The sequence below is a fragment of the Rhodobacter xanthinilyticus genome (genome assembly GCF_001856665.1).
In the GTDB taxonomy this organism is placed as follows: domain Bacteria; phylum Pseudomonadota; class Alphaproteobacteria; order Rhodobacterales; family Rhodobacteraceae; genus Rhodobacter; species Rhodobacter xanthinilyticus.
Genome location: NZ_CP017781.1, coordinates 3,113,937 through 3,169,216, shown reverse-complemented (window position 1 = coordinate 3,169,216; position 55,280 = coordinate 3,113,937). Strand labels below are relative to the sequence as shown.

At 69.2% G+C, this 55,280-nt stretch carries 53 protein-coding genes and 1 tRNA gene (2 of these 54 cut by a window edge); 34 read left to right on the top strand and 20 right to left on the bottom strand.

The genetic code is table 11. The annotated features are described in order from the left end of the window. The 5 genes in view from LPB142_RS15470 to LPB142_RS15450 are tightly spaced (each overlapping or abutting the next) and all read left to right on the top strand, a layout consistent with a single transcriptional unit that may run on beyond the window. Positions 1-324: the final stretch of an ABC transporter permease gene (locus LPB142_RS15470; RefSeq protein ID WP_068768032.1), read on the top strand. The gene continues 732 nt to the left of window position 1, outside the view; the window shows 324 of its 1,056 coding nt (coding positions 733-1,056); the start codon falls outside the window, past its left edge; its stop codon occupies positions 322-324. Further along, a complete protein-coding gene (gene nikC, locus LPB142_RS15465) occupies positions 324-1,235 on the top strand; it encodes a nickel transporter permease (RefSeq protein WP_071166904.1) in 912 nt (303 codons plus the stop codon). Before LPB142_RS15470 ends, nikC begins: the two co-directional genes overlap by 1 nt. Further along, positions 1,232-2,065 carry an ABC transporter ATP-binding protein gene (locus LPB142_RS15460; RefSeq protein WP_068768030.1) on the top strand — a complete coding sequence of 278 codons (834 nt, stop codon included), beginning with the start codon at positions 1,232-1,234 and terminating at the stop codon, positions 2,063-2,065. The genes nikC and LPB142_RS15460 overlap by 4 nt, the downstream gene beginning before the upstream one ends. Next, complete coding sequence (locus LPB142_RS15455) at positions 2,058-2,837, top strand: ABC transporter ATP-binding protein (protein WP_071166903.1); 780 nt, start codon at positions 2,058-2,060, stop codon at positions 2,835-2,837. The genes LPB142_RS15460 and LPB142_RS15455 overlap by 8 nt, the downstream gene beginning before the upstream one ends. Then, positions 2,834-3,892 (top strand): dipeptidase, encoded by a 1,059-nt coding sequence (locus tag LPB142_RS15450; RefSeq protein ID WP_071166902.1) that lies wholly within the window; start codon positions 2,834-2,836, stop codon positions 3,890-3,892. Before LPB142_RS15455 ends, LPB142_RS15450 begins: the two co-directional genes overlap by 4 nt. Here LPB142_RS15450 and LPB142_RS15445 read toward each other — a convergent pair whose 3' ends face one another. Together LPB142_RS15445 and LPB142_RS15440 are read right to left on the bottom strand one after the other, a co-directional pair. Further along, positions 3,893-4,432 (bottom strand): glutathione peroxidase, encoded by a 540-nt coding sequence (locus tag LPB142_RS15445; protein WP_071166901.1) that lies wholly within the window; start codon positions 4,430-4,432, stop codon positions 3,893-3,895. Positions 4,433-4,506: 74 nt separating this feature from the next. Next, entirely contained in the window at positions 4,507-5,157 is a 651-nt protein-coding gene (locus LPB142_RS15440) for a TetR/AcrR family transcriptional regulator (RefSeq protein ID WP_071166900.1), read from the bottom strand. A gap of 155 nt (positions 5,158-5,312) precedes the next feature. On the opposite strand from LPB142_RS15440, the gene LPB142_RS15435 reads away from it, so the two are divergent. From LPB142_RS15435 to LPB142_RS15425, 3 genes are read left to right on the top strand one after another with little or no spacing between them, the layout of a single operon-like run. After that, positions 5,313-6,374, top strand: coding sequence for an efflux RND transporter periplasmic adaptor subunit (locus LPB142_RS15435; RefSeq protein WP_071166899.1), 1,062 nt, complete (start codon positions 5,313-5,315; stop codon positions 6,372-6,374). Beyond that, positions 6,371-7,417, top strand: a complete 1,047-nt coding sequence (locus tag LPB142_RS15430; RefSeq protein WP_071166898.1) for an efflux RND transporter periplasmic adaptor subunit — start codon at positions 6,371-6,373, stop codon at positions 7,415-7,417. Before LPB142_RS15435 ends, LPB142_RS15430 begins: the two co-directional genes overlap by 4 nt. Next, positions 7,414-10,467 (top strand): efflux RND transporter permease subunit, encoded by a 3,054-nt coding sequence (locus LPB142_RS15425; RefSeq protein ID WP_156894390.1) that lies wholly within the window; start codon positions 7,414-7,416, stop codon positions 10,465-10,467. The genes LPB142_RS15430 and LPB142_RS15425 overlap by 4 nt, the downstream gene beginning before the upstream one ends. Here the strand turns inward: LPB142_RS15425 and LPB142_RS15420 are convergent. Then, positions 10,464-10,922 carry an Lrp/AsnC family transcriptional regulator gene (locus LPB142_RS15420; protein WP_082873098.1) on the bottom strand — a complete coding sequence of 153 codons (459 nt, stop codon included), beginning with the start codon at positions 10,920-10,922 and terminating at the stop codon, positions 10,464-10,466. The genes LPB142_RS15425 and LPB142_RS15420 overlap by 4 nt on opposite strands. 110 nt (positions 10,923-11,032) lie before the next feature. On the opposite strand from LPB142_RS15420, the gene putA reads away from it, so the two are divergent. The 9 genes from putA to cls all read left to right on the top strand — a co-directional run bounded on the left by putA (position 11,033) and on the right by cls (position 22,057). After that, entirely contained in the window at positions 11,033-14,458 is a 3,426-nt protein-coding gene (gene putA / locus LPB142_RS15415) for a bifunctional proline dehydrogenase/L-glutamate gamma-semialdehyde dehydrogenase PutA (RefSeq protein WP_083392701.1), read from the top strand. A gap of 280 nt (positions 14,459-14,738) precedes the next feature. Beyond that, a complete protein-coding gene (thiC, locus tag LPB142_RS15410) occupies positions 14,739-16,520 on the top strand; it encodes a phosphomethylpyrimidine synthase ThiC (protein ID WP_071166896.1) in 1,782 nt (593 codons plus the stop codon). After that, positions 16,517-17,464: an FAD-dependent oxidoreductase gene (locus tag LPB142_RS15405; protein WP_071166895.1), complete on the top strand. Its 948-nt coding sequence runs from the start codon at positions 16,517-16,519 to the stop codon at positions 17,462-17,464. The genes thiC and LPB142_RS15405 overlap by 4 nt, the downstream gene beginning before the upstream one ends. Then, positions 17,454-17,651, top strand: coding sequence for a sulfur carrier protein ThiS (thiS, locus tag LPB142_RS15400; protein WP_071166894.1), 198 nt, complete (start codon positions 17,454-17,456; stop codon positions 17,649-17,651). Before LPB142_RS15405 ends, thiS begins: the two co-directional genes overlap by 11 nt. A gap of 1 nt (position 17,652) precedes the next feature. After that, entirely contained in the window at positions 17,653-18,411 is a 759-nt protein-coding gene (locus LPB142_RS15395) for a thiazole synthase (RefSeq protein ID WP_071166893.1), read from the top strand. Beyond that, positions 18,411-19,016, top strand: coding sequence for a thiamine phosphate synthase (locus LPB142_RS15390; protein WP_071166892.1), 606 nt, complete (start codon positions 18,411-18,413; stop codon positions 19,014-19,016). The genes LPB142_RS15395 and LPB142_RS15390 overlap by 1 nt, the downstream gene beginning before the upstream one ends. Beyond that, positions 19,013-19,909: a HesA/MoeB/ThiF family protein gene (locus tag LPB142_RS15385; protein ID WP_071167278.1), complete on the top strand. Its 897-nt coding sequence runs from the start codon at positions 19,013-19,015 to the stop codon at positions 19,907-19,909. The genes LPB142_RS15390 and LPB142_RS15385 overlap by 4 nt, the downstream gene beginning before the upstream one ends. Next, positions 19,906-20,625 carry a bifunctional hydroxymethylpyrimidine kinase/phosphomethylpyrimidine kinase gene (locus tag LPB142_RS15380; protein WP_071167279.1) on the top strand — a complete coding sequence of 240 codons (720 nt, stop codon included), beginning with the start codon at positions 19,906-19,908 and terminating at the stop codon, positions 20,623-20,625. Before LPB142_RS15385 ends, LPB142_RS15380 begins: the two co-directional genes overlap by 4 nt. A 31-nt stretch (positions 20,626-20,656) precedes the next feature. Then, a complete protein-coding gene (gene cls, locus LPB142_RS15375) occupies positions 20,657-22,057 on the top strand; it encodes a cardiolipin synthase (protein ID WP_232230902.1) in 1,401 nt (466 codons plus the stop codon). Here cls and lepA read toward each other — a convergent pair whose 3' ends face one another. The 5 genes from lepA to LPB142_RS15350 form a co-directional block, all read right to left on the bottom strand. Continuing rightward, positions 22,058-23,857 (bottom strand): translation elongation factor 4, encoded by a 1,800-nt coding sequence (lepA, locus tag LPB142_RS15370; RefSeq protein ID WP_068768016.1) that lies wholly within the window; start codon positions 23,855-23,857, stop codon positions 22,058-22,060. A 54-nt stretch (positions 23,858-23,911) separates the two neighbouring features. Further along, a complete protein-coding gene (locus tag LPB142_RS15365) occupies positions 23,912-24,670 on the bottom strand; it encodes a bestrophin-like domain (protein WP_071166891.1) in 759 nt (252 codons plus the stop codon). A gap of 93 nt (positions 24,671-24,763) precedes the next feature. Continuing rightward, on the bottom strand, positions 24,764-26,653 hold the full coding sequence (locus tag LPB142_RS15360) for an acyl-CoA synthetase (protein ID WP_068768014.1): 1,890 nt from the start codon (positions 26,651-26,653) through the stop codon (positions 24,764-24,766). 159 nt (positions 26,654-26,812) lie between these two features. After that, entirely contained in the window at positions 26,813-27,256 is a 444-nt protein-coding gene (lysM, locus tag LPB142_RS15355) for a peptidoglycan-binding protein LysM (RefSeq protein WP_068768013.1), read from the bottom strand. A 207-nt stretch (positions 27,257-27,463) separates the two neighbouring features. Beyond that, positions 27,464-29,251: an ABC transporter transmembrane domain-containing protein gene (locus LPB142_RS15350; RefSeq protein WP_071166890.1), complete on the bottom strand. Its 1,788-nt coding sequence runs from the start codon at positions 29,249-29,251 to the stop codon at positions 27,464-27,466. 165 nt (positions 29,252-29,416) lie between these two features. Here LPB142_RS15350 and LPB142_RS15345 point away from each other — a divergent pair, with 165 nt between their 5' ends. Then, positions 29,417-29,929 (top strand): DUF4405 domain-containing protein, encoded by a 513-nt coding sequence (locus LPB142_RS15345; RefSeq protein WP_071166889.1) that lies wholly within the window; start codon positions 29,417-29,419, stop codon positions 29,927-29,929. An 18-nt stretch (positions 29,930-29,947) separates the two neighbouring features. Here the strand turns inward: LPB142_RS15345 and LPB142_RS15340 are convergent, their stop codons facing one another. Next, positions 29,948-30,421 (bottom strand): Lrp/AsnC family transcriptional regulator, encoded by a 474-nt coding sequence (locus LPB142_RS15340; protein ID WP_068768010.1) that lies wholly within the window; start codon positions 30,419-30,421, stop codon positions 29,948-29,950. A gap of 137 nt (positions 30,422-30,558) precedes the next feature. On the opposite strand from LPB142_RS15340, the gene LPB142_RS15335 reads away from it, so the two are divergent. The 6 genes from LPB142_RS15335 to LPB142_RS15310 all read left to right on the top strand — a co-directional run bounded on the left by LPB142_RS15335 (position 30,559) and on the right by LPB142_RS15310 (position 36,298). Next, a complete protein-coding gene (locus LPB142_RS15335; RefSeq protein WP_068768009.1) occupies positions 30,559-31,008 on the top strand; it encodes an RrF2 family transcriptional regulator in 450 nt (149 codons plus the stop codon). Between the two features lie 223 nt (positions 31,009-31,231). Further along, entirely contained in the window at positions 31,232-32,344 is a 1,113-nt protein-coding gene (locus LPB142_RS15330) for a sulfate ABC transporter substrate-binding protein (RefSeq protein WP_068768042.1), read from the top strand. A gap of 7 nt (positions 32,345-32,351) precedes the next feature. Continuing rightward, entirely contained in the window at positions 32,352-33,188 is an 837-nt protein-coding gene (cysT, locus tag LPB142_RS15325; protein ID WP_068768008.1) for a sulfate ABC transporter permease subunit CysT, read from the top strand. Then, complete coding sequence (gene cysW / locus LPB142_RS15320; RefSeq protein WP_071166888.1) at positions 33,181-34,023, top strand: sulfate ABC transporter permease subunit CysW; 843 nt, start codon at positions 33,181-33,183, stop codon at positions 34,021-34,023. The genes cysT and cysW overlap by 8 nt, the downstream gene beginning before the upstream one ends. A gap of 11 nt (positions 34,024-34,034) precedes the next feature. Continuing rightward, on the top strand, positions 34,035-34,754 hold the full coding sequence (locus LPB142_RS15315; protein ID WP_071166887.1) for a sulfate/molybdate ABC transporter ATP-binding protein: 720 nt from the start codon (positions 34,035-34,037) through the stop codon (positions 34,752-34,754). Positions 34,755-34,939: 185 nt separating this feature from the next. Continuing rightward, positions 34,940-36,298, top strand: coding sequence for an alanine/glycine:cation symporter family protein (locus LPB142_RS15310; RefSeq protein ID WP_071166886.1), 1,359 nt, complete (start codon positions 34,940-34,942; stop codon positions 36,296-36,298). A gap of 28 nt (positions 36,299-36,326) precedes the next feature. On the opposite strand, the gene LPB142_RS15305 is transcribed toward LPB142_RS15310, so the two are convergent. The 3 genes from LPB142_RS15305 to LPB142_RS15295 form a co-directional block, all read right to left on the bottom strand. Continuing rightward, positions 36,327-37,100 carry a crotonase/enoyl-CoA hydratase family protein gene (locus LPB142_RS15305; protein ID WP_071166885.1) on the bottom strand — a complete coding sequence of 258 codons (774 nt, stop codon included), beginning with the start codon at positions 37,098-37,100 and terminating at the stop codon, positions 36,327-36,329. Continuing rightward, on the bottom strand, positions 37,097-38,764 hold the full coding sequence (locus tag LPB142_RS15300) for an AMP-binding protein (RefSeq protein WP_071166884.1): 1,668 nt from the start codon (positions 38,762-38,764) through the stop codon (positions 37,097-37,099). The genes LPB142_RS15305 and LPB142_RS15300 overlap by 4 nt, the downstream gene beginning before the upstream one ends. A 125-nt stretch (positions 38,765-38,889) precedes the next feature. Further along, positions 38,890-39,792, bottom strand: coding sequence for a LysR family transcriptional regulator (locus LPB142_RS15295; RefSeq protein ID WP_071166883.1), 903 nt, complete (start codon positions 39,790-39,792; stop codon positions 38,890-38,892). Positions 39,793-39,916: 124 nt separating this feature from the next. On the opposite strand from LPB142_RS15295, the gene LPB142_RS15290 reads away from it, so the two are divergent. The 3 genes from LPB142_RS15290 to dctP are packed head-to-tail and all read left to right on the top strand — an operon-like array spanning position 39,917 to position 42,861. After that, complete coding sequence (locus tag LPB142_RS15290; RefSeq protein ID WP_082873096.1) at positions 39,917-40,420, top strand: TRAP transporter small permease subunit; 504 nt, start codon at positions 39,917-39,919, stop codon at positions 40,418-40,420. Further along, complete coding sequence (locus LPB142_RS15285) at positions 40,410-41,735, top strand: TRAP transporter large permease (RefSeq protein ID WP_071166882.1); 1,326 nt, start codon at positions 40,410-40,412, stop codon at positions 41,733-41,735. Before LPB142_RS15290 ends, LPB142_RS15285 begins: the two co-directional genes overlap by 11 nt. Before the next feature lie 31 nt (positions 41,736-41,766). Next, positions 41,767-42,861, top strand: a complete 1,095-nt coding sequence (dctP, locus tag LPB142_RS15280; RefSeq protein WP_068768000.1) for a TRAP transporter substrate-binding protein DctP — start codon at positions 41,767-41,769, stop codon at positions 42,859-42,861. 212 nt (positions 42,862-43,073) lie between these two features. On the opposite strand, the gene LPB142_RS15275 is transcribed toward dctP, so the two are convergent. Next, positions 43,074-43,559, bottom strand: a complete 486-nt coding sequence (locus LPB142_RS15275; RefSeq protein ID WP_071166881.1) for a fasciclin domain-containing protein — start codon at positions 43,557-43,559, stop codon at positions 43,074-43,076. 158 nt (positions 43,560-43,717) lie between these two features. Between LPB142_RS15275 and LPB142_RS15270 the strand changes: the two genes are divergently transcribed. Both LPB142_RS15270 and LPB142_RS18530 read left to right on the top strand, forming a co-directional pair. Continuing rightward, entirely contained in the window at positions 43,718-44,380 is a 663-nt protein-coding gene (locus tag LPB142_RS15270) for an SDR family NAD(P)-dependent oxidoreductase (protein ID WP_071166880.1), read from the top strand. Then, positions 44,374-44,550, top strand: coding sequence for a DUF2256 domain-containing protein (locus tag LPB142_RS18530; protein ID WP_083392700.1), 177 nt, complete (start codon positions 44,374-44,376; stop codon positions 44,548-44,550). Before LPB142_RS15270 ends, LPB142_RS18530 begins: the two co-directional genes overlap by 7 nt. Positions 44,551-44,561: 11 nt before the next feature. On the opposite strand, the gene LPB142_RS15265 is transcribed toward LPB142_RS18530, so the two are convergent. Further along, positions 44,562-45,083, bottom strand: a complete 522-nt coding sequence (locus LPB142_RS15265; protein WP_071166879.1) for a carboxymuconolactone decarboxylase family protein — start codon at positions 45,081-45,083, stop codon at positions 44,562-44,564. A 128-nt stretch (positions 45,084-45,211) separates the two neighbouring features. Further along, positions 45,212-45,285: transfer RNA gene (locus LPB142_RS15260), tRNA-Cys, on the bottom strand. A 182-nt stretch (positions 45,286-45,467) separates the two neighbouring features. On the opposite strand from LPB142_RS15260, the gene LPB142_RS15255 reads away from it, so the two are divergent. From LPB142_RS15255 to LPB142_RS15245, 3 genes are all read left to right on the top strand, one after another. Further along, positions 45,468-46,118, top strand: a complete 651-nt coding sequence (locus tag LPB142_RS15255; protein WP_071166878.1) for a protein-L-isoaspartate O-methyltransferase family protein — start codon at positions 45,468-45,470, stop codon at positions 46,116-46,118. Between the two features lie 116 nt (positions 46,119-46,234). Beyond that, positions 46,235-47,611: a TolC family outer membrane protein gene (locus tag LPB142_RS15250; protein ID WP_071166877.1), complete on the top strand. Its 1,377-nt coding sequence runs from the start codon at positions 46,235-46,237 to the stop codon at positions 47,609-47,611. Between the two features lie 136 nt (positions 47,612-47,747). Next, on the top strand, positions 47,748-48,755 hold the full coding sequence (locus LPB142_RS15245; protein ID WP_156894389.1) for a hypothetical protein: 1,008 nt from the start codon (positions 47,748-47,750) through the stop codon (positions 48,753-48,755). Positions 48,756-48,824: 69 nt separating this feature from the next. Here LPB142_RS15245 and LPB142_RS15240 read toward each other — a convergent pair whose 3' ends face one another. From LPB142_RS15240 to LPB142_RS15230, 3 genes are all read right to left on the bottom strand, one after another. Next, a complete protein-coding gene (locus LPB142_RS15240) occupies positions 48,825-49,145 on the bottom strand; it encodes a DUF6280 family protein (protein ID WP_068765522.1) in 321 nt (106 codons plus the stop codon). Between the two features lie 291 nt (positions 49,146-49,436). Continuing rightward, on the bottom strand, positions 49,437-50,168 hold the full coding sequence (gene ygfZ / locus LPB142_RS15235) for a CAF17-like 4Fe-4S cluster assembly/insertion protein YgfZ (protein WP_071166875.1): 732 nt from the start codon (positions 50,166-50,168) through the stop codon (positions 49,437-49,439). A gap of 31 nt (positions 50,169-50,199) precedes the next feature. Then, a complete protein-coding gene (locus LPB142_RS15230; protein WP_071166874.1) occupies positions 50,200-51,900 on the bottom strand; it encodes an ABC transporter ATP-binding protein in 1,701 nt (566 codons plus the stop codon). A gap of 196 nt (positions 51,901-52,096) precedes the next feature. Here LPB142_RS15230 and LPB142_RS15225 point away from each other — a divergent pair, with 196 nt between their 5' ends. Next, a complete protein-coding gene (locus tag LPB142_RS15225; RefSeq protein WP_071166873.1) occupies positions 52,097-53,302 on the top strand; it encodes a pyridoxal-phosphate-dependent aminotransferase family protein in 1,206 nt (401 codons plus the stop codon). Between the two features lie 23 nt (positions 53,303-53,325). Here LPB142_RS15225 and copM read toward each other — a convergent pair whose 3' ends face one another. Both copM and LPB142_RS15215 read right to left on the bottom strand, forming a co-directional pair. Further along, the gene (copM, locus tag LPB142_RS15220; RefSeq protein ID WP_232230901.1) at positions 53,326-53,715 is read right to left on the bottom strand and encodes a CopM family metallochaperone; all 390 of its coding nucleotides are present in this window, start codon (positions 53,713-53,715) and stop codon (positions 53,326-53,328) included. 96 nt (positions 53,716-53,811) lie between these two features. Further along, positions 53,812-54,921, bottom strand: coding sequence for a pyridoxal phosphate-dependent aminotransferase (locus LPB142_RS15215; protein ID WP_071166872.1), 1,110 nt, complete (start codon positions 54,919-54,921; stop codon positions 53,812-53,814). 106 nt (positions 54,922-55,027) lie between these two features. Here LPB142_RS15215 and LPB142_RS15210 point away from each other — a divergent pair, with 106 nt between their 5' ends. Then, positions 55,028-55,280, top strand: partial view of a crotonase/enoyl-CoA hydratase family protein gene (locus tag LPB142_RS15210; RefSeq protein WP_071166871.1) — the 5' end (the start) only. 533 nt of this gene lie beyond the right edge of the window; 253 of the gene's 786 nt are visible here — the first part of the coding sequence; its start codon is at positions 55,028-55,030; its stop codon lies beyond the right edge, outside the window.

Here is a 55,280-nt window from a genome sequence, read left to right as displayed (position 1 = left end):
GGCGAGCTCAGCCAGGAATATATCACCACCGCGCGGGTGAAGGGCATGCCCGAATGGCGGGTGATCTGGGTCCATGCGATGCGCAATGTCTCGGTGCCGCTGATCACGGTGATCGCGCTGAGCTACGCCTATCTCTTGGAGGGCTCGGTGCTGACCGAGACGATCTTCGCCTGGCCGGGCCTGGGCAGCTATATCACCGATGCGCTTTTCGCGGCCGACATGCCGGCGGTTCTGGGCGGCACGGTGGTGGTGGGGGTGGCCTTTGTCACGCTCAACATGGTCTCCGACCTGATCTATCGTCTTGTCGACCCGAGGGCGCGCTGATGGCTTCGACTGCTCTGACCCGTTGGCTCACCGACCCGAGCCCGTCTTCGCGCCGCCAGGCCCGCCTTGGCCAGGCCTGGCTTGCCTGGCTGCGGCTCAAACGCAACCCGCTGGCGATGTTCGGCCTCGCGATCATCGTGGTGTTGTGCCTGATGGCGGTGGCGGCGCCGCTCTTTGCGACGCATGACCCGTTCATGCAGAACCTCGGCCAGCGGCTCTTGCCGCCGGGCACGCCGGGGCATTGGCTCGGCACCGATGATTTCGGCCGCGATATCTGGAGCCGGATCGTCCATGGCGCGCGGATCACGCTGACCATTGTCGCGATGGTGGCGGTGACGGCGCCGGTGCTGGGGCTCCTGATCGGCACGGTCGCGGGCTATTACGGCGGCTGGGTCGATACCGTCCTGATGCGGGTGACCGATATTTTCCTCGCCTTCCCGCGGCTGATCCTGGCGCTCGCGCTGGTGGCGGTGCTGGGGCCCGGGGTGCAGAATGCGGTGCTCGCGATCGCGCTGACCGCCTGGCCGCCCTACGCCCGCGTTGCCCGCGCCGAGACGCTGACGGTGCGCAACTCCGATTACATCGCCGCGGTGCGCCTGCAAGGCGCGGGGGCGGCGCGGATCATCTGGGGTCATGTCGTGCCGATGTGCCTGCCTTCGGTGATCATCCGCGTCACGCTCGACATGGCCGGCGTGATCCTGATCGCGGCGGGGCTCGGCTTCCTTGGGCTCGGCGTGCAGCCGCCCTTGCCGGAATGGGGTCTGATGATCTCCTCGGGGCGCAAGTTCCTCTTTGAACAATGGTGGGTCGCCACCATGCCGGGGCTTGCGATCTTCATCGTCTCGCTCGGCTTCAACCTTCTGGGCGACGGGTTGCGCGATGTGCTCGACCCGCGGAGTGCCTCGCGATGAGCCTTCTCAACATTGAAAACCTGCGCGTCACCTTCGCCACCGAAACCGGCCCGGTCGAGGCGGTGCGGGGCGTCTCCTTCTCGCTCGGCCGCGAGCGGCTCGGCATTGTCGGCGAGAGCGGCTCGGGCAAGACCATCACCGGGCGCTCGGTGCTGCGGCTGATCCGCCCGCCGGGGCGGATCGAGGCCGACCGGATGGAGTTCGACGGCATCGACCTCACCCGCGCCACCGAGCGGCAGATGCGCGCGCTGCGCGGCCCGCGCCTTGCGATGGTCATGCAGGACCCGAAATATTCGCTCAACCCGGTGATGCGGGTCGGCGCGCAGCTCATGGAGGGGCTCTTGCGCCGCGACCGGCTGGGCCGCGCCGAGGCGCGCCGGCGCGCCATCGAGGCGCTCGAGGCGGTGCAGATCCGCGACCCGGAGCGGGTGATGGAGGCCTGGCCGCATGAGCTCTCGGGCGGTATGGGCCAGCGGGTGATGATCGCGATGATGCTGATCCCGAAGCCCGATCTCCTGATCGCCGACGAGCCCACTTCGGCGCTCGATGTGACGGTGCAGGCGGAGGTGATGTCGATCCTCGACGGGCTGGTGCGCGAGCGCGGCATGGGGCTGATCTTCATCAGCCATGACCTGCGGCTGGTCGCGCGGTTTTGCGACCGGGTGCTTGTCATGTATCGCGGGCGCATCGTCGAGGAGCTCGCGGCGGGCGATCTTCTCGCCGCGAAACACCCCTATACGCAGGGGCTCCTCAATTGCCTGCCGCGGATCGGGGGGGCGCGCGCGCCTTTGCCGGGGCTGGATCGGACGGGGGCCTGGGCCAATGAATAACCTCATCGAAATCGAGAATCTCTCGGTCATTTTCGACGCCAAGGGCCGCAAGGTGCGCGCCATCGAGGGCGTGTCGCTCACCGTCGCCGCGCGCGAGAGCTACGGGCTCGTGGGCGAGAGCGGTTCGGGCAAATCGACGATCCTGCGCGCGCTGTGCGGGCTCGCGCCGATCTCCGAGGGCGAGATCCGCATCCATGGCAAAGCGCTCGCCCATCATGGCGCCAAGGCCTTCGCGGCGCGGGTGCAGATGGTCTTCCAGGACCCCTATGCGAGCCTGCACCCCCGCCACACGATCGACCGCACGCTCACCGAGCCGCTCGCGATCCATAGCATCGGCGGCTCGGATGCGAAGGTGGTGCGCGCGCTCGAGGATGTCGGGCTGCCCGCCTCGTTCCGCTTCCGCTACCCCCATCAGCTCTCCGGCGGCCAGCGTCAGCGCGTCGCGATCGCCCGCGCGCTGATGCTCGAGCCCGAGATCCTGCTCCTCGACGAGCCGACCTCGGCGCTCGATGCCTCGGTGCAGGCGGAGGTTCTGAACCTGCTCGCACGTTTGCGCGAGGAGCGAGGGCTGACCTTCCTGATGGTCAGTCACGACCTTGCGGTGATCGATCACATGTGCGACCGGGTGCTCGTCATGCAGCATGGCCGCGCGGTCGAAGAGCTGGTGCGCGACGACCTCGCCCATGCCCGCATGAAGACCGATTACGCGCGCAGCCTGTTCGAGGCTTCGGCGGACCGGATGCTCGACCCTGCGGGAAAGGACAGCGCATGATCCCCGTTTTCGATGGCCATAACGACCTCCTTTTGCGGCTCTTGCTCGCGCCTGAAAAGCGCGAGGAAATCTGGCTGACCGGCGAGGGGCGCGGCCATCTCGACCTGCCGCGGATGCGCGCGGGCGGCTTTGCGGGCGGGTTCTTCGCGATCTACCTGCCCTCGCCCGTGGCCCATGACGATGCCGAGCTGATGGCGCAGATGGAGACCCCGCCCTATGCGCTGCCGCTGCCCGATCTGATCCCGTTCCAGGCCGCGATCGCGCCCGCGATCGAGGCGGCGGGGCATCTGATGTGGATGGAGCGGGCCTCGGGCGGCGCGCTCCGGATCGTGCGCTCCGCGGCCGAGATCCGCGCCGCGATGGCCGAAGGTGTGATCGCCGCGATCCTGCATATGGAGGGCGCCGAGGCGATCGACGAGGATCTGAACGCGCTTCATGTCTTCCATGCGATGGGGCTGCGCTCGCTCGGGCCGGTGTGGTCGCGCCCGACGGTCTTCGGCGATGGCGTGCCCTTTGCCTATCCGTCCGCGCCCGATACCGGGCCGGGGCTGACCGAGGCGGGCAAGCGGCTGGTCAAAGAATGTAACGCGCTGAAAATCATGCTCGATCTGAGCCATCTGAACGAGAAGGGCTTCGACGATATCGCCCGGCTCTCGGACGCGCCCTTGGTCGCGACTCATTCCAACGCCCATGCGCTCACGCCCTCCTCGCGCAACCTCACCGACCGTCAGCTCGACATGATCCGCGAGAGCCGCGGCATGGTGGGCGTCAACTACGCGGTGGGCTTCCTCAACGAGGATGGCTGCCAGGACGCGACCCGCGGCTGGGCGCCGATGCTGCGCCACCTCGATCACCTGATCGCGCGGCTCGGCGAGGATCACGTCGGGCTCGGCTCGGATTTCGACGGCGCCGAGATCCCCGAGGTTCTGGGCGATGTCGCGGGGCTACAGGGGCTGATCGGCGCGATGCGCGACCATGGCTATGGCGCGGATCTCGTCGAGAAGATCGCCTATCGCAACTGGCTCGGCGTGCTCGAACGCACCTGGGGCGGCTGATCAGCCCTTGGTCAGGAGCGGCTCGATCGCCTGGGTGATCTCGGGCGCTTCGGGCTCGGTCGTGGCGCCCCAATGGCCCACGACCTGCCCCTCACCATCGAGCAGCACCTTGTTGAAATTCCACCCCGGCGCAAAGCCCGAGGTTTCCCGCACCCAGCGGTAGAACGGATGCGCCGCCGAGCCGCGAACATGTTCGATATCGGTCATCGGCAGGCTGAGATCGAAATTCAGCGCGCAGAACTCCTTCACCTCCTTGGCGGTATCGAGCTCCTGGCGGAAATCATCCGACGGCACGGCGAGCACGACAAGCCCGCGCGCCCCGTAGCGGTCTTGCAGGTCTTGCAGCCCGTCATATTGGGGCGTGAAGCCGCACATCGAGGCGGTATTGACCACCAGAACCGGCCGCCCGCGCCACTGGGCGGTGTCGATCGTGCCGCCCTCGATCGCGGGGAAGGTGAAGCTCGGCGCGGGTTCGGCGGCGAGCGCGGCGGGGGAGAGCAGCGCCACGGCGAGCGCGGCAAGACGAAGGCGAAGAGGCATCACGAGGCTCCGCGGATCAGGGTCATTCCCTTTATACGCAGGAGCGCGCAAATGGTTTCAATTTTGCCGCGAAATTATCGCGCCGCGCGGGAGAGCACGAGCGCGCGGAACCGGGCGAGCTCTTCGTCGGTGGGGCTGCGGCCGGTGAAGATCTCGACGTAATTGGCCACCCGCGGGATCCGGGTCTCGAGGCTCTCGGCGGTCTGCATCGCGATATAGCCGATCTGCACGAGATAGATCGCGCGGGCGCGCACATCGGCGTCGAGCGGGTCATGGCCCCAGTGCATCAGCATCGCGACGAGCGCCTCGAGGCGGCGGCTGTCGGCCTCATGCAGGCGCGCGCGCATCGCGGGGTCTTGCAGCGCCCAGCCCCGCGCCGCGAATTCCAGCCGCGAATCGAAGGTTTCGTCGAGAAAGCCCGCCGTCACGGTCAGCATCGCCTCGGTTTCGGTGGCGGCATAGCCCTCGCAGGCGGCGATCAGGGGCGCGGTCGTGCGCGCCGCCCAGAGCTCGGCCAGCGCCTCGAGGAGCGCCGCGCGATCCTTGAAGAACCAGTAAAACGACGTGCGCGAGAGCGCGAGGCGGGCGGCGAGCGGCTGGATCTTCACCGCGTCGATCCCGCCCTCGACGAGCGCGCCATAGGCGGCGTCGAGCCACAGCTCGCGCGAGCCGCGCCAGCCGGTCTCGGGGCCGGTCTCGGGATCTGGTCTGGGGGCCGTGGTCATCGGGCCAGTCTATCGGCGCGCCGGCGCGATCACAAGAACGCCGCGCGGCGGGCGGCGCGGGGGTGCGGCGAAGTGACTTAACGAAACGGTTTATTTTTTCGCGTCAGATGTGAGAGTGACGCCCGTAGGGGAGAAGGATCAGGGGGGAGAGCGGGATGCGCGACCGGGTTGGGATGATCGCGGCGGCGGGGCTATGGGCGCTCGGCGGGGCCGCGGCGGCGGAGGAGCCGCTCGCGGTGCGCGTGGTGCCCGCTCAGCCGGTGACGGCGGAGCTGCGGCTCGAGCTCACCGGCGAGGTCGAGGCGGCGGAGGCGGTGCCGCTCGGGTTCCGCTCCGGCGGGCAGATCCTCGAGATTGCGGTCGAGGTCGGCGAGACGGTCGCCGTCGGGCAGCTCCTTGGCCGGGTTGACCCGGCGCAGGCGCGCGCCGCTCTGGCCGCGGCCCAGGCGCAGCGCCGCGCCGCCGAGGCGACGCTGACCCAGGCCCGGCAGGCGCGCGAGCGCACCGAGGGGCTGACCGCGCGCGGGGCGATGACGCAGGCCGCGCTCGATGCGGCGCTCGAGGCGGAGCTGAGCGCGCAATCCACCGATGATCAGGCCCGCGCGGCTCAGGCCAAGGCCGCGCAGGCCCTGCGCGACACCGAGCTGCGCGCGCCCGTGGCGGGGGTGGTCACCGCGCGCTCGGCCGAGGCGGGCCAAGTCGTGGGCGCGGCGCAGCCGGTGATCACGCTGGCGCGGGCGGGGCGGCGGATCGCGGTGTTTCAGGTGCCCGATGCGCCGCAGATCTCCGCGTTCGCCGGCCGCGAGATCGCGCTGCGCAGCCTTGACGGGGCGGAGCGGCAGGTGCGTGCGGTGGTGAGCGAGATTTCTCCGGTGGTGAGCGCGCAGACCGGCACGGTGCGGATCAAGGCGGCGCTCGCCGAGGGGCCGGAGGCGCCCGGGCTCGGCGCGGCGGTGGCGGGGCGGCTCGATCTGCCGCTCGGGGCGGCGGTTTCGGTGCCGTGGTCGGCGCTCGCGGTCGAGGGCGGGCGCGCGGCGGTCTGGGTGGTGGACCCGGGCGCGGGGCGCGCGCGGCTCACGCCGGTCGAGGTGCTGCGCTACACCGATGAGCGGGTCGAGCTGTCCGGCGGGCTCGCGGCGGGCACGCTGGTCGCGGCGGAGGGGGCGCATCTGCTCTACCCCGGACGGCCGGTGACGGCGGTGGAGGGCGTGCGATGAGGGCGGCGATCCTGGTGGCGGTGGCGCTCGCGGTGGCGCCCGGGGCGGGGCGGGCCGAGGAGGCGCTGCGCCCGGTGGTTTCGGAAATCGTCACCTCGGAGGCCGCGCATCTGCGCTCCTTCCCGGGCGTGGTGGCGGCGCGGGTGGAGACCACGCTCGCCTTTCAGACGCCGGGCCGGATGCAGATCCGCCGGTTCTCGGTGGGCGACCGGGTGGCGCGTGCGCAGGTGCTCGCGCGGCTCGATCAGATCACCCTCTCCGAGGATGTCTCGGCGGCGCAGGCGGCGGTGAACGCGGCTCAGGCGCAGGCCGAATTCGCCGCGCAAAGCCTTGCGCGGGCTGAGGAATTGCGCCGCCGCGAGGTCGCCTCGGAGGCGGTGCGCGAGGCGGCGCAGGCCAAGGCCGATGCCGCGCGCGCGGCGTTGCGTGCGGCGCAGGCCGATCTCGTGCGCGCGGTCGATGCGGCGCGTTATGGCACGTTGCGCGCGCCGGCGAGCGGGGTCGTGGTGACGGCCTATGTCGAGCCCGGCACGATGGTCGCGGCGGGCACGCCGGTTCTGAGCCTCGCCACCGAGGAGGGGCGCGATGTGCTCATCGACGTGCCGCAGGAGGTGCTCGCCGTGATCGCGCCCGAGAGCCGGTTTGTCATCACGCCGCGGATCGAGGGCGGCGCGCCGATGGCCGGCACGCTGCGGCTGATCGAGCCGGTGGCCGAGGGCGGCACGCGGGCGCGGCGGCTGCGCATCGCGCTCGAGGATGCGGCGCGGGCGCCGCGGCTCGGCGCGCTCGTCGATGTGCGGCTCGATCTGCCGGAGGTCGCGGCGCTGAGCCTGCCGCGCGCGGCGGTGTTCGACATGGGCGAGGGCGCGCGCGTCTGGCGGGTGGGCCCGGGGCGGCGCGCCGAGGCGGTGGCGGTCACGCTCCTGCCGGGGCCCGAGGGGCGGGTGCTCGTCACCCAGGGCCTCGCGGCGGGCGATGAAATCCTGATCCGGGGGATCCATTCGGTCACCCCCGGCCAAGAGCTTGGCGCGAGGGAAGAATGATGGGCGGGTTCAACCTTTCGGACTGGGCGCTGCGGCATCGCTCGATGGTGTGGTTCCTGATCATCGTCTCGCTGGTCGCGGGGGTGATTTCCTACATCAACCTCGGCCGCGAGGAGGACCCCTCCTTCACGATCAAGATCATGACGATCTCGGCCGCGATGCCCGGCGCCACCGCCGAGGAAATGCGCGAGCAGGTCACCGACCGGATCGAGAAGAAACTCCAGGAGCTGCCCGACCGCAAATTCACCCGCTCGGAGACCTATCCGGGCCGCGCGATCGTCTATCTCGAGCTCAAGCCGCAGGTGCGCGGCGCCGCCGTCACCCAGACCTGGCGCAAGGTGCGCGACATGATGGCCGATATCCAGGGCGAGTTCCCGGCGGAATTCGCGGGCTTCGCCTTCAATGACAGTTTCGGCGACGTTTACGGCAATATCTACGCCTTCACCTATGACGGCTTCAGCCCGCAGGAGATCAAGGACCGGGTCGAGGAGGTGCGCTCGGCGGTGCTGACGCTGGCCGATACCGGCAAGGTCGAGATCCTCGGCGCGCTCGATCCGGTGGTGCATGTCGAATTCTCCGCGCGAAAGCTCGCGGCGCTGGGCCTCGACCGGGCGGCGGTGCTCAACACGCTCGCCGCGCAAAACGCGATCGTGCCCTCGGGGGTGATCCGCACCGAGGGCGAGATGATCGCGGTGCGGCTGAGCGGGCAGTTCGCCTCCGCCGAGGAGCTCGCCGGCGCGCCCTTGCGGGTGGGCGAGACCTTCTTCACGCTGGCCGATGTCGCCGAGGTCAGCGCGGGCTATGAGGACCCGCCCGCCGCGCTTTACCGCTATAACGGCCAGCCCGCGCTCGCGCTGATCATCGGCATGCGTCAGGGTGCCAATATCCTCGCCTTCGGCACCGAGCTCGAGGCGCTGATGGCGCGGGTCGAGGCGGGGCTGCCGGTCGGCATCGGGCTGCACAAGGTCGCCGATCAGCCGCGCGTCGTCGAGGAGTCGGTCAACCATTTCCTGCGCGCGCTCGCCGAGGCGGTGGGGATCGTGCTGCTGGTCAGCTTCGTCTCGCTCGGGATGCGGGCGGGGCTCGTCGTCACGATGTCGATCCCGCTGGTGCTCGCGCTGACCTTCGTGATCCTCGATCTGATGGGGGTGACGCTGCAACGGATCTCGCTTGGCGCGCTGATCATCGCGCTCGGGCTGCTGGTCGATGATGCGATGATCGCGATCGAGACGATGATCGCGCGGCTCGAGCTCGGCGAGAGCCTGACGAAGGCCGCCTCCCATGCCTGGAGCTCGATCGCCTTCCCGATGCTCTCGGGCACGCTCGTCACCGTGGTGGGCTTCATCCCGATCGGGCTGAACTCGAGCCAGGCGGGCGAATATACGCTCTCGCTCTTCTATGTGATCGCGATCTCGCTGTTGCTGTCCTGGGTCGTCGCGGTGCTCTTTGCGCCTCTGCTCGGGGTGACCTTCCTGCCCGCGAAGCTGCACCATGAGGCGCATCGCGCCGGGCCCTTGCGGCGCGGCTTCCGGCGCATCCTGCGCGCGGCGATGGCGGCGAAATGGCTGACCATCGGGCTGACCTTCGCGGCCTTCGGCGCGGCGATGTTCGGGATGCGCTTTGTCGAGCAACAGTTCTTCCCCGCCTCCGACCGCCCCGAGCTTCTGATCGACGTGACGCTGCGCCAGAACGCCGCGATCGGCGCCACCGATGCCGCGATGGCCGAGATCGAGGGCTTTCTCGCGACCCGCGGCGAGGAGGTCGCCTATTGGTCGAGCTATGTCGGGCGCTCGGCGCCGCGGTTCCTGCTCTCGCTCGATATCCCGACGCCCGCGCCCTATCTCGGGCAGATCGTGGTGATGACCAAGGGTCTCGAGGCGCGCAACGCGCTGCGTGCGGCCTTGCAAGAGCACATGAAGGACCGCCCCGGGGTCGATGTCTTCATCAAGACGCTCGAGCTCGGGCCGCCGGTCGGCAAGCCGGTGCAATACCGGCTGATGGGGCCTGATCGCGATGTGCTGCTCGCGCAGGCGCGGGGGCTCGCAGAGAAGATCTCGGCCGATCCGCGGCTGGTGCGGATCATGCTCGACGAGGGCGAGCCGGTGCGGGTGGCGCGGGTGGTGCTCGATCAGGCGCGGCTGCGCCAGCTCGGGCTGACGCAAAAGGAGGTCGCAACCTCGCTGCAGGCGATGTTCGAGGGCTTCAGCGCGACCGAGCTGCGCGCCGGGCGCGACCTTGTCGATGTGGTGGTGCGCGGCGCCGCGCAGGACCGCTCCTCGATCGAGGCGCTCAGCTCGTTGCAGCTGATGAGCCCGGCGGGCGAGCCGGTGCCGCTTCTCTCCTTCGCGCGGCTCGAATGGCAGACCGAGGCGCCGGTGATCCATCAGCGCAACCGCGTGCCGGTGATCACCGTGAAGGCCGCCATCGACGGCGGCGCGCAGCCCGCCACCATCGTCAAGGATCTCGCGCCGATGATCGCCGAGGTCTCGGCCGGGTTGCCGCCGGGCTACCGGATCGAGGCGGGGGGCGTCGCGGAATCGAGCGCCGAGAGCCAGGCGCCGATCATCGCGGTGGTGCCGTTGATGGTGCTGCTCATGCTCACGCTGGTGATGATCCAGATGCAGAGCTTCCGGCTGATGTTCATCGTGCTGGCGGTGGCGCCTTTGGGGATGATCGGCGTGGTCACGGCGCTCTTGCCGGCCGGCGCGCCGCTGGGCTTCGTCGCGATCCTCGGCGTGCTCGCGCTCGTCGGCATCCTGATCCGCAACTCGATCATCCTGATCAACGAGGTCGAGGTCTTGATCGGCGCCGGCAAGAGCCGCTGGGAGGCGGTCTTCGAGGCCTCCGACAGCCGCGCGCGCCCGATCTTGCTGACCGCCGCGGCGGCGAGCCTCGCGCTCATCCCGATCTCGCGCGAGGTGTTCTGGGCGCCGATGGCCTTCGCGATGATGGGCGGCATCATCGCGGGCACGCTGATCACGCTGCTCTTCGCGCCGGCGCTTTATTGCGCGGTGTTCCGGGTGCGCCCGCCCGCGCCCGGGGCGCCTTAAAGGCTCATCCAGCTCTGCTCCACGACCGCCTCCATCGCGACATAGCTCGAGGTGGCGTGGACATGGGGCAGGGCGGAGATCTTCTCGCCCATGATCCGCCGGTAATCGGCCATATCGCGCGAGCGGACCTTGAGAAGGTAATCGAACCCGCCCGCGATCATGTAACATTCCTCGACCTCGGGGATCGCGCGCACCGCCTCGTTGAAGGCGCGCAGCGCGCGTTCGCGCGTGTCGCTCAGGCGCACCTCGAGATAGGTCACATGGGTCAGCCCGAGCTTGAGCGGCGAGAGAATCGCGCGGTAGCCGGTGATCAGCCCGATCTCCTCCATCGCCTTGATCCGCGCCGCGACCGGGGTTTTCGACAGCCCGACCTTGCGCGCCAGCTCGGTCGTCGAGATCCGGGCATTGGCGACGAGCTCGGCCAGAATCCGTTTATCGGTGGCATCAAGGTCCATGATCTGAATCCTGTCAGAATTTCGGTCGATTTCACTGCAAAATCGCATATCCTTGGTCACATCGTCCAGATCGATTCGGCTAGTTCTCATGGAAATCCAAGGAGTTTCCCATGCAGCAGACCCCGATCCCGTTCCCGAGTTTCCCCACCCTCGAGGGCCCCGAGGCCAAATTCGCGCCCGAGGGCGCGCTGCTGTCGCGGCTCGTCGCCGAGGCCGGGATCACGGCCGAGACCCGCGCGGCGATCTCGGCGCGGGCGGCGGAGCTGATCGGGCGGATCCGGCGCGAGGCGAAGCCCACGCTGATGGAGCATTTCCTCGCCGAATACGGGCTCTCGACGCGCGAGGGCGTGGCGCTCATGTGTCTGGCAGAGGCGCTGTTGCGGGTGCCTGACGCCGAGACGATCGACGCGCTGATCGAGGACAAGATCGCGCCGGCGGAATGGAACAAGCACCTCGGCACCGCGGCCTCCTCGCTCGTCAACGCCTCGACCTGGGCGCTGATGCTGACCGGCAAGGTGCTCGACGATGATCAGCCGGGCGTGGCGGGCACGCTGCGCGGGCTGATCAAGCGGCTCGGCGAGCCGGTGATCCGGGTCGCGGTCGGGCGGGTGATGAAGGAGATGGGCCGGCAATTCGTGCTCGGCGAGACGATCGAGAAGGCGCTCGAGCGCGCCCGCACCCGCGAGGCGCAGGGCTTTACCTACAGCTATGACATGCTCGGCGAGGCGGCGATGACCGCGGCTGATGCGCGCCGCTACGAGGAGGCCTACAGCCGCGCGATCGCCGCGATCGGCAAGGTCGCGACCCATGGTTCGGTGGTCGCGAACCCGGGCATTTCGATCAAGCTCTCGGCGCTGCATCCGCGCTATGACGTGGCCAATGAGGCGCGGGTGATGGCCGAGCTCGTGCCGGTCGTGGTGCGGCTCGCCGAACAGGCGCAGGCCGTCGGCATCGGCATGCATATCGACGCCGAGGAACAGGCGCGGCTGAGCCTCTCCTTCGAGGTGATCGAGGCGGTGATGGCCGCGCCCTCGCTCGCCGGCTGGGATGGGCTCGGCGTCGTCGTGCAGGCCTATGGCAAACGCGCGGGCGCCGCGATCGACGCGCTTTACGAGATGTGCGGGCGCTACGATCGCAAGATCTCGGTGCGGCTGGTGAAGGGCGCCTATTGGGACGCGGAGATGAAGCTCGCGCAGGTCGAGGGGCACCCGGGCTTCCCGCTCTTCACCTCGAAAGTGGCGACGGACGTCAGCTATATCTGTTTGGCGAAGAAGCTTTTCGCGATGGGCGACCGGATCTTCCCGCAATTTGCCGGGCACAACGCCCATACCGTCACCGCGATCCTCGAGCTGGCCGAGGGGCGCCCCTTCGAGCTGCAGCGCCTGCATGGGATGGGCGAGCGGCTCCATGATATCGTGCTGAAGGAGACGCAGGGGCGCTGCCGGATCTATGCGCCGGTGGGGGCGCATCGCGATCTTCTGGCCTATCTCGTGCGGCGGCTTCTGGAGAACGGCGCGAACTCGTCCTTCGTGCATCAGATCGTCGATGAGAGCGTGGCGCCCGAGGCGATCGCGCGCGACCCCTTCGCCGCGCTCGAGACGGCGCGGGCGCCGGCGGGGCTCGTCGCGCCCGAGGCGATTTTCGGCGCGGGCCGGGTCAATGCGCGCGGCTTTGATCTCTCGGATGCGCGGGTGATCGAGGAGATCGAGGCGGCGCGGTCGGTGAGCCTGCCCGATGCGGCGCCGATCACCGTGTCGGCGCCTTCAGGCGAGACCCATCCGGTGCTCAACCCGGCGACGGGCGAGGCGGTGGGCTGGGTGGTCGAGGCCGATGCGGCGACGGTCGCGCGCGCGCTCGACGATGCGCGGCCCTGGGGGGCGGCCCCGGCCGAGCGCGCCGCGGTGCTGCGCCGCGCGGCCGATCTCTACGAGGCGAATTACGGGCTGATCTTCGCGACGCTGGCGCGCGAGGCGGGCAAGAGCTGGGGCGATGCGGTGGGCGAGCTGCGCGAGGCGGTCGATTTCCTACGCTATTATGCGCGCGAGGGGGAGGCCGCGACGGCGCCCGCGCGCGGCTTGATCGCCGCGATCAGCCCCTGGAACTTCCCGCTTGCGATCTTCACCGGGCAGATCGCCGCGGCGCTGATGGCAGGGAACGGGGTGCTGGCCAAACCCGCCGAGCCGACGCCGATGATCGCGGCGATCGCGGTGCGGCTGATGCACGAGGCGGGCGTGCCGGCCTCGGCGTTGCAGCTTCTGCCGGGGCCCGGGCGCGTGGTGGGCGCCGCGATCACCTCCGATCCGCGGATCAAGGGGGTGGTCTTCACCGGCTCGACCGAGACCGCCCAGACGATCGCGCGCACCATGGCCGCGAACCTCGCGCCCGGCACGCCGCTGATCGCCGAGACCGGCGGGCTCAACGCGATGATCGTCGACACGACGGCCCTGCCCGAACAGGCGGTGCGCGATGTCGTGGCTTCGGCCTTCCGCTCGGCGGGGCAACGCTGCTCGGCGCTGCGCTGCCTCTATGTGCAGGAGGATGTCGCGCCGCATCTGATCGAGATGATCAAGGGCGCGATGGAGGAGCAGGCGCTCGGCGATCCGTGGGATCTCGCGACCGATATCGGGCCGGTGATCGACGCGCGCGCGAAGGCCGGGATCGAGGGCTATATCGCCGCCCATGCCGATTGGGTGATGCACCGCGTTGCGGCGCCCGCTGCGGGCACGTTCGTCGCGCCGACGCTTTTGAAGGTGCGCGGGATCGAGGATCTCGAGCGCGAGATCTTCGGGCCGGTGCTGCATCTGGCGACCTACAAGGCGGGCGAGATCGACAAGGTGGTGGCGCGGATCAACGCGCGCGGCTTCGGGCTGACCTTCGGGCTCCATACCCGGATCGACCAGCGCGTGCAGGATGTCGCCGAGGCGATCCACGCCGGCAATATCTACGTCAACCGCAACCAGATCGGCGCGGTGGTGGGCAGCCAACCCTTCGGCGGCGAGGGGCTTTCGGGCACCGGGCCGAAGGCGGGCGGGCCGCTTTACCTCGCGCGGTTCTTCGCGGCGCCCGAGCAAGCGGCGGGCGAGGATGCGCCCGAGGCGCCGGCCGATCTCGGCGCGCTGCGGGCGGCGCTTGCGGGTTTTGTCGCGGCGAAGGTCGGCGAGGAGCTGATGCCGGGCCCGACGGGCGAGCTCAACCGGCTGAGCTTCTACACCCGGCCGCCGGTGCTCTGCCTCGGCCCGGGGGCGGCGGCGCGCGCGGCGCAGGTCGCGGTGGTCGAGGGGCTTGGCGGGCGCGCGGTCGCGGTCGAGGGGGCGCTCTCGCCCGAGGCGCTGGGCGGGCTCGAGGGCTTTTCGGGCGCGCTCTGGTGGGGCGAGGCGGCGCGCGCGCGGGCCTATGCGCAGGCCCTGGCCGAGCGCGCGGGGCCGATCGTGCCGCTTTTGACCACGGCGCCCGATCGCGCGCATGTGCTCCATGAGCGGCACCTGTGCGTCGATACGACCGCGGCGGGCGGCAACGCGGCTTTGCTCGCGGGCTGAGAAAACACACTTGACGCTGCGGCGGTTTCGCCGCAGCTTGCGGCCACGTCAGGGGAGTCCCGCCTAGGGGACTGAGAGGCTGATTGGGGGCAACCCCGGTGAAGCGACCCTTCGAACCTGACCCAGTTGATACTGGCGTAGGAAGACCGGAAGCCGCCTCCCCCCTGCCAAGCACGGGTGGCCCTTTCGGGCCATCGGGCCCGCTTCGCTGCAACGCAGCATGGGCCGTTTGGCCCCTTTCTATCCTGTTGGCCTGGGTCTCATCGCTTGAGGAGACCAGATGACCAAGACCCCGTCCCCCCGGATCACCACCGGCGCGCTGCCCGGTTCGCGCAAGGTCTATCACCCCGGCGTAGCCCATCCGCTGCGCGTGCCGATGCGCGAGATCTGCCTGAGCGGCGAGGCGCCGCTGACCGTCTATGACAGCTCGGGGCCCTATACCGACCCGGGCGCGCGGATCGCGGTGGCCGAGGGGCTGCCCGTGGTGCGCGACTGGCTCGCGGGGCGCGCTGATCTCGAGGCCTATCCGGGCCGCGCGGTGACCGAGGCCGACAACGGCTTTGCCTCCGGCGCGCGGCTCACCCCCGCCTTCCCGGTCAAACGCGCGCCGCGGCGCGCGCGGGCGGGCGCGGTCACCCAGCTCGCCGCAGCGCGGGCGGGGATCATCACCCCCGAGATGGAATTCGCCGCGATCCGCGAGAACGAGGGCCGCATCGCCACCCGCCCGCGCGATGGCGAGGCCTTTGGCGCCGAGATCCCCGACCTCGTGACGCCCGAATTCGTGCGCGCCGAGATCGCCGCGGGGCGCGCGATCATCCCGGCCAACATCAACCACCCCGAGCTCGAGCCGATGGTCATCGGCCGCGCCTTCAAGGTCAAGATCAACGCCAATATCGGCAATTCGGCGGTGACCTCCTCGATGGAAGAAGAGGTCGAGAAGATGGTCTGGGCGATCCGCTGGGGGGCCGATACGGTGATGGATCTCTCGACCGGGCGCAATATCCACAACATCCGCGACTGGATCTTGCGCAACGCGCCGGTGCCGATCGGCACGGTGCCGCTCTATCAGGCGCTCGAGAAGGTGGGCGGCGTGGCCGAGGATCTGAGCTGGGAGATCTTCCGCGATACGCTGATCGAACAGGCCGAGCAGGGGGTGGATTATTTCACCATCCACGCCGGGCTGCGGCTCGCGCATATCCCGCTGACCGCGCGGCGGGTGACGGGGATCGTCTCGCGCGGCGGTTCGATCATGGCGAAATGGTGCCTGCACCACCACCGCGAGAGCTTTCTCTACGAGCATTTCGAGGAGATCTGCGCGATCTGCCGGGCCTATGATGTGAGCTTCAGCCTGGGCGACGGGCTGCGGCCGGGCTCGATCGCGGATGCCAATGACGCGGCGCAATTTGCCGAGCTCGCGACCTTGGGCGAGCTGACCAAGATCGCCTGGGCGCAGGAGTGTCAGGTGATGATCGAGGGGCCGGGCCATGTGCCGATGCACAAGATCAAGGCCAATATGGAGGAGCAGATCGCCCATTGTCAGGACGCGCCCTTCTACACGCTCGGGCCGCTGACGACCGATATCGCGCCGGGGTATGACCATATCACCTCGGCCATCGGCGCGGCGATGATCGGGTGGTTCGGCACGGCGATGCTCTGTTACGTCACGCCGAAGGAGCATCTCGGCCTTCCCGACCGCGATGATGTGAAGACCGGCGTGATCACCTACAAGCTCGCCGCGCATGCCGCCGATCTGGCCAAGGGCCACCCGGGCGCGCAGGCGCGCGACGATGCGCTCAGCCGGGCGCGGTTCGAGTTCCGCTGGGAGGATCAGTTCAACCTCGGGCTCGACCCGGATACCGCCCGCGCGATGCATGATGAGACCCTGCCGGCCGAGGCCCACAAGGTCGCGCATTTTTGTTCGATGTGCGGGCCGAAGTTCTGCTCGATGCGGATCAGCCAGGATATCCGCGCCGAGGCCGAGCGGCAGGCGGGGCTTGCCGGCATGGCCGAGAAATTCCGCGAGACGGGCGAGATCTATGTCGCGGCGGAGGGGGCGGAATGATCGTCTCGGTTCTGGGGGCGGGGGTGGCGGGGCTCTGCGCCGCGACCGCGCTCGCCGAGCGGGGGGCGCGCGTCGAGGTGATCGACCCGAGCCCCGATCTGGCGGGGGCCTCGTGGTTTGCCGGCGGCATGCTCGCGCCCTGGTGCGAGGCCGAAGCTGCGCCTGAGGCGGTGTTCGTGATGGGCCAGGGCGCGCGCGATTGGTGGGCGGCGCGGGTGCCCGGGGTGGTGCAGGCGGGCACGCTGGTCGTGGCGCCGCCGCGCGACGGGGCGGAGCTTGCGCGGTTCGCGCGTGCGACCGGGGGGCATGAATGGGTCGACCCCGGCGCGGTCGAGCCCGATCTCGCGGGGCGGTTCGCGCGCGGGCTCTTTTACGCCGAGGAGGCGCATCTCGATCCGCGCAAGGCGCTCGCGGCCCTGCGCGCGCGGCTGCGCGAGCTCGGCGCCGAGCTGCGCTTTGGCGAGGGCGCGCGCCCGCGCGGGCGGGTGGTGGATTGTCGCGGGCTCGGGGCGCGCGAGGAGGTGCCTGGCCTGCGCGCGGTGCGCGGCGAGATGCTCATGCTGCGCTGCGGCGATGTCGCCTTCGCGCGGCCCGTGCGGCTCCTGCATCCGCGGTTTCCCTGCTATCTCGTGCCGCGCGGCGAGGGGCTCTTCATGCTCGGCGCGACGATGGTCGAGAGCGAACGCCCGGGCCCGATCACCGCGCGCGCGGCGATGGAGCTGCTCTCGGCGGCCTATGCGATCCACCCCGCGCTCGCCGAGGCGGAGGTGGTTGAAACGGGGGCGGGGCTGCGCCCGGCGCTCCCCGACAATATCCCGCGGGTGATCGCGCGCGACGGGCGGATCTGTGTCAACGGGCTCTATCGCCACGGTTTTCTCGCCGCGCCTGCGCTCGCCGAAGAGGTCGCGCGGCGGCTTTGTGAGGGGGGCGCCGATGCGCATTGAGCTCAACGGGGAGACGGTCGAGACCGGGGCGGAAACGCTGGCCGATCTACTGGCCGAGAGGGGGCTTGGCCCCGAGGGCGTGGCGACCGCGCTCGATGGCGCTTTCGTGGCGCGTGCCGCGCGTGCGGCGGCGCGGCTTGCGCCCGGGGCGCGGGTCGAGGTTCTCGCGCCGATGCAGGGAGGCTGAGATGTTTTACGATTTCGACCCGGGCTCGCGGCTGCTGCTCGGCACCGCGCAATATCCCTCGCCCGCCGTTCTCGCGCAGGCGATCGCGGCCTCCGGGGCGGGGGTGATCACCGTCTCGCTGCGCCGCGAGGGGCCGGGCGGCGCAGCCTTCCGCGAGCTGATCGCCGCGAGCGGCCGGCGGATCTTGCCCAATACCGCGGGCTGCCATAGCGCGCGCGAGGCGATCACCACCGCCCAGATGGCGCGCGAGGTTTTCGCCACGCGCTGGATCAAGCTCGAGGTGATCGGCCATGCCGACACGCTCCAGCCCGACCCCTTCGCGCTTCTCGAGGCGGCGCGGGTGCTCTGCGCGGAGGGGTTCGAGGTCTTCCCCTACACGACCGAGGATCTGATCCTCGGCGAGAAGCTCCTCGAGGCGGGGTGCCGGGTGCTGATGCCCTGGGGCGCGCCGATCGGCTCGGGGCAGGGGCTGCGCAACCGCGCGGGGCTGGCCACGATGCGGGCGCATTTCGCGGGCGTGCCGCTGATCATCGACGCCGGCATCGGCGCGCCGAGCCAGGCCGCCGAGGCGATGGAGATGGGCTTCGACGGCGTGCTTCTGAACACCGCCGTCGCCAAGGCGCGCGACCCGGTCGGCATGGCGCGCGCCTTCGGGGCGGCGGTGGCGGCGGGGCGGGCGGCTTTCGAGGCGGGGCTGATCGGCGCGCGCGACATGGCCGCGGCCTCAACCCCGATCTTCGGTCTGGCGGAGCTTTCCTGATGCGGCTCGATCCTTTCTATCTGATCGCCGGTTCGGCGGGTCTGCTGGAGCGTCTGGTGCCCCTCGGCGTGCGCACGGTGCAGCTCCGCGCCAAGGGGCTCACGCCCGAAATGCTGCGCAGCGAAGCGATCCGCGCGCGCGATTGCTGCGCAGCATCTGGCGCCGATCTGATCCTGAATGACGCTTGGGAGCTCGCGCTCGATCTGGGGATCGGGGCGGTGCATCTGGGCCAGGAGGATATGGAGACGGCGGATTTTGCTGCGCTGCGGCGAGAGGGCGTGCGCTACGGGCTCTCGACCCATGATGAGGCCGAGCTTGCCCGCGCGCTCGCGCTTTCGCCCGCTTATGTGGCGCTCGGGCCCATCTATCCGACGCGTCTGAAGGCGATGAAATGGGCGCCGCAGGGGCTCGATCGGCTGGCGGATTGGAAGGCGCTGGCGGGCGCGGTGCCGCTTGTCGCGATCGGGGGGCTGGTGCCCGAGCGGCTGGCCGGGGTGTTTGGCGCGGGCGCCGATAGTGCGGCGGTGGTGACCGATATCGCCCAGGCGCCCGACCCGGAGGCGCGGGTGCGCACCTGGCTCGCGGCGACGGAGGCGTGGCGATGAGCCGCTACGCACGCCAGGAGATCTTGCCCGAGGTGGGCACCGCCGGTCAGGCGCGGCTCGGCGCGGCGCGGGTGTTGGTCGTGGGGGCGGGCGGGCTCGGCGCCGCCGCGCTGCCGCTCTTGGCGGGGGCGGGGGTGGGCGCGCTGCGGCTCGTCGACCCCGACCGGATCGAGGAGAGCAATCTGCATCGGCAGGTGCTCTACCGGATGGCCGATCTCGGCGCGCCAAAGGCCGAGATCGCCGCGCGCGAACTTCTGCGCCTCAACCCCGGGGTGGCGGTCGAGGCGCGCGTGGCCCGGCTCGATCCGGGCTCTGCGCCGGGGCTCGTCGAGGGGGTCGGCCTCGTGCTCGACCTCGCCGACAGTTTCGCGGTGACCTACACGCTCTCCGATCTCTGCGCGGCGCGGGGGCTGGCCCTGGTCAGCGCCTCGGCGCAGGGTTGGCGCGGCTATGCGGGCGGGTTTTGCGGCGGCGGGCCGAGCTATCGGGCGCTTTTCCCCGAGCCGCCCGCGCGCGCCGAGAGCTGCGCGGGCGGCGGGGTGATGGGGCCCGTGGTCGCCGCGCTCGGCGCCACGGCGGCGCAGATCGCGCTCTCGATCCTGCTCGGGCGGGGCGGGCTTGCGCGGCTCGTCACGATGGATTTCGCGCGCTGGCGGATGGGCGGGTTTCGCTTCGAGGGCGCCGAGGAGCCCGCCACGCCCCTGCGGTTCATCGCGGCGGCCGAGATCGGCGCGGGGGATTGTGTGATCGACCTGCGCGCGGCGGCGCCGGGGGCGCCGGTGCCCGGGCGGCGGGCGGTCTTTGTCTGCGCGAGCGGGCTGCGGGCGTGGCGGGCGGCGGCGGCGCATGTGGCGGCGGGGGGGAGGGCGGCGATGCTCGCGGCGGGGGAATGAGCGCGGTCTTGCTGATCGGCGGGCTCGATTCGAGCGGCGGCGCGGGGCTCTTGCGCGATGTGGCGGCGGCGGCGGCGCAGGGCGTGGCGGCGCGGGTTGCGGCCACGGCGGTGACGGCGCAGGGCGCGGGCGGGGTCTGCGCGCTGGCGCCGGTGCCGCCCGAGGTGGTCGCGGCGCAGATCCGGGCGGCGGGGGCGGTCGGCGCGGTGAAGATCGGGATGCTCGTCGATGCGGCGCGGGTGGCGGCGGTGGCCGGGGCCTTGCCGCGCGCGCCGATGGTGCTCGACCCGGTTCTGGATGCCAGCGCAGGCGGCGCGCTTCTCGATGGCGGGGGCTTGGCGGCGCTGCTTACGCGTCTGGCGCCGCGGGCGGCGTTGATCACCCCGAACCTGCCCGAGCTTGCGGCGATTGGCGCGGCGCTGGGCGCCTCGGACCCGGTCGCGGCGCTTCTGGCGGCGGGCTGCGGGGCGGTTTTGGTGAAGGGCGGGCATGGCGCGGGGGCGGAGGCCGTCGACCGGCTTTATCAGCTCCGCGGCGTCACCGATTTCGCCGCGCCGCGCCGGGCGGGCGCGCTGCGCGGCACGGGCTGCGAGCTCGCCTCCGGCATCGCGGCGGGGCTGGCGCGCGGGCGGGGCTTGGCCGAGGCGACCCGGGCGGCGAAGGCGGCGGTCAGCGCGCGGTTCGCGGCCTTGCCGGCGGGGGGCGCGGGGGGCTAGGCTGGCGGCGAGAGGGTAGATAGGGGGCGCCGTGAGCCTGGCTTTGCTGATTTCCGCGGCGGTTCTGGCGCTGCATGGCGCCGCGATCTGGCTTGCGGCGCGGGCCATCGCCGGGGCGCGCACGCCGCAGGGCGCGGTCGGCTGGACGGTGTTCCTGCTCGTGCTGCCCTATCTCGCGGTGCCGGCCTATCTGGTCTTTGGCGATTTCCGCTACCCCGAGCGGCTGCGCGCGCGCCAGCTCTCCGAGATCGCGGCGCGGGGGGGCGCGCGGCCCGCGGCGCCGGGGCCGGCGGGCGACGGGCTGGTGGCGGGGTTCGAGGCGATCGCCGGGCAGGCCGTCACCGAGGGCGCCGAGGCGCGGCTCTTGATCGACGGGGCCGCGTTTTTCGACGCGCTGTTCGCCGAGATCGCGCGGGCCGAGCGCTATATCCTGATCGAGACCTATATCCTGCGCGATGACAGCCTCGGGCGCGATCTCGCCGGCGCGCTGATCGCGCGGGCGCGGGCGGGGGTGCGGGTCGCGGTGCTCTATGACCCGTTCGGCAGCTATGGGCTCGGCCGCGCCTATCTGGCCGAGCTGCGCGCCGCGGGCGTCGAGATCGTCAACTTCCATGCGCGCCATGGCGGGCGGCTCGGCGCGCTGCCGCGGGTCAATTTCCGCAACCATCGCAAGATCGCGGTGATCGACGGGCGGGTGGGGTTCACCGGCGGGGCGAATTTCGGCGCCGAATATCTGGGGCCGACGCCGCGCTTCGGGGCGTGGCGCGATACGATGGTGCGGCTCGCGGGGCCGGTCGTGGCGCAGCTCCAGCTCGCCTTCGCGGAGGATTGGCATTGGGCGACGGGCGAGCCTCTCGCGCTCGACTGGGCGCCCGAGCCCGCGGGGGCGGCGCGGGCGCTGGTGCTGGCCTCGGGGCCCTCGGATCCGCGCGAGTCGGGCGGGCTCTACTTCGCGCAGGCGATCACGGCGGCGCGCGCGCGGGTCTGGATCGCCTCGCCCTATTTCGCGCCCGACCCCGGGTTGATGCAGGCGCTGCGGCTCGCGGCGCTGCGCGGGGTCGATGTGCGGGTGATCGTGGCGGGGCGGCGCGACCATTGGCTCGTCTGGCTCGCCGGGTTTGCCTTCCTCGAGGAGATGCGCGGCGCGGGGGTGCGGTTTTACCGCTACGGGCCGGGGTTCATGCATCAGAAGGTGGTGCTGGTCGATGAGGCGATGGCCGCGATCGGCTCGCACAATCTCGACAGCCGGTCGTGCAGGCTCAATTTCGAGGCCAGCGCGCTGATCTTCGACGAGGGCTTTGCGCGCGAGGTCGGCGCGATGCTGGAGGCCGATTTCGCCGCCGCCGGGCCCTGGGAGCGGCCCATGAAAAAGGCGCCGCTCGCCCTCCGGCTCGCGGCGCCTTTCGCGCGGCTCTTCGCGCCGATCCTGTGATCAGTCGTCCATCTTGAGCGCCGAGATGAAGGCCGATTGCGGGATCTCGACCTTGCCGAACTGACGCATCTTCTTCTTGCCGGCTTTCTGCTTCTCGAGGAGCTTCTTCTTCCGCGTGGCGTCGCCGCCGTAGCATTTCGCGGTCACGTCCTTGCGCATCGCCGAGAGCGTCTCGCGCGCGATCACCCGCCCGCCGATCGCGGCCTGGATCGGGATCTTGAACATGTGCCGCGGGATCAGCTCCTTGAGCTTCTCGACCATCGCGCGGCCGCGGCTTTCGGCGCGGTCACGGTGGACCATGATCGAGAGCGCGTCGACCGGCTCGTCATTGACCAGGATCGACATTTTCACGAGGAAATCCTCGCGATATTCGCTCAGCTGGTAATCGAAGCTCGCATAGCCCTTGGTGACCGATTTCAGCCGGTCGTAGAAGTCGAAGACGACCTCGGCGAGCGGCAGGTCATAGACCACCATCGCGCGCGAGCCGGCATAGGTCAGGTCGAGCTGGATGCCGCGACGATCCTGGCAGAGCTTGAGCACATCGCCGAGGTAATCGTCGGGGACCATGATCGTCGCCTTGATCCGCGGCTCCTCGATATGGTCGACATAGGTCAGGTCGGGCATGTCAGCGGGGTTGTGCAGATCGCGCACTTCGCCGTCCTTCATGTGCAGCTTGAAGACCACCGAGGGCGCGGTGGTGATCAGGTCGAGATCATATTCGCGCTCGAGCCGGTCGCGGATCACCTCGAGGTGCAACAGCCCGAGGAAGCCGCAGCGGAAGCCGAAGCCAAGCGCGGCGGAGGTCTCCATCTCGTAGCTGAAGCTCGCGTCATTGAGCGCGAGTTTCTCGATCGCGTCGCGCAGCGCCTCGAAATCATTGGCGTCGACCGGGAAGAGGCCGCAGAACACCACCGGCTGCGCGGGTTTGAAGCCCGCCAGCGGCGCCGCGCAGGGTTTTTTCTCATGGGTGATCGTGTCGCCCACGCGGGTGTCGCGGACCTGTTTGATCGAGGCGGTGAAGACGCCGATCTCGCCCGGGCCGAGCTCGGCGATATCGACCATCTGCGGTTTGAGCACCGAGAGCTTGTCGATGCCATAGACCGCGCCGGTCTGCATCATCTTGATCCGGTCGCCCTTCTTGATCACGCCATCCATGACGCGGATCATGACGACGACGCCGAGGTAGGGGTCATACCAGCTGTCGACCAGCATCGCTTTCAGCGGCGCGCTGCGGTCGCCTTTCGGCGCGGGCAGGCGCTGCACGATCGCCTCGAGCACATCGGGGATGCCGAGTCCGGTTTTCGCCGAGATCGGGATCGCGTCGGAGGCGTCGATGCCGATGACATCCTCGATATTGGCCTTCACGGCCTCCGGGTCGGCGGCGGGCAGGTCGATCTTGTTGAGCACCGGCACGATCTCATGGCCCGCGTCGATCGCCTGATAGACGTTGGCGAGCGTCTGCGCCTCGACGCCCTGCGAGGCATCGACGACCAGAAGCGAGCCCTCGACCGCGCGCATCGAGCGCGAGACTTCATAGGCGAAGTCGACGTGGCCGGGGGTGTCGATCAGGTTCAGGATATAGGTCTGACCGTTCTTGGCGGGATATTCGATCCGCACGGTGTTGGCCTTGATCGTGATGCCGCGCTCGCGCTCGATATCCATCGAGTCGAGGAGCTGCGCCTTCATATCGCGTTCGGCCACCGTCCCCGTCATCTGGATCAGCCGGTCGGCGAGGGTGGATTTGCCGTGGTCGATATGGGCCACGATGGAGAAGTTACGGATGTGATCGAGATCGGTCATGATGGCCGGGATATGCGTGGAGAATCGCGTTTGGTCAATGGAGATTGAGCGCGCCTAGCGGATCGCGTCGAGAATTGGCTCGGCGGTGACGGCGGCGGGCTCCTGAAACGGGTTGCCCTGAACGAGCACGAGCGCCGAGGTCGGCGCCGAGGCGAGGGCGAAGATCGCGATCGCGAAGGTGCCGGCGCGGACGTTTTCCAGATGCACCGCCGCGATCGACAGGATCGTGAGGAAGCCGAGGATCGCCATGCCGAGCCATTTCAACGGGTTGAGGTGGGTCTGCATGAGGGCGACGCGCATGTCGTGGTCGTCGCGCAGGAGCATCACCTTGTCGAGGATCTGGCTTTGCACCGGATCGCCCGCGGCGGCGCGCAGCGCGGGGCTCGCGGCGAGGGCGAGCAGCGCATCGGCGGCGGCGCTGGCGGCGGGGTCGGCGTGGCTTTGCCGCAGGGCGCTGAATTCGGCCGCGGCGGCGGCGCCGTAGGTGGTGGCGGCGGCGGTGAGCTGGGCCGAGAGCGGCGCGCCGAGCGCCTCGGAGAGCACGATCAGGCTGCGCAGGCTGTCGGCCTCGCGAAAGACCGCATCCATCGCCCGGTCGCGTGAGGACCAGGTGTCATCGGCGATGAAGGCGAGCGTCAGCCCGAAGAGCATCGCATTGACGTTGATGAAGGGGGCGACCACGCCGCGATAGGGTTTGAGCCGATGGGCGACGGCGGGGCGCATCAGCGCGTGATCCACCGCCCAGACCGCAAGCCCCGTGCCCACCACCGCAAGCACCGCATAGCCCCAATGTTCCCATGCCAGCCAGTTCATCCGCCGCCCTCCGTTTGCCGCCCATATTCGCCGCCCTTGGCGCGCGCGCAACCGTCGCGAAGCAAAACGGCGCCCGAAGGCGCCGTCGGGGGGTTACTTTTTCCACTCCCAAGGCACGGTGAACTCGCCCAGCTTGTGTTTGAGCGCCGCCTCATCGACCGTGCCGGTGCGGGCAAGCTGCGCGACGAGGCCGCGTTTCTTGTCCTCGACCACCTCGGCGACCTCGGCCGCGAGCCCCGCCTCGCGCAGCGCCTCATCAAGCACCCGGCGGATCGCGCGTTTGCGCAGCTCGGGCTTGAAGATCTTGCCGACCGCGGTTTTCGGGAGTTCGGGCAGAACCTCGATATGTTTCGGGATCGCGGCGCGTTCGTGGATATGTTTCTTGGCATGGGCGGCGAGCTCGGCCTCGCTCAGCGCGGCGCCGGCGATCAGCTCGACATAGACGCAGGGCAGCTCGCCCGCGAAGCTGTCGGGCTGGCCGATGGCGCCGGCGAAGGCGACCTTCGGGTGGCTGAGCAGCGCTTCCTCGATCTCGGCGGGGTCGATATTGTGGCCGCCGCGGATGATCAGATCCTTGGCGCGGCCGGTGATCCACAGATAGCCGTCGGCATCGAGACGCCCGAGGTCGCCGGTGCGCAGGAAGCGGTCCTCGGCGAAGAGATCGTGGTTCTTGTCGGCCTCGGTATAGGTCGAGCCCTCGTAGACGCCCGGGTTCGCCACACAGATCTCGCCGATCTCGTCGGTGGCACATTCGATATAGCCCTCGCGCGTCGCGCGCAGGATGCGGACATGGCAATAGGGCAGCGGCAGGCCGACCGAGCCGACCTTCTTGTTGCCATCGGGCGGGTTCACCGCGACCAGACAGGTCGCCTCGGTCAGCCCATAGCCCTCGCAGACCTCGACGCCGGTGGCCTCCTTGAAGCGGTTGTAAAGCTCGATCGGCAGCGCAGCCGAGCCCGAGATCGCGGTGCGCAGCGAGGAGATATCGGCGTTCACCGGGCGCTGCATGAGCGCCGAGATCGCGGTCGGCACGGTGATCAGGAAGGTCACGCCCCAGCGCTCGACCAGTTTCCAGAAATTGTCGAAAACGCCCTCGCCGCGATAGCCCGCCGGGGTGGGCATCACGACATGTGCCCCGGATTCGATGGCGGACATCAAGATCGGGTAGGCCGCGAAAACGTGGAACAGCGGCAGCGGGCAGATCATCACATCGGTCTTGTCAAACAGCAGCGTGCCGCCGAGCCAGCCGTTGTAGATCATGCCGGAATATTTGTGCTGCGCGACCTTGGGCATGCCGGTGGTGCCGCCGGTGTGGAAATAGGCCGCGACCCGGTCGCCCTTGCTGTCGGCGAAGGTCAGCCGGTCGGCGGGCATCTTCGCCGCCTCGCGGTTGAGGTCGTAGACATCGGCGTGGTGCCTGGTCTCGAGCTTGGGGCGGATGAAGGGGACGATCCAGCTCTTCGGCGGCGTCAGGTAGCGGTTGAGGTCGATCTCGAGGATGGTCTGGACATTGGGCGCGAATTTCACCGCCTCGGCGGCCTTTTGCGCGATGTCGGTCTTCGGGAAGGGCTTGAGCGTGACGAGAACCTTGGCCTTCGTCTCGCGCAAGATCGCCGAGATCTGCTCGGATTCGAGCAGCGGGTTGATCGGGTTGACGATGCCGGTCACCGCGCCGGCAAGCAGCACGAGCGCCGTCTCGATGCAGTTGGGCAGCAGATAGGCGACGGTGTCGGTCTCGGTCACGCCGAGCTTGCGCAACAGATTCGAGATCTGGGTGACGCGGGCGTGGACCTCGGACCAGGTCAGCGTCACAGCCGGGTCTTTCGGGCCGGAGGTCAGCTGGAACGACAGCGCCGGGCGCGCGCCATGGGCGTCGCGGGTGCGGGTCAGGAACTCATACATCGTGGTGGCGCAGCCCCGCGCCTCCCACGGCATCTGCGCCTCGATCGCGTCGCGATCGGCGGTCGAAACAAAGCTCGGCATCTCGGTCTTCCTCCCTTGCCCGTTCCTCCGCGGGCTGACGCAGGATGCGACAAACCGCCCGGTTCGGGCAAGGGTGCGCGGGCCCCGCAACGTGACGTCATGGTCAACTTGACGCAGGGAGAGGGGCGGGCGGGCCCGGCCGGGGCGCCCGCCCGGGGATCAGGCCTTGCCGCCGGGGATGCGCAGCACCTGGCCGGGGTAGATCTTGTCGGGGTGGCTCAGCATCGGCTTGTTGGCCTCGAAGATTTCCATGTAGCGGTTGGCGTTGCCGAGCGTCTTCTTGGCAATGGCCGAGAGCGTGTCGCCCTTCACCACGGTGTGGAAGACCGCGTCCTGGGTATCGGCATCATCCTCGGTCTCGACCGCGGCCACGCCGCCGACATTGCCGACCGCGAGGATGATCTTTTCCTTGGTTTCGGCGTCAATCGCCTTGCCGGAGACCACGACCTTGTCGCCCTCGACCTTCAGATCCACGCCCGAGGCATCGAGCCCGAGTTCCTTGAGCTCAGCCTTCAGCACCTCTTCCTTCGGCGCCTCGCCCGCTTCGGCCTTCGAGCCGAAAAGCGATTTGCCGGCGTCTTTCACGAAATTCCACAAACCCATGTCTTACTCCTTTGCAAAAGGCTGGCCGGAGCGGCCCCAGCCAAGCTGCGGGCAGAGTGCAACAGACGCGCGACGGGCGACAGGGGAAATTTGCCGCGCCCGCCTCAGCCCCGACGGCGAAAAGAGCGTATTTGGGCCAAGAAGAAACGGCTGCGCTTCTTCTTGGCAAAAATACGCAAAATTCCGCAGGCAGGGCCGGGCGCGCCCTCAGGCGGGGGTGCCGTCGGTGAATTGCAGCCGCGCGAGTTCGGCATAGAGGCCGCCTTGGGCGACGAGTTCGTCATGGGTGCCTTGCGCGACGATCCGGCCTTCCTCGAAGACGACGATCCGGTCGGCGCGTTTCACGGTGGCGAGGCGGTGGGCGATGATGATCGTGGTGCGGCCCACCGCGAGGCGGTCGACGGCGGCCTGAACCTCGCGCTCGGAGGCGGCGTCGAGCGCCGAGGTCGCCTCGTCGAGGAGCAGGATCGGCGCGTCGCGCAGGATCGCGCGAGCGATGGCGATGCGTTGTTTTTGGCCGCCCGAGAGCATCACGCCGCGCTCGCCCACATAGGTCTCGTAGCCATCGGGGAGGGCGGTGAGGAAGTCATGGGCATGGGCGGCGCGGGCGGCGGCCTCGACATCGGCGTCCGAGGCGCCGGGGCTGCCGAAGCGGATGTTCTCGCGCGCGGAGGCGGCGAAGATCACCGGGTCTTGCGGCACGAGCGCGATGGCGTGGCGGAAATCGGCGCGCGCGAGGCTGCGCAGGTCATGGCCGTCGATCTTCACGGTGCCCGAGAGCGGATCCCAGAAGCGCTGGATGAGCTGGATCACGGTGGTCTTGCCGGCGCCCGAGGGGCCGACGAGGGCGACGGTCTCGCCCGGCGCGATATGCAGCGTGACGTGATCGAGCGCCGAGGTTTCCGGGCGCGAGGGGTAGTGGAAGACCACATCCTCGAAGCGGATCTCGCCACGCGCGGGCATCGGCAGCGGCAGCGGATGGGCGGGGTCTTGCACGCTGTCCTCGGTGGCGAGGAGCTCGACGAGGCGTTCGGTGGCGCCCGCGGCGCGTTGCAGCTCGCCCCAGATCTCGGAGAGCGCGCCGACCGAGCCTGCGACCATCACCGCATAGATGACGAATTGCACCAGCTCGCCCACCGACATCTCGCCCAGCCGCACATCGCGCGCGCCGACCCAGAGCACGCCGACGACGCCCGCGAAGACGAGGAAGATCACGATCATCGTCATGATCGCGCGGGTGGTGATGCGGCGCTGGGCGGAGGCGTAGCTCTTCTCGGTGACCTCGCCGAAATGGGCGCGGGTTTGCGGCTCATGGGTGAAGGCCTGGACTGTCTGCGCGGCGAGAAGCGCCTCGGAGGCGGCGCCCGAGGAATTCGCGATCCAGTCCTGGTTCTCGCGCGAGAGCCCGCGCAGGCGGCGCCCGAGCACCACGATCGGCACGATCACCACCGGCACGATCAGCAGCACGAGGCCGGTCAGCTTCGCCGAGGTGACGAGCAGCATCACCATGCCGCCCGCGAAGATCATCATGTTGCGCAGCGCCACCGAGACCGAGGAGCCGATCACCGAAAGGATCAGCGTGGTATCGGTGGTGATCCGCGAGATGATCTCGCCGGTCAGGATGCGCTCGAAGAACGCCGGGCTCATGCCGAGCACGCGGTCGAAGACGGCCTTGCGGATATCGGCCACCACGCGCTCGCCAAAGCGGGTGACGAGGTAGTAGCGCGCGCCGGTGCCGACGGCCAGGAGCGCGGTGATCACCAGCGCGGCGAAGAAATACTGGTCGAGGAGTTCCGCGCCTTGCTGGAAGCCATCCACCACGCGGCGCACCGCGATCGGCAGGATCAGGCTGATCGAGGCGGTGACCATCAGCGCGATCAGCGCGGCCAGCGCGATGCCCTTGTAGGGGGCGATGAACGGCCCGAGCCCCTTGAGCGCACCGATGCGCTTGGTGGTCGGACGGTCGTCGAGCGGTGCTTGCGGTCTGCGTGCCATCGGGTCCCCCTTTTGGCGCGGGTTTAGGGGCTCGCCCGCAGGGGGGCAAGCACGGATTGGTCGGAGGGCGGCGCCGGCGGCGCGCGCGCGATCATTTTTCAGCGACGGAACTGCGCCCGCCCGCCGTTCGACACGGCAATCGCAACCTGCACGACAGAGAGAAAAATGGTCAAGTTTTTCAACAGTTACGCGACACCGCTCACCACGGGGTTGTTTCTTGTATCGCTGATTTCGGGGGTGGCGCTCTTTCTCGGGCTCGGGCCGGCCTATTTTCACGGCATGCATGAATGGCTCTCGATGGTGCTGATCTTGCCCTTCGTGCTGCATATCTGGCGCAACTGGCGCCCGTTCCTGGGCTATTTCAAACGCGCGCCGATGGCGATCGCGCTGGCGGTCTCGGTGGCGGCGGCGGCGGCCTTCGTGGTGCCGGTCATGGGCGCCGAGGGGGGGCGCAGCGGGCCGCCGCAATTTGCGCTCGCGCATCTGGCGCTGGGCGCGCCGATCGCCGATGTCGCGCCGATCCTCGGGCTCGACGGGGCGGGGCTGGTGACGAAATTGCAGGGCCTTGGCTATACCGTCAGCGGCCCCGGGCAGACCCTTCTCGAGGTGGCGGCGGCCTCGGAGAAGAGCGAGATGGAGATCGCGGGGGCGCTCGTCGCGCCGCCGGCGGCGAATTGAGCGCGGCGCGGCAAGGCCTCAGGGGCCTTGCAGATCCACCGGATAGGCGGTGGTGTGCTTGATCGGCTCGAGCGCCATATGCGAGGTGATCTTGCGGATCGGCACGGCCGCGGTCAGCCGCGTGCAGAAGGCGTCGAAGCGCGCCATGTCGGGCAGGGTGAGGCGCAGAAGATAATCGCCCTGGCCCGCCACGCGCCACAGTTCCATCACCTCCGGGCTCGCCTCGATCGCGGCGCAGAAGCGGGCGCGCCAGTCGGGCGTCTGGTCGGCGGCCTCGAGGGTGACGAAGACGGTCAGCCCGAGCCCCAGCGCCTGCGGATCGGCGAGCGCCACGCGCCGCGCGATCACGCCGCTCGCCTCGAGTTTCTGGATCCGCTTCCAGCAGGGCGTCTGCGACAGGCCGACGCGCTCGGCGATCCGGGCCACCGGCAGGGTGGCGTCTTCCATCAGTTGCGCGACGATCTTGCGGTCGATCAGGTCGAGTGCGGTCATCGGTGCCTCCTCGGGTCGACTCACTATGCGCCATATCTCTCAAAAGTCTATCACTATTATCGTGATTATGGCCCGGGCGGCGGAATCCCGACCAGATCGACGTTGATTTGTGCCCATCGCGCCCGTAATGCTGGGCCATGATCACGCAGAAGATGAAATATGCGCTCAAGGCGCTTCTGGTTCTGGCCGATGAGGCCGGGGCCGAGGCGCCCGCGCCGCTGACGATCGAGGAGATCGCGACGCGCTCGGGCACGCCGAAGCGGTTTCTCGAGCATATCCTGCTCGATCTGCGCAAGCAGGGCGTGGTCGCCTCGATCCGCGGGCGCTCGGGCGGCTACAGCCTGCTCAAGGCGCCGCGCGAGATCTCGATCTCGGAGCTCCTGCGCCGGATCGACGGGCCGATCGCGCCGCTGCCGTGCCTGTCGCGCAGCGCCTATCAACGCTGCGAGGATTGCACCGACGAGGCGAGCTGCCGGATCCGCAAGGTCTTTGCCGAGGTGTTCTGGTCCTATCTGGTGCTGATCGATTCGCTCACGCTCGAGGATATGCTGCGGGCGGGCACCGGGCGGGATCTGCTCGAGGTCTGAGCGCCCCTGACCACAAGCCGCCGCGCCCCGCCTCTGGCGGGGTTTTTGATTTCGGGCGGGGCGGGGAGAAGAAACTCCTAAAATCACGACAAAGAAAGGCGAGAATATTCCCTTGATAATCACGATAAACCCGGTGGATATTTGAGGCATAAGCCGCCCCGCCAAAATGGCCGGCGCCGGCCAGGAAACAGACCACCACACCGTTGATTTGAAAGGAAAAGCCATGATCACGACGATTACCCTCAGCCGCCATGTCAGCGCCCAAGGCCCGATCATCGCGCGCCATGCCGATGGCCGTGTGACCATCGCCGATGGTCTGCGGCGGATCACCGGCTGGCCGATCGCCCGGCTGTTGCGCGCGTCGGCGCTTCTCGTCGCGCTCGGGCTTGCGGGCTTTGCGCCGCAGGGCGCGCGGGCGGAAACGCTGCTCAATGTCAGCTACGACCCGACGCGCGAGCTCTACCGCGAGGTGAATGCGGCGTTTTCCGATTGGTGGGTCGCGCAGGGCCATGAGGCGCCCGAGATCGAGACCTCGCATGGCGGCTCGGGGGCGCAGGCGCGCGCGGTTGTCGAGGGGCTCGGGGCGCAGGTGGTGACGCTGGCGCTCGCCTCCGACATCGACAAGATCGCGGCGGCGGGCAAGCTGCCGGCGGATTGGCAGGGCCGGCTGCCGCATAACTCGGCGCCCTATACCTCGACGATCGTGTTTCTGGTGCGCGAGGGCAATCCGAAGGGGATCACCGATTGGGGCGATCTGATCAAGGACGGCGTCGAGGTGATCACCCCCAACCCGAAGACCTCGGGCGGGGCGCGCTGGGCGTATCTCGCGGCCTGGGCCTGGGCGGAGAAGGCCGGCCGCGACCCGCGCGCCTTCGAGGCGGAGCTCTTCGCCCATGTGCCGGTGCTCGATACCGGCGCGCGTGGCGCGACGACGACCTTTGCGCAGCGCGGGATCGGCGATGTCTTGCTGGCCTGGGAGAATGAGGCGCATCTGGCGCTTGCCGAGCTTGGCGCGGACCGGTTCGACATCGTGGTGCCCTCGGTTTCGGTGCGGGCCGAGCCGCCGGTGGCGCTGGTCGAGGCCAATCTCGCGCGCCCCGAACAGCGGGAGCTGGCCGAGGCCTATCTGAACTTCCTCTATACGCCCGAGGCGCAAGCGATTGCGTTCAAACATTATTATCGCGCCTGGGATGCTTCGGCCGCGGCGGCGGAGGATGTCGCGCGGCTGCCGGCGCTCGATCTGGTCGATATCTCGCACTTCGGCGGCTGGGCGCAGGCGCAGCCCGAGCATTTCGGCGCGGGCGGGGTTTTCGATCAGATCTCGACGGCGAAGTGAGGGCGCGATGGCACGGTCATTCATCCAGCCCTCGCCGATGCCGGGGCTTGGGCTGAGCGCGGGGATCACGCTTGCGATGCTCGCGCTCGTGGTGCTGGCGCCGATCGGGGCGCTCTTGGTGCAGGGTGCGAGCCTTGGGGCCGAGGGGCTCTGGGCGGAGGTGAACCGGCCGCGGGTCTGGGCGGCGCTGGGGCTCTCGTTCCGGCTCGCGGCGCTCGCGGCGGCGGTCAATCTCGGGCTCGGGCTGGTGCTCGCCTGGGCGCTCGAGCGCTATGATTTCCCCGGGCGGCGGCTGCTCGATGCGGCGGTCGATCTGCCCTTCGCGCTGCCCACCGCGGTGGCGGGGATCGCGCTCACCGCGCTTTCCGCGCCGAGCGGGGCGTTTGGCGCGCTCGCGGCGCGGCTTGGCGGGCGCATCGCCTATACCGAGGCGGGGATTTTCCTCGCGCTGCTGTTTGTCGGGCTGCCGTTCGTGACGCGCACGGTGCAGCCGGTGGTGGCCGAGATCGACCGCGAGCTGGAGGAGGCCTCGGCCACGCTCGGCGCGGGGCGGCTCACCACGCTGCGCCGGGTGATCTGGCCGATGCTGATGCCCGCCGCGCTCACCGGCTTTGCGCTCGCGCTGGCGCGGGGGGTGGGGGAATATGGCTCGGTGATCTTCATCGCCGGCAATCTCCCGATGCAGACCGAGATCGCGCCGCTGCTGATCGTGATCAAGCTCGAGGAATTCGATGACGCGGGGGCGGCGGCGATCGGGGTGGCGATGCTCGCGATCAGTTTCGTGATGCTGCTCGCGATCAATCTGCTGCAGGTCTGGAGCCGGCGGAGGATGGGCGATGTCTGAGAGGTTGCGCGTCACGACCGAAGCGCCGGCGCTGCGCCGGGGGGTGATCGGTGCGGCGGGGGGGATCTTGGCGCTTCTGGTGCTGGCGCCGCTCGTGATGGTCTTTGCGCAGGCGCTGGCGAAGGGGCCGGGGGCGGCGCTCGCGAGCCTCGCCGCCCCGGAGGCGCGGGCCGCGATCCGGCTCACGCTCCTTGTCGCGGCGATCACGGTGCCGCTTGGCGCGGTCTTCGGGCTGGCGGCGGCGTGGTGGCTCACCCGCTTCGAGTTTCGCGGCAAGGCGCTCCTGATCTCGCTGATCGATCTGCCGTTTTCGGTCTCGCCGGTGGTGGCGGGGCTCGCGCTCGTGCTGCTCTTTGGCGCGAATTCGAGCCTCGGCGGCTGGCTCGTCGGGCAGGGGGTGCCGGTGATCTTCGCGCTGCCGGGGGTGGTGCTTGCGACGCTTTTCGTGACCTTCCCCTTCATCGCGCGCGCGCTCATCCCGGTGATGGTCGAGCAGGGCCGCGCCGAGGAGGAGGCGGCGCTGACGCTCGGCGCGGGGGGCTGGCGGGTGTTTTTCACCGTGACGCTGCCCAAAATCCGCGGGGCCTTGCTCGCGGGGGTGTTGCTCGCCAATGCCCGCGCGATGGGCGAGTTCGGCGCCGTCGCGGTCGTCTCGGGCAAGATCCGCGGCCAGACCGCCACCGTGCCGATCACCATCGAGATGCTCTACAACGAATATCTGACGGTCGCGGCTTTCGCGCTCGCCGCGGTGCTGACCGCGCTCGCCTTGCTCACCTTGCTTGCCAAAACCCTGCTCGACCGCGCCGGCCATGGCGCGGGCCTGAGCGGCCATTGAAAGGGCCTGCCATGCAGATCGAAATTGATGAAATCGCCAAGGATTTCGGCGCGACGACGGCGCTGCATCCGGTGTCGCTGTCAATCCCCTCGGGGGCGCTGGTGGCGCTGCTCGGGCCCTCCGGGTCGGGCAAGACGACGCTGTTGCGGATCCTCGGCGGGCTCGAGATCCCGAGCTCGGGGCGGGTGCTCTTCGACGGCGAGGATGCCACGGGGATGACCGTGCAGGAGCGCCGTGCGGGGTTTGTCTTTCAGAGCTATGCGCTCTTTCGGCATATGACGGTGGCGCAGAACATCGGTTACGGGCTCGCCGCGCGGCCGCGGGCCCGGCGCCCGTCGAAGGCCGAGATCGCGCGGCGGGTGGGGCATCTGCTCGCGCTGATCCAGCTGCCCGACATCGGCGCGCGCTACCCCGGCCAGCTTTCCGGCGGGCAGCGTCAGCGGGTGGCGCTGGCGCGGGCGCTGGCGATCGAGCCGCGGATGCTGCTGCTGGACGAGCCCTTCGGCGCGCTCGATGCGAAGGTGCGCCGCGAGCTGCGTCAGGGGCTGCGCGATATCCATGACGAGACCGGGCTGACCTCGGTTTTCGTGACCCATGATCAGGAAGAGGCGATGGCGCTCGCTGATCTGGTGGTGGTGATGTCGATGGGCCGGATCGAGCAGATCGGCCGCCCGCAAGACCTGCGCGCCCGCCCGGCGAGCGCTTTCGTGCGCGCGTTCCTCACCGTCTGATCTGCGCTGGGCGCAGGGCGGCTTGCCCGGCGCGGCAAATCGCGTGGTGGATCTTGAACTCGGCGCGCCCATGGGGGAGAGACGCGGGCATCCGCGCATCGGCGCCCCGCGGGGCGCTGAGCGCCGCATATCCGCGCGCCGGCCCCGCAAGGGCGGCGGTGCGAGGGATCAAAGGAGATCTGCGTTTGGAACTGCTACTGACTTTCTTCAATTGGCTCAACGGTATCGTCTGGGGCGTGCCGATGATCGTGCTGATCCTCGGCACCGGCCTTTATCTTCAGCTCCGCCTCGGCTTCATGCCGCTGCGCAAGCTCGTTTATGGCTTCAAGATGATCTGGAGGAGCCGCACGCCCGGCTCCGCGGCGGAGGGGGAGATCACCCCCTATGCGGCGCTGATGACCGCGCTCTCGGCGACGATCGGCACCGGCAATATCGCCGGCGTCGCCACCGCGATCGCGGTCGGCGGGCCCGGCGCGCTGTTCTGGATGTGGGTCACCGCCTTCGTCGGCATGGCCACGAAATACGCCGAGGTGGTGGTCGCGGTGAAGTATCGCGAGGTCGATGACAGGGGCGAGCATATCGGCGGCCCGATGTTTGCGATCAAGAACGGGCTGGGGCGGAACTGGCGCTGGCTCGCCACCGCTTTTGCCTTTTTCGGCGGGCTGGCGGGCTTTGGCATCGGCAACATGGTGCAGGCCAATGGCATCGCGAGCGCGATCGAGAATTCCTTCGGCGTGCAGACCTGGATCACCGGCGCGGTGCTGACCGTGCTCACCGGCCTCGTCGTGCTTGGCGGGATCAAGCGAATCGGCGCGGTGGCGGAGAAGATCGTGCCGTTCATGGCGATCGTCTATCTGATCAGCGTGCTCTTCGTGCTCGCGATCTTTGCCGGCAATATCCCCGCGGCGATCGTGACCATCGTTTCGGACGCCTTCACCGGCTCGGCGGCGGCGGGCGGTTTCCTCGGTGCCTCGATGATCCTCGCGATGCAAAAGGGTGTGGCGCGCGGCATCTTCTCGAACGAGGCGGGGCTTGGCACCGCCGGGATCGCGCAGGCCTCGGGCTCGACCTCCGACCCGGTGTTCTCGGGCGTGATCGGCATGATGGGGACCTTCATCGACACGATCATCATCTGCACGCTGACGGGGCTTGCGATCATGGTCACCGGCGTCTGGACGGGCGGCGAGACCGGCGCGCCGCTCTCCTCGCAGGCCTTCGAGGCGGCGATCCCGGGGGCGGGCAAATACATCCTGACGATCTGTCTGGCGCTCTTTGCCTTCACGACGATCCTCGGCTGGGCCTATTACGCGGAGAAATGCTGGCAGTTCCTGCTCGGCACGGTGAGCGAAAAGCCGTTCCGGCTGTTGTGGACGGTGTCGATCTTCTTCGGCGCGACGCTGAGCCTCGATTTCGCCTGGCTGGTGGCCGATACGCTCAATGCGCTGATGGCGATCCCGAACCTGATCTCGCTGCTCCTGCTCTCGCCGGTGATCGTCAAGCTGACGCGGGCGCATTTCGCCGCCGAGGCGGCCGGCCGGGGCTGAGCGACGGCCCCGGGCCGGGGGGGCGGGGTCAGCGGCCCTGCCAGACCGGCGCGCGCCGCTCAAGAAAGGCGCGCGCCCCCTCGCGGGCGTCTTCGCTCGCCATGATCTCGCGCAGCGTGCGGGCGTTTTCGGGCCAGAGCGGGGCGAGCTGCGCGGCCTCGGCGGCGCGGCTGAGCCGCAGCGTCTCGCGCACCGCCAAAGGCGCGTTGGCGGCGATTTCCTGCGCGAGCCCGAGCGCGGCGGCGCGCGCCGTGCCAAGGGCTGCGCGCCGCGCGATCAGCCCCAGATCCCAGGCCTCGGCGGTGTCGATCATCCGCCCGGTCAGCAAGATCTCGCGCGCCCGCGCCGGCGGGATCAGCGCGGCGAGCCGCAGCGCCCCGCCCGCCCCCGCGACCAGACCGCGGATCACCTCGGGCAGGCCGAAGCGGCTCTCCTCCTCGGCCACGATCAGATCGCAGGCGAGCGCGAGCTCGCAGCCCCCCGCGAGCGCCGCGCCCTGCACCGCCGCGATCAGCGGCTTGCTCCGGCGCGCCTCGGTCAGCCCGGCAAAGCCGCCCGGGCCGAAGAGCACCGCCTCGCCCTGACCGGCGCCGAAGGCCGCCAGATCCATCCCCGCGCAGAACACCGGCCCCGCGCCGCACAGCACGCCCACCCGCAGATCCGGGTCCGCCTCGAACCGCGCCAACGCCGCGGCAAGCCCCGCCGCCGCCGCGCCATCAATGGCATTGCGCCGCGCCGGGCGGTTGAGCGTGATCACCGCCACCGGCCCCTCGGCCTCGAACAGAACGGCAGAATCGGTCATTGGGAAATCTCCTCGATCAGGCGTTTGCGCAGCGCGCCGCGGATGATCTTGCCGGTGGTGGTCACCGGCAGCTCATCGACGACATAGATCGCGCGGGGGTATTCATAGGCGGCCAGGCGGGTGCGGACATGGGCGGCGATGTCCTCGCGCAGGGCGGGGCTGTCTTGCGCCCCGGCGCGCAGCTTGAGAAAGGCCGCGACGATCTCGCCGCGCAGCGGGTCGGGCTGGCCGACCACCCCCGCCATCGCCACCGCCGGATGGGCGATCAGACAATCCTCGATCTCGGCCGGGCCGACCCGGTAGCCGCCGGTCGAGATGATGTCATCGGCGCGGCCCTTGAACATCAGTCGCCCGTCGGGCCGGCGCAGGCCGCGGTCGCCCGTCACCAGCCAGCGCCCCTCCGGGCCGATCACGAATTTCTCCGCCGTGGCCACCGGCTGTTGCCAGTAGCCAAGGAACATCACCGGGTCCGGCGCGAGGATCGCGATCGCGCCCTCCACCCCGTCGGGCAGCCGCGCGGCGGTGGTCTCGTCGATCACATCGACACGGTGGCCCGGCACCGGCCAGCCCATCAGCCCGTTCTCCGGCGCCTCGAGCGCGCCGCAGCTCGACACGACCATGTTGCATTCGGTCTGGCCGTAGAACTCGTTGATCGTGACGCCGAGCGCCTGCCGCCCCCAATCGAGCAGCTGCGCCCCGAGCGGCTCGCCCCCCGACGCGACCGAGCGCATGTCGAGCGCCCAGCCCGCGCTCTCGGGGTCGGCCTTCATCAGCTTCAGCGCGGTCGGCGGCAAGAAGGCGTTGCGCACCCCGAAGCGGCGGATCAGATCGGCTGCCGCGCGGGCGGAGAATTTGCGAAACCGGCAGGCCACCACCGGCACGCCATGATGGAGCGCGGGCAGCAGCACATCGAGCAGCCCGCCGATCCAGGCCCAATCCGCCGGGGTCCAGATCCGGTCGCCCGGCTGGGGCAGGAAATCATGGCTCATCTCGACACCGGGCAGGTGGCCGAGCAGCACCCGATGGGCATGGAGCGCGCCCTTCGGGTTGCCGGTGGTGCCGGAGGTGTAGATCAGAAGCGCCGGCGCGTTCGCGCGGCTCGCGACCGGGGTGAACTCCTCCGGGGCGGCGGCGAGGGCGGCGTCGAAATCCTGCGCGCCGGCGGCCGGCCCGTCGACGGTGAAGACCGTCTCGAGATCGGGGAGATCGGCGCGGATCTCGGCGATCATCGGCAGGCTGGCGTGATCGGTCACGAGCACCCGCGCGCCGCTGTCGCGCAGCCGGTGCAGCAGCGCCTCGGGGCCAAAGAGCGTGAACAGCGGCAGCGAGACGCAGCCCGCCTTGAAGGCCGCGATATGGGCGATCGCGGTTTCGCGCCGCTGCGGCAGCAAGATCGCGACGCGGTCGCCCGCGCTGACGCCGTCGCCGCCCAGCCCGAGCCCGCGCAGCACATTGGCAAAGCGGTTCGAGGCCGCGCGCAGCTCGGCAAAGCTGGTCTCGCGCGCCGGGCCATAGCCATCCTCGCCGACCTCGATCAGCGCGATGCGCGCCGGGTCGGCCGCGGCCCAGCGGTCGCAGACATCGACGCCGATGTTGTAATGTTCGGGAATATCCCAGTGAAATGCCGACATGGTCGCGGCATAGCTCTCCTTGCGAGACAGCATGCGTTTCCTCCCCTTCGACGCCCCGTCGGGGGCGCCCTTCTCCGCGGAAAAGGGAGCGCATTCGGCCCGGGCTTGTCTATCGCCGGAAAAGTTGACGCTAGGGAAGGCAGATTGCGCCCCCGCGCTCAGGAGATCAGGAAGCGGTGGCGTTCCTTGCGGGCGACCTGTTGGAGATATTCCGACACGACACGCACCCGCGCGAGGTCTTCGGTGCTCTGGTGGCTGAGGATCCAGACGGTGCGGGTGAGCACACAATCCTCGACCAGAACGGGCTCGAGATCGGGGTCGTCGAGCGCCATGAAGCGCGGCAGGATGGCGAGCCCCGCGCCCTCGCGCACCGCCTCGCGCTGGGCGATCATCGAGGTCGAGGCGAAGCCCACCGGCGTGGTGATCCCGAGCTCCTCGAGATAGCGCAATTCGTCGGAAAACAGCATCTCCGGGATATAGCCGACGAGCCGGTGGTGGCGCAGATCGCGCAGCCGCTCGGGGCGGCCATAGCGGCGCAGATAATCGGGCGCGGCGAAGAAATGCAGGTGGTAATCGGTCATCCGCCGCGCCAGCAGCCGCCCGCTTGTGGGCAAGGCCAGATCGAGCGAGAGATGCACCTCCTGATGCGACATCTGGAACTGCCGCGAGCGCACCACGAGCGCGACATCGACATCGGGGTTGTCGCGCTGAAACCGGGCCAGGAGCGGCGTGACGACATAGGTGCCCAAGCCATCGGGTGCGCCGATCCGCACCATGCCCGCCAGCCGCCCGGCCTCGCCCACGATCTGCTCATGCACCCGGGTGCTCGAGCGCTCCACCTCCATCGCGATCGGCAACAGCCGCTCGCCCGCCTGGGTGAGCGCATAGCCCGCCTCGTCGCGGATGAACAATTGCGCGCCCACCGCTTTCTCGAGCGCCCGGATCCGGCGCGCCACAGTCGTCTGGTCGATGCCGAGCGCCCGCCCGGCCACCGTCATCCGCTTCAGCCGCGCCAGCGCTAGGAAAAATTTCAGATCGTTCCAGTCAAAAGTTGTCTGCATTTTTGCAACTTACCTCTGCACATTTACCCATGTCAAACGGCGCCAGACCGCCCTTTAATCACGATCGAGGGGAGGGGGACTGGTGCGGATCGCGCCGGTCGCCTGACATTTGGGAGGAAATCTAATGGTGCTGATCCGTCTCTTCGACGGGTTGAACGAGATTGTGGGCCGCGTCGTGGCCTTCGTTGCGGTCATCTTCGCGCTCATGATCATCTACGATGTGGTCCTGCGCTATGGCTTCAACGCGCCGACACTCTGGGCGTTCGATCTGACGAAACAACTCTACGGTTTTTACTTCATCCTGCTCGGCGGCTATGCGCTGCGCCATCAGGCGCATGTGCGCGTCGATCTGGTGACCGAAACGCTGCGGCCGGAGCCGCGCCGGGTGGTCGAGATCCTCGGCTATCTGATCTTCTTCTTCCCGTTCGCCTGGGTCTTCGCGACCCGCAGCTGGGAGTTCGCGATGCGCTCGCTGGCGCAAAATGAAACCACTTATGGCGCGATTCAGCTGCCGGTCTATCCGGTCAAGATCGCGATGGCGGTCGCGGCGGGGCTGTTGCTGGTGCAGGGCGTCTCCGAGGTGCTCAAACTGGTGTTGAACAAGCAGGAGCCGCCGCATGTCGGGTGAAGTCATTGGCCTGATCATGGCCGGGCTGTTGTTGCTCGGTCTCTTCATGGGGCATCCGCTGGCCTTCGTGCTGGGCGGCACGGCGGTGCTCGGCGCGCTGATCGCGGGCAAGCCGATGGTGCTCGGCATCGTTATCAACCGGATCTTCGGCGAGGTGCTCGACAATTACATCCTGATCGCGATTCCGCTCTTCGTGCTGATGGCGCGGTTCCTGTCCGACAGCGGCGTGACCGACCGGATGTTCGAGACGCTGCGGCTGTTGATGGGGCGGGTGACCGGCGGGCTTGGGCTCGCGGTGGTGTTCATCTCGATCCTGCTGGCCGCGACCACCGGCATCATCGGCGCCTCGATCACGGTGATGGGGGTGATGGCGCTCAAGCCGATGCTGCAATACGGCTATTCGAAGCGGCTCACGACCGGGCTGATCGCGGCCTCGGGGTGCCTTGGCATCCTGATCCCGCCCTCGATCATGCTGATCCTGATGTCGTCGAACTCGTCGCTTTCGGTGGGCGAGCTCTTTGCCGGGGCGATGGTGCCGGGCGTGGTGCTGGGGCTGCTGTATGCGGGCTATGTGGCGCTCGTGGCGCTTTTCCGGCCCGATCTGGCGCCGCCGGTCTCGATGGAGGAGCGCGTGCCGGTCTCGCAGCTCTTGCCGATGCTGCTGCTTGAGGCGCTGCCGCCGCTGGTGCTGATCTTCGGGATCCTCGGCACCATGCTCGCGGGGATCGCCACCGCCACCGAAGCCTCGGCGATCGGTGCGTTCCTGGCGCTTTTGATCGTGATCTTCCGCGGCAAGTTCGAATGGGCGACCTTCGCCTCGGCGCTGTGGGAAACCGGGCGGACCTCGGCGATGATCCTGTTCATCGTGGTCGGCGCGACCGCCTTCACCGGCGTGTTCAACATCACCGGCGGGCTGCATGCGGCGCAAAACATGATGCGCGGGCTCGACATGGAGCCGTGGATGCTGATCACGATGATGATGATTGTGATCTTCGTGATGGGGATGTTCCTCGACTGGACGGGGATCGTGCTGCTGTCCTTCCCGATCTTCCTGCCGGTGGTGCGGGAGATGGGGGTGAGCGAGCTGTGGTTCGTGGTGCTGACCGCGGTCGTGCTGCAGACCTCGTTCCTGACGCCGCCGTTCGGCTATGCGCTGTTCTACATGCGCGCGCTGGCGCCGCGCAGCATCAAGACCTCGGACATCATTCTCGGGGTGATGCCGTTCATCGGGCTGATCGTGGCGATGTCGCTCGCGCTCGCGCTCTTCCCGCAGCTGATCACCTGGCTGCCGGACACGCTTTACAACACCAAATGACCCAATTGCACTGACTGAGGAGGAGAAGTTGATGCAAACCAAGACCCTGAAAACCGGTGTGTTCACCTTGGCGCTGATCGGCGCGGGCGCGGTTGCCCAGGCCGAGACGAGCTGGCAGATGACCACCACCTGGCCCAATTCGCTCGAGCTGATCGAGATGGACAAGCATTTCGTCGATCTGGCGAACAAGCTGACCGCGGGCGAGCTGAAGATCGAGTTCTTCGAGGGCGGGAGCCTCGTGCCGGCGGGCGAAGTCTTCGGCGCGGTCGAGAGCGGCACGATCCAGGCCGGCGGCGACTGGCCGGGCTATTGGGCGGGCCGCGACCCGGCGTTCTCGCCGCTGGCCACCACCGCGAGCCTGTTCAACGCGGTCGATTATGTGAACTGGATCCAGCAATGGGGCGGCAAGGAGCTCTATAACGAGGTCTATGGCAAGTTCGGCATGGTCTATCTGCCCTATGCGGTGACCAACAACGAATCGGGCTTCCACACCAAGGAGCCGATCCGCACGATCGCCGATCTGCAGGGCAAGCGGCTGCGTCTGTCGGGGCTCGAGCAGGGGCGGCTGCTCAACCAGCTCGGCGGCTCGCAGGTGTCGATGGCGGGCGGCGAGATCTATCAATCGCTCGAGCGCGGGGTGATCGACGGGGCGGAATTCTCGACGCCCAACGTCGACTGGTCGGGCGGCTTCCAGCAGGTCACGAAATACTGGGCGACGCCGGGCTGGCACCAATCGGCCTCGATCTTCGGGGTGATGATCAACAAGCAGGCCTGGGAGGCGCTCAGCCCCGAGACCCGCGAGAAGCTCGAAATCGCGGCGGAGGCGAACCTGATGTGGTCGCTGTCCTTCACCGAGCGGCGCGCCAATGACGCCTACAAGCAGTTCAAGGAGGTCAACGAGATCACCCGCATGGATGACGCGGCGCTGGAGCAGATCCAGACGATGGCGAATGCGGTGATCGAGGAGGCGGCTTGCGAGAGCCCGAGCTCGGCCAAGATCTATCTGAGCCAGCTCGAATATCTGCAAGATTACTCGAACTGGCGCGCGGCTTCGGCGCCGTTCAACCTCGGCCGCAACCCCAATGGCCCGGATATCGAGAAGATCCGCGCCTGCGCGAGCAAGTAATCGGGAATGGGGCCTTCGGGCCCCATTTCGCTTTTGCGTCGGGCCCGGGGGCGGGGGCGGGGCGGCTTGATTTCGCCCGCGCGCGGTCTAGGCTCAGGGCCATGGACCGCTTTTCTCTCCCCGATCCGCGCTGCGGCTTTGCGCGCGCGCCCTCGTCGATGAAAAAGGCCCCGAGCGATGCCCGGGGCCTTGCGCCTTTGCGCGCTGCGCGATCAGTTCGCGGGCGGCATGATCACGGTGTCGATCACATGGATCACGCCGTTCGAGGCCTCGATATCGGCCGCGGTGATCTTGGCGTCATTGACCATCGCGCCGTCCTTGAGGGTGAAGGTCACCGGCGCGCCCTGCACGGTCTTGGCGGTCAGGCCCTCGGTCAGATCGGTCGATTTCACCGCGCCGGGGACGACGTGATAGGTCAGGATCCCGACGAGCTGATCCTTGTTCTCGGGCTTGAGCAGCGTGTCGACGGTGCCCGCGGGCAGCTTGGCGAAGGCCTCATCGGTCGGCGCGAAGACGGTGAACGGGCCCTCGCCCTTCAGCGTATCGACGAGCCCCGCCGCCTGCACCGCCGCGACCAGCGTGGTGAAATTGCCCGCCGAAACGGCCGTATCGACGATGTCACTCTTCTGGCCCTCGGCAAAAGCAGCCCCGGCAAGCATCAGCGTGGCGGTGGTCGTCAGCATCAGGTTACGCAGCATCTGGAAACTCCATTTTGTGGTCTGTCGGTTTTGCTCAGGCGGCATCCTCGGGCCGTCCATGATAGGGTTACGGGGCGGATCGGCGCGCGGATCATCGCCCCGGCGCGGCCTCACGCAGACGTTACGACGCCCCGGCGCGCGGCGGCGGAGGGGGCGCGATGAGGGCGCTGGTGCTGGGGGCGAGCGGCGGGATCGGCGCGGCGCTGGCCGAGGCGCTGCGCGCGGGGGGCGCCGAGGTGATCGGCCTGTCGCGGCGCGACGACGGGCTCGATCTGACCGACGAGACGCGCGTGGCGCAGGCGGCTGCGGGGCTCGCGGGCGAGTTCGATCTGATCGTGAACGCCATCGGCGCGCTGCAGATCGGCGCGCATGGCCCGGAAAAATCGCTCAGCGCCGTCACCGCGCAGGCGATGGCCGCGCAATTTGCGCTCAATGCCACCGGGGTTGCGCTGGCGCTGCGGTATTTCTCGCCGCTTCTGGCACGCGGGCGGCGGTCGGTCTTTGCCTCGCTCTCGGCGCGGGTGGGCTCGATCGGCGATAACCGGCTCGGCGGCTGGATCAGCTATCGCGCCGCCAAGGCCGCGCAGAACCAGATCCTGCGCACCGCCGCGATCGAGATCGCGCGCAAGCGCCCCGAGGCGATCGTGGTGGCGCTGCATCCGGGCACCGTCGCGACTGATCTGAGCGCGCCCTATGCCGGGCGCCATCCGACGATCACGCCGCAGCGCTCGGCGCAGGCGCTGCTCGCGGTGCTGGCGCGCCTGACGCCGGCCGAGACCGGCACGTTCTGGGATTGGAAGGGGGAGCGGGTCGAATGGTGAAGGCGCGGCGCAAATCGGATCTGCCGGTGAAGATCTGCGCGGTCTGCGGGCGCCCCTTCAGCTGGCGGCGCAAATGGGCGCGCGACTGGGAGCAGGTGCGCTATTGCTCGGAGCGCTGCCGGGGCGCGCGTGGGGGGGCGGCAAAACCCCGCCCGGACGCGGGCGCCTAGGCCGGCGGCGCTCAGGCCAGCTTGCGCAGCGTGTCGAGGCTGCACACCGTGGCATAGCCCATCGCGCGCTTCACCCCCGGCAAGAGCGCGGCGCCGGTCATCGCATAGCTCAGCTCGATCAGCCCCGCCTCGCCAAAGGCACGCCGCACCCGCTCGCGGTCTTCCGGTGCGTCGACCCGGTCGCGCACGACCGCATCCGCCAGCCGCGCCACCGCCGCCAGATCCTCGCCCAGCCCCGCATGATCTGCGCGCAGCGCCGCGCCGATCACCTCCGGCGAGAGGCCCGCGGCCTTGGCCAGATTGATCTCCGCCTCCACGCAGGTGCCGCAATCGGCGCTGATCGCCCCGCGCAGGCGCGCGACATGATAGGCCGCCGCCGGCACCTTCCGGTTCGGGTCGAGGAAGCCGAAGATCTTGCCGTAGCGCAGCATCAGCCCGAGGTCGGTCCGGGCGATCTGGCGCGCATAATCAAGCCGGACGCCGATGCGGGCCTCCGCCCGCGCGAGAACCTGCTGCAAAACCCACTGAATCATTTCGAAGATACCCTTGCGTCAGCCAATGCCCCGGACGCTAGCGGCTCAGCTCGCGGTCTGTAAAGCGGGCTGATGGTGTGGCTGGGGGATCGTGTCACGCCGGTTTGCAAGAGAGGCGCGTGAGAGCTTGGAGGCGGGTACCGGAATCGAACCGGTCTTCACGGATTTGCAATCCGCTGCGTAACCTCTCCGCCAACCCGCCAGCTCAAGGTGCAACTCACCTAATGGATCGCGCGCGCCCGCGCAAGGGGGCAATGCGTGTGGCTGAAACCTCGGAGCAACAGGGGGGCCGCGCGCGCGGGGGCGATGTCTGTGGCATGTTGCTCCGCACGGGGTTCTGTGGCAAAACGCCTCTCAGGCACATCCAGACCGAAGAGTTCAGACATGCAAGATTTCGCCACGCGCCGCACCATGATGGTGGATACGCAGGTCCGCCCCAATGACGTGACGAAATTCCCGATCATCGAGGCGATGCTCGCCGTCGCGCGCGAGGATTTCGTGCCCGCCGCGCGCCGTGAGGCCGCCTATGTCGGCGAGAACATCTCCGTCGCGCCGGGCCGGGTGATCCTCGAGGCTCGCAACTTCTCGAAAATGCTCGATGCGCTCGACATTCAGCCGACCGATCTCGTGCTCGATATCGGCTGCGGGCTCGGCTATTCGGCGGCGGTGATCGCGCGGATGGCGGAAGCCGTGGTCGCGCTCGAAGAGGGCGATCTCGCCGCGCAGGCCGAGGCGGCGCTCGCGCAGGCGGGCTGCGACAATGTCGCGGTGGTGGCCGGCGCGCTCGTCGAGGGCTCGGCCAAGCACGGGCCCTATGATGCGATCATCATCGAGGGCGGCGTCGAAGAGGTGCCGGCGGCGCTGCTCGCGCAGCTCAAGGAGGGCGGCCGAATCGCGGCGCTGTTCATGGAGGGCGCGCTCGGCACCGTGCGCATCGGCCGCAAGATCGATGGCGAGGTGAGCTGGCGCTACGCGTTCAACGCGACCGCGCCGCTGCTGGCGGGCTTTGCTGCGGCAAAAGGTTTCGTGCTCTGAGCGTGACAAAGCCTCGCCAGGGTCATATAGAATAAACTGAATGTCTGGGGCGCCGCGGCGGCCCGGCACCGCTCGACCGTAGAAGTCGAATGGCAAAACCCAGTGAGGACCGAGGCATGACGCGCAAGACCCTGAAACCCCTTTTGCTCGCCGTAACGGCGGTTGTCGGGCTGATCGCCGCGCCGGCCGTCGCGAGCGCCGAAACGCTCGCCGACGCGCTGGTTTCGGCCTATCGCAATTCGCACCTGCTCGAGAAGAACCGCGCCGTGCTGCGCGCCGCCGATGAAGATGTGGCGACCGCGGTCGCGGCGCTGCGCCCGGTGCTGCAATGGACGGCCGATTATGGCTACACCCGGCTCGACACCGCACCGAACCTTGATCGGCAATCGGGCAGCGTGTCGCTCGCGGCGTCGATGACGCTGTGGGATTTCGGGCGCAACCGGCTCGCGGTCGATATCCAGAAGGAATCGGTGCTGGCCACCCGCGAGGCGCTGCGCTCGGTCGAGCAAGATGTGCTGCTCTCGGCGATCAGCGCCTATACCAGCGTGAAGAGCACCGCCGAGCAGGTCGCGATCAACGAGAATTCGGTGCGCGTGATCGGCGAGGAGCTGAAGGCGACGCAGGATCGGTTCGATGTGGGCGAGGTCACCAAGACCGACGTGTCGCAGGCCGAGGCGCAGCTCGCCGCGGCGCGGGCCACGCTCGCGGCGGCGCGCGGGAATTATCAGGTCGCGCGGGAGGCCTACAAGGCGGCCGTCGGCCATTACCCGCAATCGCTCGCCGCGCTGCCGAAGGCGCCGAAGCTGCCCAAATCGCTCGACGAGGCGCGCTCGGTCGCGCTGCGCAATCACCCCGCGATCAAGCAGGCGCAACATTCGGTCTCGGCCTATGATCTGGCGGTGCAGGCGGCGGCGGCGCAGCGGCTGCCGAAGATCACCGGCTCGATGGCGCTGAAGAATGACGAGGGCGGCTACGAGACCCAGCAGGCGACGATCGGGCTGAGCCAGACGATCTATTCGGGCGGGGCTCTGCCGTCGGCACATCGTCAGGCGATCGCGAATGCCGCGAGCGCGCGGGCGACGCTGCAACAGGCAGGCGTTGAGCTCTCGGACAGCGTGGCGCAGGCCTGGGCGCAGATCGATGTCTATCGCGCGCAGATCCGCGCCTATGCCGAGCAAAGCCAGGCCGCGCAGATCGCCTATGACGGCGTGAAGGAAGAGGCCACGCTCGGCGCGCGCACGACGCTTGATGTGCTCGATGCGGAGCAGACGCTGCTCGATGCGCGGGCCTCGCGGATCGATGCGGAGGCCAAGCTGCAGGTAGCCTATTATCAACTTCTGTCTGCTATGGGTCTTCTGACGGTGACCGATCTGAAGCTCGGCATCCCGACTTATGACCCGGCGGCCTATTACAACGCCGTCAAGAATGCGCCCTATACCTCCACCCGCGGCAAGAGCCTTGACCGCGTGATGCAGGCGATCGGCAAGAACTGAGCCGCGGTTTCGGCCGGAGCGAAGCCCGCGGCAGTGTCGCGGGCTTTGTGCTGCGCGTTGTATCTCTGCCCGGCGGCGGAGAAATCGGGCGACGGGGCTGGACAGGCGGCCGCGCTCGCAGCAGGATTGGAGCATGATGTCTGAGCTCGGAAAACAGATCGAAATCGAAGACGTGCTTTCGTCGATTCGCCGGCTGGTGTCGGAGGATATCGCGGTGACGCATCGGCGCCCCGCGCCGGAGCCGGCGCCTGTCGAGGCGGCCGAGCTGCCGGAGGTCGAGGCGCTGGTCGAGGCGGTCCACAATGTGCCGGAGGTTGAGGTCGAGTGCCTCGTTCTGACCCCGGCGCAGCGGATCGGTGAGGCGGAGGCGGAGGCCCCCGAGGTGGCCCCTGAGCCCGAGCCGGAGCCCGAGCCGGAGGCGCCGCTCGCGCTCGTCGACCCGGCTTTCGATGGGGCGGCGGCGGCCGCGCAGGAGGAAGACATCGGGCAGGAGCTGAGCCGGCTCGAGTCGACGATCGCGCAGATGGAGGCGCTGGTCGCGGAGAACGAGATCGAGTTCGAGCCCGATGAGGGGCATGACTTTGCGCCGGAGGGGACCGAGCCGCTGACCGAGCTGCCGCCCGAGGTGGAGGCGGTCGAGGCCGCGCAGGCGCCCGATGGGGCGCAGGAGGAGGCGGCGATGGAGGCCGATGTGGCGCAGAGCCCCGAGCCTGTGGACGAGCTCGCCGAGGCGGTGTCTTACGAAGCGCCGGGCGACCCGGATTTGCAGGATGCGGCCTGGGCCGAGGCGGATGAGGCGCTCGATTGGAGCGACGAGCAGGAGGCGCCCACGCGGCTGCATCTGTCGGACGCGCATGTCGAGGCGCCGGCTGCGGCGGGGCTGCGCTCGAGCTACGAGAGCCTGCGCGAGGCGCTGGCCGAGGATGATCTCGATGCGGAATTCGCCGATATCGACGCGGCGGAGGAGGGCGGCCCCGATCTCGTTGCCGAGGGGCTGATCGACGAGGAGATGCTGCGCCAGATGGTGGCTCAGATGATCCGCGCCGAGCTGCAGGGCACTTTGGGCGAGCGGATCACGCGCAATGTGCGCAAGCTCGTGCGGCGCGAGATCCAGCGCGCGTTGACCAGCCGCGATTTCGAGTAACCTCTCGCGGCGCGGGAAAAGCAAAAGGCGCGCCCGCGGGCGCGCCTTTTCGCCATGCCGGGGCGGGGGTCAGGCCGCCTCGGCTTCTTCCGCCGCCATGCGACGTTCGCTCTCTTCGCGCGACAGCGCGACCGAGGTGCGCACGCCTTTGGAGACGAACTCCATCAGGCCCTTCACAACGCGCTCGTTCGGGTCGATCCCGGCGCAGGACAGCACCTCGCGCCCGTCACGCGAGCGCGCCCAGCGGGCGATCTGCTCGGGGCCGTTGCCATATTTCTTGTCATCGGCAATCGCATCATCGAGCGCGGCGAGAACGACGGCCGCAAAGAGTTTGCGGGCGCGTTGGCCTTGCTCGTAATTGAATGCGGAGCCGTCAACGAAATCGCGCATTATTCCGTCCTTTGTTATTGCTCTTGCGTTTCCTGGCGTGCAGAGCATCTAGGGCGCTTGGGCCCCGATTCGATATGCCCCCTAAGTCATGGCAGTCATGCGTCTAGCGCATACCTGTCACAGGATTTAGTCGCCCTCTCTCGTCGCAACCCGGCATATATAGACGCTTGGGCCTACCAATCAACCACGAGATCGCAAAAATCCGATAAACTTCGACGTGATTTCCGCCGCGGCCCGGGCGGGCGCAGGGCGGGATGGTCGCGCAAACGTGAACGCTAACGCCGCGCCGCGTCAGGGGCGGGTGAGGCGGGCAGTGCCGGCCAGCAGCGGCCCCTCGGCGCGATCAAACCGCAGATGCGCAAGCGCGAAGCCGCCGGCCTGGGTGTAGAGCGTGCCCGCCGCGCGGCCCTCGGCGTCGGTGATCTCGCTGCCCACCGGCGCCGCGCCCTCGATGCGCAGCCGCGCGAGGCCCTTGCGCAGCTCGGTCTTGTGTTTCATCCGCGCGGTGACCTCCTGGCCGACGTAACAGCCCTTGCGGAAATCGACGCCGTGCAGCCGCTCGAAGCCCGCCTCGAGGATATAGGTCTCGGGGGTTAGCTCGATGCCGGTTTCGGGGATCAGGTTCTCGACCCGGATCGCGTCCCAATCCGAGCCATCATCGCCCGTCTCGGCCCCATAGAGGCGCCAGCCGAGCGCGGGGTGGCGCGGGTCGGCCACGGCGCCTTCGGGGGCGGGGCCGGTGCCGCGCGCCACCTGGAGATCGCTCGGCGTGATCGTGACATCGGCGCGCAGCTTGTACATGGCGAGGCGTTTCACCGTGGCCTCGGCGAGGCTCTCGTCGATGTCGAAGAGCAGGCTGTCGCCCCGCGGCACGAGGAGGAAATCGGCGAGATATTTGCCCTGCGGCGTCAGGAGGGCGGCGTAAATCGGCCCCTCGGCGAGGCGGCGGGCGTCATTGGTGATCAGCCCTTGCAGGAAATGTTCGCGGTCCTTTCCGGTGATTTCATAGATCTTGCGCATCATGGCCTCCTGTCCGCGATATAGGGCGGGGCGGTTATTCGACCAGCTGCATCCGGCACAGGCCCGCATAGGTGCCGCCGCGCGCGAGCAGCTCGTCATGCGTGCCCTCCTCGACGACCTCGCCCGCGGCGATCACGACGATCTTGTCGGCGTCGCGCACGGTCGAGAGGCGGTGGGCGATGACGAGCGTGGTGCGCCCCTCGGCGAGGCGGTCAAGGGCTGCGGAGACCTTCGCCTCCGACGCCGTGTCGAGCGCCGAGGTGGCCTCATCGAGGAGCAGGATCGGCGCGTTGCGCAGCACCGCGCGGGCGATCGCGACGCGCTGGCGTTGGCCGCCCGAGAGCGCCGAGCCGCGCGGCCCCGCGGCGGTGTCGATCCCGGCGGGCAGCGCCTTGGTGAATTCATCGACATAGGCGGCCTCGAGCGCGCGCTCGAGCGCCTGTGCGGAGGCATCCTCGCGGCCGAGCAGGATATTCTCACGGATCGTCTCGTCGAAGAGCGCGGCCTCCTGCGCGACGGTCGAGAACAGTCCGCGCAGCTCGGCGAGGTCGAGCTCGCGCACATCCACGCCGCCCACGGTGACGCGGCCGGCCTCCGGGTCGATCAGCCGGGTGAGCAGGTTGAAAACCGTGCTTTTCCCCGCGCCGGAGGGGCCGACGAGGGCGGTGGTCTTGCCGGCCTCGGCGGTGAAGCTGAGGCCGCGCAGCACCGGCGTGCCGTCATAGGAGAGGCGCACATCTTCGAGGCGGATCTCGGTCGAGGCGGGCAGGGCGCGGGGCGCGGCGGGGCTTTGCACCGAGGGGCGGGTGTCGAAGAGGCGGTAGATGCGCTCGAGGCTGGCGGCGGCGGTCTGCCAGCTGCCGGCGAGGCCGCCGAGCCGGCGCAGCGGCTGGAAGGCCAGCGACATCGCGGTGAAGAACGACATGAACTCGCCCACCGTGCGCTCGCCCGCGATGATCTCGCGCCCGCCGAGCATCAGCACCGCGAAGAAGCCAAAGCCCGTGATCACATCGATCAGCGCGGGGATCAGCGATTGCGAGGCGGCCATCTTGATCTGCGCGCGGCGGACCTCGGCGACGATGCGGGCGAAACGGGTGCTCTGATAGCTCTCCATCCGGTTCAGTTTGACCGCCGAGATGCCGTGGAAGACCTCGTCGAGGCGGGTCGCGCGCAGGCCCTCATTGGTGCGCATCTGGCCGGTCTTGCGGCGGATATAGCGTTGCGCGGCGACCGAGGGCAGGATCAGGAGCGGCGCGCCGATCAGCGCGGCGAGCGTCCAGATCGGGTCGATCGAGATCGCGACGGCAAAGAGCGAGACGAGCGCCACCGCATCGCGGCCCGCGCCGGTGATGAAGATCGCCCAGACGCCCTGGACGGCTTGCGTGTCGCCCTGCACCCGCTCGATCAGCGCGCCGGGCGGGTTTTCCTGGAAGAAGCGTTGGTCGAGGGTGAGCATGTGGCGCAAAAGGTCCACCTGCATCGCCGTCGAGGTGCCGAGCGCCACGGCCGAGAGCAGCGTGCGCGAGGCGACCGAGGTCACCGCGCGGATCACGAAGAGCCCGAAGATCGCGCCGCCGACGAGCCAGATCATATCCGCCCGCCCGCCCACGAAGACCTTGTCGAAGAGCGGCTCGAGCATCCAGCTCAGCGCGCCAAGCGTCGAGCCCTCGATCACCATCAGGAGCGCCGCGAGCGCCATTTTCGGCCAATGCGGGCGCAGGTAGCCCGACCACATCCGGGCGAGCAGGTCGCGCGAGCCGTAAAGGGTAAGGGTGCGTGCCACGGTCGTCCTCGGGTTGGGTGGGCTTGGTCTAGCGTGAAAGCGCGGATGCGGCAAGCAAGGCGCGCCCCGCAAGGCGGCCCCCCGCCGGGCGGGCGTTGACCGCGCCGGGGCGGCGGCTTACCGATGGGGCACACAGAAGGAGACCCCCATGAGCCTCGCCCACGGCCGCCCCTACCTCGCCATCCCCGGCCCCTCGGCCATGCCCGACCGCGTATTGCGCGCCATGCACCGCGCTGCGCCCAATATCTATGAGGGCGAGATCGTCGAGATGACCGCACAGATCTTGGCCGATTTGCGCCGGGTGGCGCTCTCTTCGGGGCATGTCGCGATCTATATCTCGAACGGCCACGGCACCTGGGAGGCGGCGATCGCGAACCTCTTCTCGCGCGGCGACAAGGCGCTCGTGCTGGCGACGGGGCGGTTCGGGATCGGCTGGGCCGAGCACGCCCGCGCGATGGGGGTCGAGGTCGAGGTGGTGGATTTCGGGCTTCAGACGCCGGCCGACCCGGGCCGCCTCGAGGCCGCCTTGCGCGCCGATACCGCGCGCAAGATCAAGGCGGTGCTGGTCACCCATGTCGATACCGCGACCTCGATCCGCAACGATATCGCGGCGATGCGCGCGGCGATCGATGCGGCGGGGCACCCGGCGCTTCTGGCGGTGGATTGCGTGGCCTCGATCGGCTGCGATGAGTTCCGGTTCGACGACTGGGGCGTCGATGTGATGGTGGGGGCGAGCCAGAAGGGGCTGATGGTGCCGCCGGGGCTCGGGTTTGTCTGGGTCTCGGACAAGGCGGTCGCGGCCTGCCGGGGCTCGGATCTCGCGACGCCCTATTGGAACTGGAACCCGCGGATTTTTGCCGAGGCTTATTATCTGCATTTCGCGGGCACGGCGCCGACGCATCACCTTTTCGGGCTGCGCGAATCGCTGGCGATGATCCTCGATGAGGAGGGGCTCGAGAATGTCTGGGCGCGGCACCGGGCGCTCGCGGGCGCGGTCTGGGCGGCGTTCGATGCCTGGGGGCAGGGCGGCGATCTCGGGCTCAATGTCGCGGACCCGGCGTTCCGGGGCTCGTCGGTCACCGCGGCGCGGATCGGCGGCGGCGGGGCGGCGCGGTTGCGTGCCTGGGCCGAGCAGAAGGCGGGGGTCACGCTCGGGATCGGGCTGGGCATGGCCGAACCCGGCACCCCGCAGGCGGGCGATTTTCTGCGCGTGGCGCATATGGGCCATGTGAACGCGCATATGACGCTTGGCACGCTGGCGGTGATGGAGGCGGGGCTGAAGGCGCTCGGCATCCCGCATGGCGAGGGCGGGCTGGGCGCCGCCGCGGCCGCGATCGCGCGCGCGGCGGTCTGAGGGCGGTTTGATCGGCCGGGGGGTTACGGCTGGCCGTGTTTTTCGAGCCAGTCGACCATCCAGTCGATCTCCTCTTGTTGGGCGGCGATGATCTCGTCGGCGAGTTTGCGCACCTCCGGGTCGTCGCCGTAATCGCGCACGACCTTGGCCATCTCGATCGCGCCCTCGTGGTGGGGGATCATCGCGCGGACGAAATCCACGTCGGCGTCGCCGGTATAGGGCACGGCCATCGCCTCATGCATCTTGGCATTGGCGTTGATAAAGGCGGTCGTCGAGGGGGCGGCCTCGGCGGTGGCCTGGGCCTCGGCCATCGAATGGCCCATGTGGCTCTCCTGGGCATAGGCCCCGAAAGCGATCGCGAAGGCGATCGGGCTGAGCATGGCGATGCGGCGGGCGCGGGTGATTCTGCTCATCTGGCTCTCCTGTTGCGGTTGGCCAGAAGGTGCGGCAGGGCGCCGCATTGGGCAAATCACCAAGCGGCGAGCGCGCCGTGAGTCGCGCGCTTTCGCTCAGCCTTGGCGGGCGCGGGCGAGCGCGCCGGGCAGCGCGGCGGCAAAGGCGGCGAGCTCGGCCTCGGGGCCGCAGGAGACGCGGATGCAGCGATCGAGCGGCGCCACGCCCGGCATGCGCACGAAGATGCCTGCGGCGGTGAGCTCGGTCAGCACGCGGCGCGCGAAGGCGCCGTCCGCCCCGCAATCGATCGCGACGAAATTGGTGGCCGAGGGCAGGGCCGTGAGGCCGTTCGCGCGCGCGATCTCGGCGAGGCTGTCGCGCGAGGCCGCCACGAGGCGGTGCATATAGGCCGCCCAGGTCTTGTCGCCAAGCGCGGCGAGCGCGCCCGCCTGGCTGATCCGGCTCATGCCGAAATGGTTGCGCACCTTGTCGAAGGCCGCGATCAGCGGCGCGGCGCCGATCGCATAGCCCACCCGCGCGCCCGCGAGCCCATGGGCCTTGGAAAACGTCCGCATCCGGATCACGCGCGGGTCATCGGGGTCGACGGGCGCCGCCGTGCCCGCCGGGGCGAGCTCGACATAGGCTTCGTCGAGGATCAACAGCGTGCCCTCGGGCACCCGCGCGACCATCTCGGCCATTGCGGCGCCGGGGTGATGCGAGCCCATCGGGTTGTCGGGGTTGGCGATATAGAGGAGCTTCGGGGCGACCTCGGCGGCCTTGGCAAGCAGCGCCTCGGGGTCTTCGTGATCGCCGCGATAGGGCACTTTCACCAGCGTGCCGCCATAGCCCGCGACATGGAAATTGAAGGTCGGATAGGCGCCCTCTGAGGTCACCACCCGGTCGCCCGGTTCGACGGTCAGGCGCACGAGATAGCCCAAAAGCCCGTCGATCCCCTCGCCGACGATGATGTTTTCCGGCCGGCAGCCATGTTCGGCGGCGAGTGCGGCGCGCAGGTCGTGGTTCTCCGGGTCGCCGTATTTCCAGGCCTCGCCTGCGGCGGCGGCCATCGCGGCGATGGCTTTCGGCGAGGGGCCGAAGCCGTTTTCATTCGCGCCGAGGCGGGCGGCGAAGGGGCGGTGGGCGGCGCGTTCCTGGGCCTCCGGGCCGACGAAGGGCACGGTGGCGGGCAGGCTCTGGGCGAGGGCGGTGAAGCGAGGTCCGGTCATGCGATCTGCCTAGGGGCAAAGGCGGCGCCGGGCAAGGCGGTTTCGCAGCGTCATGCGCGCGGGGGGCGTGCGGGCGCGCTAATCTCGGGGCAAAGAGGAGGGTGTCATGGCACGTTTGACGATGGATGTTCAGGGCGGGATCGCGCAGGTGACGCTGGCGCGGCCGGAGAAGATGAACGCGGTCGATTTCGAGATGATCGACGCGGTGATCGCGGCGGGCGAGGAGATCGCGGCGCGCGCCGATATCCGCGCGGTGGTGCTCGCGGGCGAGGGGCGGGCGTTTTGCGCGGGGCTCGATGTGGTGAATTTCGCGCGGCTTGCGGCGGGGGGCGCGGAGGAGCTGATCATGCCGCGCAGCC

Coding starts and splice junctions, on each gene's coding strand:
- LPB142_RS15380 (WP_071167279.1), top strand. CDS start 19,906: ATGAGCGCGGTCTTGCTGATCGGCGGGCTCGATTCGAGCGGCGGCGCG.
- LPB142_RS15390 (WP_071166892.1), top strand. CDS start 18,411: ATGCGGCTCGATCCTTTCTATCTGATCGCCGGTTCGGCGGGTCTGCTG.
- LPB142_RS15440 (WP_071166900.1), bottom strand. CDS start 5,157: ATGACCACGGCCCCCAGACCAGATCCCGAGACCGGCCCCGAGACCGGC.
- LPB142_RS15395 (WP_071166893.1), top strand. CDS start 17,653: ATGTTTTACGATTTCGACCCGGGCTCGCGGCTGCTGCTCGGCACCGCG.
- LPB142_RS15215 (WP_071166872.1), bottom strand. CDS start 54,921: ATGACCGGACCTCGCTTCACCGCCCTCGCCCAGAGCCTGCCCGCCACC.
- LPB142_RS15420 (WP_082873098.1), bottom strand. CDS start 10,922: ATGGACCTTGATGCCACCGATAAACGGATTCTGGCCGAGCTCGTCGCC.
- LPB142_RS15365 (WP_071166891.1), bottom strand. CDS start 24,670: ATGAACTGGCTGGCATGGGAACATTGGGGCTATGCGGTGCTTGCGGTG.
- LPB142_RS15430 (WP_071166898.1), top strand. CDS start 6,371: ATGAGGGCGGCGATCCTGGTGGCGGTGGCGCTCGCGGTGGCGCCCGGG.
- thiS (WP_071166894.1), top strand. CDS start 17,454: ATGCGCATTGAGCTCAACGGGGAGACGGTCGAGACCGGGGCGGAAACG.
- LPB142_RS15270 (WP_071166880.1), top strand. CDS start 43,718: ATGAGGGCGCTGGTGCTGGGGGCGAGCGGCGGGATCGGCGCGGCGCTG.
- LPB142_RS15330 (WP_068768042.1), top strand. CDS start 31,232: ATGATCACGACGATTACCCTCAGCCGCCATGTCAGCGCCCAAGGCCCG.
- LPB142_RS15305 (WP_071166885.1), bottom strand. CDS start 37,100: ATGACCGATTCTGCCGTTCTGTTCGAGGCCGAGGGGCCGGTGGCGGTG.
- LPB142_RS15445 (WP_071166901.1), bottom strand. CDS start 4,432: ATGCCTCTTCGCCTTCGTCTTGCCGCGCTCGCCGTGGCGCTGCTCTCC.
- LPB142_RS15285 (WP_071166882.1), top strand. CDS start 40,410: ATGTCGGGTGAAGTCATTGGCCTGATCATGGCCGGGCTGTTGTTGCTC.
- LPB142_RS15345 (WP_071166889.1), top strand. CDS start 29,417: ATGGTCAAGTTTTTCAACAGTTACGCGACACCGCTCACCACGGGGTTG.
- thiC (WP_071166896.1), top strand. CDS start 14,739: ATGACCAAGACCCCGTCCCCCCGGATCACCACCGGCGCGCTGCCCGGT.
- putA (WP_083392701.1), top strand. CDS start 11,033: ATGCAGCAGACCCCGATCCCGTTCCCGAGTTTCCCCACCCTCGAGGGC.
- LPB142_RS15225 (WP_071166873.1), top strand. CDS start 52,097: ATGAGCCTCGCCCACGGCCGCCCCTACCTCGCCATCCCCGGCCCCTCG.
- LPB142_RS15315 (WP_071166887.1), top strand. CDS start 34,035: ATGCAGATCGAAATTGATGAAATCGCCAAGGATTTCGGCGCGACGACG.
- LPB142_RS15255 (WP_071166878.1), top strand. CDS start 45,468: ATGCAAGATTTCGCCACGCGCCGCACCATGATGGTGGATACGCAGGTC.
- LPB142_RS15335 (WP_068768009.1), top strand. CDS start 30,559: ATGATCACGCAGAAGATGAAATATGCGCTCAAGGCGCTTCTGGTTCTG.
- LPB142_RS15405 (WP_071166895.1), top strand. CDS start 16,517: ATGATCGTCTCGGTTCTGGGGGCGGGGGTGGCGGGGCTCTGCGCCGCG.
- LPB142_RS15360 (WP_068768014.1), bottom strand. CDS start 26,653: ATGCCGAGCTTTGTTTCGACCGCCGATCGCGACGCGATCGAGGCGCAG.
- cysW (WP_071166888.1), top strand. CDS start 33,181: ATGTCTGAGAGGTTGCGCGTCACGACCGAAGCGCCGGCGCTGCGCCGG.
- LPB142_RS15340 (WP_068768010.1), bottom strand. CDS start 30,421: ATGACCGCACTCGACCTGATCGACCGCAAGATCGTCGCGCAACTGATG.
- LPB142_RS15295 (WP_071166883.1), bottom strand. CDS start 39,792: ATGCAGACAACTTTTGACTGGAACGATCTGAAATTTTTCCTAGCGCTG.
- LPB142_RS15245 (WP_156894389.1), top strand. CDS start 47,748: ATGTCTGAGCTCGGAAAACAGATCGAAATCGAAGACGTGCTTTCGTCG.
- LPB142_RS15300 (WP_071166884.1), bottom strand. CDS start 38,764: ATGCTGTCTCGCAAGGAGAGCTATGCCGCGACCATGTCGGCATTTCAC.
- LPB142_RS15460 (WP_068768030.1), top strand. CDS start 1,232: ATGAGCCTTCTCAACATTGAAAACCTGCGCGTCACCTTCGCCACCGAA.
- LPB142_RS15385 (WP_071167278.1), top strand. CDS start 19,013: ATGAGCCGCTACGCACGCCAGGAGATCTTGCCCGAGGTGGGCACCGCC.
- copM (WP_232230901.1), bottom strand. CDS start 53,715: ATGAGCAGAATCACCCGCGCCCGCCGCATCGCCATGCTCAGCCCGATC.
- lepA (WP_068768016.1), bottom strand. CDS start 23,857: ATGACCGATCTCGATCACATCCGTAACTTCTCCATCGTGGCCCATATC.
- LPB142_RS15240 (WP_068765522.1), bottom strand. CDS start 49,145: ATGCGCGATTTCGTTGACGGCTCCGCATTCAATTACGAGCAAGGCCAA.
- dctP (WP_068768000.1), top strand. CDS start 41,767: ATGCAAACCAAGACCCTGAAAACCGGTGTGTTCACCTTGGCGCTGATC.
- LPB142_RS15265 (WP_071166879.1), bottom strand. CDS start 45,083: ATGATTCAGTGGGTTTTGCAGCAGGTTCTCGCGCGGGCGGAGGCCCGC.
- nikC (WP_071166904.1), top strand. CDS start 324: ATGGCTTCGACTGCTCTGACCCGTTGGCTCACCGACCCGAGCCCGTCT.
- LPB142_RS15350 (WP_071166890.1), bottom strand. CDS start 29,251: ATGGCACGCAGACCGCAAGCACCGCTCGACGACCGTCCGACCACCAAG.
- LPB142_RS15250 (WP_071166877.1), top strand. CDS start 46,235: ATGACGCGCAAGACCCTGAAACCCCTTTTGCTCGCCGTAACGGCGGTT.
- ygfZ (WP_071166875.1), bottom strand. CDS start 50,168: ATGATGCGCAAGATCTATGAAATCACCGGAAAGGACCGCGAACATTTC.
- LPB142_RS15230 (WP_071166874.1), bottom strand. CDS start 51,900: ATGTGGTCGGGCTACCTGCGCCCGCATTGGCCGAAAATGGCGCTCGCG.
- LPB142_RS15450 (WP_071166902.1), top strand. CDS start 2,834: ATGATCCCCGTTTTCGATGGCCATAACGACCTCCTTTTGCGGCTCTTG.
- lysM (WP_068768013.1), bottom strand. CDS start 27,256: ATGGGTTTGTGGAATTTCGTGAAAGACGCCGGCAAATCGCTTTTCGGC.
- LPB142_RS15290 (WP_082873096.1), top strand. CDS start 39,917: ATGGTGCTGATCCGTCTCTTCGACGGGTTGAACGAGATTGTGGGCCGC.
- LPB142_RS18530 (WP_083392700.1), top strand. CDS start 44,374: ATGGTGAAGGCGCGGCGCAAATCGGATCTGCCGGTGAAGATCTGCGCG.
- LPB142_RS15455 (WP_071166903.1), top strand. CDS start 2,058: ATGAATAACCTCATCGAAATCGAGAATCTCTCGGTCATTTTCGACGCC.
- cysT (WP_068768008.1), top strand. CDS start 32,352: ATGGCACGGTCATTCATCCAGCCCTCGCCGATGCCGGGGCTTGGGCTG.
- LPB142_RS15275 (WP_071166881.1), bottom strand. CDS start 43,559: ATGCTGCGTAACCTGATGCTGACGACCACCGCCACGCTGATGCTTGCC.
- LPB142_RS15425 (WP_156894390.1), top strand. CDS start 7,414: ATGATGGGCGGGTTCAACCTTTCGGACTGGGCGCTGCGGCATCGCTCG.
- LPB142_RS15435 (WP_071166899.1), top strand. CDS start 5,313: ATGCGCGACCGGGTTGGGATGATCGCGGCGGCGGGGCTATGGGCGCTC.